The sequence below is a fragment of the Bartonella sp. AU18XJBT genome (assembly GCF_028618595.1).
Lineage (GTDB): Bacteria > Pseudomonadota > Alphaproteobacteria > Rhizobiales > Rhizobiaceae > Bartonella.
Window position 1 is genome coordinate 173,014 of sequence record NZ_JAQITE010000001.1, and the last position, 57,671, is coordinate 230,684.

The 57,671-nt window shown below is 37.9% G+C and carries 47 protein-coding genes and 1 tRNA gene (1 of these 48 running past the window's edge); 24 read left to right on the forward strand and 24 right to left on the reverse strand.

Features of this window, described 5'->3' with window-relative positions:
- Nucleotides 1-129 precede the first annotated feature (129 nt).
- The 9 genes from PVV60_RS00635 to nth form a co-directional block, all read right to left on the reverse strand.
- Nucleotides 130-1,035, reverse strand: coding sequence for a metal ABC transporter permease (locus PVV60_RS00635; protein WP_273722438.1), 906 nt, complete (start codon nucleotides 1,033-1,035; stop codon nucleotides 130-132).
- Nucleotides 1,032-1,898, reverse strand: coding sequence for a metal ABC transporter permease (locus PVV60_RS00640; protein WP_273722439.1), 867 nt, complete (start codon nucleotides 1,896-1,898; stop codon nucleotides 1,032-1,034). The genes PVV60_RS00635 and PVV60_RS00640 overlap by 4 nt, the downstream gene beginning before the upstream one ends.
- A complete protein-coding gene (locus PVV60_RS00645; protein WP_273722440.1) occupies nucleotides 1,895-2,725 on the reverse strand; it encodes a manganese/iron ABC transporter ATP-binding protein in 831 nt (276 codons plus the stop codon). The genes PVV60_RS00640 and PVV60_RS00645 overlap by 4 nt, the downstream gene beginning before the upstream one ends.
- Nucleotides 2,722-3,630: a metal ABC transporter substrate-binding protein gene (locus PVV60_RS00650; protein WP_273722441.1), complete on the reverse strand. Its 909-nt coding sequence runs from the start codon at nucleotides 3,628-3,630 to the stop codon at nucleotides 2,722-2,724. The genes PVV60_RS00645 and PVV60_RS00650 overlap by 4 nt, the downstream gene beginning before the upstream one ends.
- 288 nt (nucleotides 3,631-3,918) lie before the next feature.
- A complete protein-coding gene (gene pheT, locus PVV60_RS00655; protein ID WP_273722442.1) occupies nucleotides 3,919-6,333 on the reverse strand; it encodes a phenylalanine--tRNA ligase subunit beta in 2,415 nt (804 codons plus the stop codon).
- Between the two features lie 32 nt (nucleotides 6,334-6,365).
- Nucleotides 6,366-7,448, reverse strand: coding sequence for a phenylalanine--tRNA ligase subunit alpha (gene pheS, locus PVV60_RS00660; protein ID WP_273722443.1), 1,083 nt, complete (start codon nucleotides 7,446-7,448; stop codon nucleotides 6,366-6,368).
- A gap of 94 nt (nucleotides 7,449-7,542) precedes the next feature.
- Nucleotides 7,543-7,944 (reverse strand): 50S ribosomal protein L20, encoded by a 402-nt coding sequence (rplT, locus tag PVV60_RS00665; protein ID WP_273722444.1) that lies wholly within the window; start codon nucleotides 7,942-7,944, stop codon nucleotides 7,543-7,545.
- 33 nt (nucleotides 7,945-7,977) lie between these two features.
- Nucleotides 7,978-8,181, reverse strand: coding sequence for a 50S ribosomal protein L35 (gene rpmI / locus PVV60_RS00670; RefSeq protein ID WP_273722445.1), 204 nt, complete (start codon nucleotides 8,179-8,181; stop codon nucleotides 7,978-7,980).
- Nucleotides 8,182-8,335: 154 nt separating this feature from the next.
- On the reverse strand, nucleotides 8,336-9,076 hold the full coding sequence (gene nth, locus PVV60_RS00675) for an endonuclease III (protein WP_273722446.1): 741 nt from the start codon (nucleotides 9,074-9,076) through the stop codon (nucleotides 8,336-8,338).
- Between the two features lie 119 nt (nucleotides 9,077-9,195).
- Here nth and PVV60_RS00680 point away from each other — a divergent pair, with 119 nt between their 5' ends.
- From PVV60_RS00680 to ilvD, 3 genes are all read left to right on the forward strand, one after another.
- Nucleotides 9,196-9,627: an Hsp20 family protein gene (locus PVV60_RS00680; protein WP_273722447.1), complete on the forward strand. Its 432-nt coding sequence runs from the start codon at nucleotides 9,196-9,198 to the stop codon at nucleotides 9,625-9,627.
- Nucleotides 9,628-9,653: 26 nt separating this feature from the next.
- The gene (locus tag PVV60_RS00685) at nucleotides 9,654-9,905 is read left to right on the forward strand and encodes a DUF1150 domain-containing protein (RefSeq protein WP_273722448.1); all 252 of its coding nucleotides are present in this window, start codon (nucleotides 9,654-9,656) and stop codon (nucleotides 9,903-9,905) included.
- Between the two features lie 985 nt (nucleotides 9,906-10,890).
- Nucleotides 10,891-12,729, forward strand: a complete 1,839-nt coding sequence (gene ilvD / locus PVV60_RS00690) for a dihydroxy-acid dehydratase (protein ID WP_273722449.1) — start codon at nucleotides 10,891-10,893, stop codon at nucleotides 12,727-12,729.
- A gap of 1,039 nt (nucleotides 12,730-13,768) precedes the next feature.
- On the opposite strand, the gene mutS is transcribed toward ilvD, so the two are convergent.
- Nucleotides 13,769-16,513: a DNA mismatch repair protein MutS gene (gene mutS, locus PVV60_RS00695; RefSeq protein WP_273722450.1), complete on the reverse strand. Its 2,745-nt coding sequence runs from the start codon at nucleotides 16,511-16,513 to the stop codon at nucleotides 13,769-13,771.
- Between the two features lie 195 nt (nucleotides 16,514-16,708).
- Between mutS and PVV60_RS00700 the strand changes: the two genes are divergently transcribed.
- Nucleotides 16,709-19,009, forward strand: a complete 2,301-nt coding sequence (locus PVV60_RS00700) for an NADP-dependent malic enzyme (protein ID WP_273722451.1) — start codon at nucleotides 16,709-16,711, stop codon at nucleotides 19,007-19,009.
- A gap of 67 nt (nucleotides 19,010-19,076) precedes the next feature.
- Here the strand turns inward: PVV60_RS00700 and secB are convergent, their stop codons facing one another.
- Complete coding sequence (gene secB / locus PVV60_RS00705) at nucleotides 19,077-19,553, reverse strand: protein-export chaperone SecB (protein WP_273722452.1); 477 nt, start codon at nucleotides 19,551-19,553, stop codon at nucleotides 19,077-19,079.
- Between the two features lie 141 nt (nucleotides 19,554-19,694).
- A complete protein-coding gene (locus tag PVV60_RS00710; RefSeq protein ID WP_273722453.1) occupies nucleotides 19,695-20,189 on the reverse strand; it encodes an FxsA family protein in 495 nt (164 codons plus the stop codon).
- 172 nt (nucleotides 20,190-20,361) lie between these two features.
- On the opposite strand from PVV60_RS00710, the gene PVV60_RS00715 reads away from it, so the two are divergent.
- Both PVV60_RS00715 and PVV60_RS00720 read left to right on the forward strand, forming a co-directional pair.
- Nucleotides 20,362-21,054: a Tim44/TimA family putative adaptor protein gene (locus tag PVV60_RS00715; protein ID WP_273722490.1), complete on the forward strand. Its 693-nt coding sequence runs from the start codon at nucleotides 20,362-20,364 to the stop codon at nucleotides 21,052-21,054.
- Between the two features lie 52 nt (nucleotides 21,055-21,106).
- Entirely contained in the window at nucleotides 21,107-21,697 is a 591-nt protein-coding gene (locus tag PVV60_RS00720; RefSeq protein WP_273722454.1) for a Smr/MutS family protein, read from the forward strand.
- Between the two features lie 967 nt (nucleotides 21,698-22,664).
- Here the strand turns inward: PVV60_RS00720 and PVV60_RS00725 are convergent.
- On the reverse strand, nucleotides 22,665-23,201 hold the full coding sequence (locus PVV60_RS00725; protein ID WP_273722455.1) for a GcrA family cell cycle regulator: 537 nt from the start codon (nucleotides 23,199-23,201) through the stop codon (nucleotides 22,665-22,667).
- A gap of 482 nt (nucleotides 23,202-23,683) precedes the next feature.
- Between PVV60_RS00725 and PVV60_RS00730 the strand changes: the two genes are divergently transcribed.
- From PVV60_RS00730 to PVV60_RS00740, 3 genes are read left to right on the forward strand one after another with little or no spacing between them, the layout of a single operon-like run.
- A complete protein-coding gene (locus PVV60_RS00730; protein ID WP_273722456.1) occupies nucleotides 23,684-24,898 on the forward strand; it encodes an aspartate aminotransferase family protein in 1,215 nt (404 codons plus the stop codon).
- Nucleotides 24,895-25,830, forward strand: coding sequence for an ornithine carbamoyltransferase (gene argF / locus PVV60_RS00735; RefSeq protein ID WP_273722457.1), 936 nt, complete (start codon nucleotides 24,895-24,897; stop codon nucleotides 25,828-25,830). Before PVV60_RS00730 ends, argF begins: the two co-directional genes overlap by 4 nt.
- 36 nt (nucleotides 25,831-25,866) lie before the next feature.
- On the forward strand, nucleotides 25,867-26,865 hold the full coding sequence (locus PVV60_RS00740) for an Hsp33 family molecular chaperone (RefSeq protein WP_273722458.1): 999 nt from the start codon (nucleotides 25,867-25,869) through the stop codon (nucleotides 26,863-26,865).
- 1,102 nt (nucleotides 26,866-27,967) lie between these two features.
- Here PVV60_RS00740 and PVV60_RS00745 read toward each other — a convergent pair.
- The 4 genes from PVV60_RS00745 to ccmA all read right to left on the reverse strand — a co-directional run bounded on the left by PVV60_RS00745 (nucleotide 27,968) and on the right by ccmA (nucleotide 30,888).
- Nucleotides 27,968-28,552 carry a DsbE family thiol:disulfide interchange protein gene (locus tag PVV60_RS00745; protein ID WP_404977289.1) on the reverse strand — a complete coding sequence of 195 codons (585 nt, stop codon included), beginning with the start codon at nucleotides 28,550-28,552 and terminating at the stop codon, nucleotides 27,968-27,970.
- A 221-nt stretch (nucleotides 28,553-28,773) separates the two neighbouring features.
- The gene (locus PVV60_RS00750) at nucleotides 28,774-29,553 is read right to left on the reverse strand and encodes a heme ABC transporter permease (protein ID WP_273722459.1); all 780 of its coding nucleotides are present in this window, start codon (nucleotides 29,551-29,553) and stop codon (nucleotides 28,774-28,776) included.
- A gap of 46 nt (nucleotides 29,554-29,599) precedes the next feature.
- Nucleotides 29,600-30,265 carry a heme exporter protein CcmB gene (gene ccmB, locus PVV60_RS00755; protein WP_273722460.1) on the reverse strand — a complete coding sequence of 222 codons (666 nt, stop codon included), beginning with the start codon at nucleotides 30,263-30,265 and terminating at the stop codon, nucleotides 29,600-29,602.
- Nucleotides 30,266-30,276: 11 nt separating this feature from the next.
- Complete coding sequence (gene ccmA / locus PVV60_RS00760; RefSeq protein WP_273722461.1) at nucleotides 30,277-30,888, reverse strand: heme ABC exporter ATP-binding protein CcmA; 612 nt, start codon at nucleotides 30,886-30,888, stop codon at nucleotides 30,277-30,279.
- Nucleotides 30,889-31,184: 296 nt separating this feature from the next.
- Between ccmA and acnA the strand changes: the two genes are divergently transcribed.
- The 11 genes from acnA to gpsA all read left to right on the forward strand — a co-directional run bounded on the left by acnA (nucleotide 31,185) and on the right by gpsA (nucleotide 45,603).
- Nucleotides 31,185-33,872: an aconitate hydratase AcnA gene (acnA, locus tag PVV60_RS00765; RefSeq protein ID WP_273722462.1), complete on the forward strand. Its 2,688-nt coding sequence runs from the start codon at nucleotides 31,185-31,187 to the stop codon at nucleotides 33,870-33,872.
- A 237-nt stretch (nucleotides 33,873-34,109) separates the two neighbouring features.
- Entirely contained in the window at nucleotides 34,110-34,376 is a 267-nt protein-coding gene (gene rpsT / locus PVV60_RS00770) for a 30S ribosomal protein S20 (RefSeq protein WP_273722463.1), read from the forward strand.
- A 702-nt stretch (nucleotides 34,377-35,078) separates the two neighbouring features.
- Nucleotides 35,079-36,650 (forward strand): chromosomal replication initiator protein DnaA, encoded by a 1,572-nt coding sequence (dnaA, locus tag PVV60_RS00775; protein ID WP_273722492.1) that lies wholly within the window; start codon nucleotides 35,079-35,081, stop codon nucleotides 36,648-36,650.
- A 186-nt stretch (nucleotides 36,651-36,836) separates the two neighbouring features.
- Nucleotides 36,837-37,958: a DNA polymerase III subunit beta gene (gene dnaN / locus PVV60_RS00780; protein WP_273722464.1), complete on the forward strand. Its 1,122-nt coding sequence runs from the start codon at nucleotides 36,837-36,839 to the stop codon at nucleotides 37,956-37,958.
- A 20-nt stretch (nucleotides 37,959-37,978) separates the two neighbouring features.
- Nucleotides 37,979-39,112, forward strand: coding sequence for a DNA replication/repair protein RecF (gene recF / locus PVV60_RS00785; RefSeq protein WP_273722465.1), 1,134 nt, complete (start codon nucleotides 37,979-37,981; stop codon nucleotides 39,110-39,112).
- Between the two features lie 54 nt (nucleotides 39,113-39,166).
- Nucleotides 39,167-39,613, forward strand: coding sequence for a type II 3-dehydroquinate dehydratase (gene aroQ / locus PVV60_RS00790; RefSeq protein WP_273722466.1), 447 nt, complete (start codon nucleotides 39,167-39,169; stop codon nucleotides 39,611-39,613).
- 123 nt (nucleotides 39,614-39,736) lie between these two features.
- On the forward strand, nucleotides 39,737-40,708 hold the full coding sequence (gene cyoA / locus PVV60_RS00795) for a ubiquinol oxidase subunit II (protein WP_273722467.1): 972 nt from the start codon (nucleotides 39,737-39,739) through the stop codon (nucleotides 40,706-40,708).
- Between the two features lie 77 nt (nucleotides 40,709-40,785).
- On the forward strand, nucleotides 40,786-42,804 hold the full coding sequence (cyoB, locus tag PVV60_RS00800; RefSeq protein ID WP_273722468.1) for a cytochrome o ubiquinol oxidase subunit I: 2,019 nt from the start codon (nucleotides 40,786-40,788) through the stop codon (nucleotides 42,802-42,804).
- A complete protein-coding gene (locus PVV60_RS00805; RefSeq protein WP_273722469.1) occupies nucleotides 42,801-43,469 on the forward strand; it encodes a cytochrome (ubi)quinol oxidase subunit III in 669 nt (222 codons plus the stop codon). The genes cyoB and PVV60_RS00805 overlap by 4 nt, the downstream gene beginning before the upstream one ends.
- Nucleotides 43,469-44,197, forward strand: coding sequence for a cytochrome o ubiquinol oxidase subunit IV (gene cyoD, locus PVV60_RS00810; RefSeq protein ID WP_273722470.1), 729 nt, complete (start codon nucleotides 43,469-43,471; stop codon nucleotides 44,195-44,197). The genes PVV60_RS00805 and cyoD overlap by 1 nt, the downstream gene beginning before the upstream one ends.
- A gap of 398 nt (nucleotides 44,198-44,595) precedes the next feature.
- On the forward strand, nucleotides 44,596-45,603 hold the full coding sequence (gene gpsA, locus PVV60_RS00815; protein WP_273722471.1) for an NAD(P)H-dependent glycerol-3-phosphate dehydrogenase: 1,008 nt from the start codon (nucleotides 44,596-44,598) through the stop codon (nucleotides 45,601-45,603).
- 1,846 nt (nucleotides 45,604-47,449) lie between these two features.
- Here gpsA and fabI read toward each other — a convergent pair.
- From fabI to fabA, 3 genes are read right to left on the reverse strand one after another with little or no spacing between them, the layout of a single operon-like run.
- Nucleotides 47,450-48,268 (reverse strand): enoyl-ACP reductase FabI, encoded by an 819-nt coding sequence (gene fabI / locus PVV60_RS00820; RefSeq protein ID WP_273722472.1) that lies wholly within the window; start codon nucleotides 48,266-48,268, stop codon nucleotides 47,450-47,452.
- A 48-nt stretch (nucleotides 48,269-48,316) separates the two neighbouring features.
- Nucleotides 48,317-49,537: a beta-ketoacyl-ACP synthase I gene (gene fabB / locus PVV60_RS00825; RefSeq protein WP_273722473.1), complete on the reverse strand. Its 1,221-nt coding sequence runs from the start codon at nucleotides 49,535-49,537 to the stop codon at nucleotides 48,317-48,319.
- A gap of 57 nt (nucleotides 49,538-49,594) precedes the next feature.
- A complete protein-coding gene (gene fabA, locus PVV60_RS00830) occupies nucleotides 49,595-50,104 on the reverse strand; it encodes a 3-hydroxyacyl-[acyl-carrier-protein] dehydratase FabA (RefSeq protein WP_273722474.1) in 510 nt (169 codons plus the stop codon).
- Between the two features lie 232 nt (nucleotides 50,105-50,336).
- On the opposite strand from fabA, the gene irrA reads away from it, so the two are divergent.
- On the forward strand, nucleotides 50,337-50,849 hold the full coding sequence (irrA, locus tag PVV60_RS00835; protein WP_273722475.1) for an iron response transcriptional regulator IrrA: 513 nt from the start codon (nucleotides 50,337-50,339) through the stop codon (nucleotides 50,847-50,849).
- 46 nt (nucleotides 50,850-50,895) lie between these two features.
- Here irrA and PVV60_RS00840 read toward each other — a convergent pair whose 3' ends face one another.
- The 3 genes from PVV60_RS00840 to PVV60_RS00850 form a co-directional block, all read right to left on the reverse strand.
- A complete protein-coding gene (locus PVV60_RS00840; protein WP_273722476.1) occupies nucleotides 50,896-51,456 on the reverse strand; it encodes an SH3 domain-containing protein in 561 nt (186 codons plus the stop codon).
- A gap of 1,060 nt (nucleotides 51,457-52,516) precedes the next feature.
- Nucleotides 52,517-52,750: a 30S ribosomal protein S21 gene (gene rpsU / locus PVV60_RS00845; RefSeq protein ID WP_273722477.1), complete on the reverse strand. Its 234-nt coding sequence runs from the start codon at nucleotides 52,748-52,750 to the stop codon at nucleotides 52,517-52,519.
- A 186-nt stretch (nucleotides 52,751-52,936) separates the two neighbouring features.
- On the reverse strand, nucleotides 52,937-54,610 hold the full coding sequence (locus PVV60_RS00850; protein WP_273722478.1) for a formate--tetrahydrofolate ligase: 1,674 nt from the start codon (nucleotides 54,608-54,610) through the stop codon (nucleotides 52,937-52,939).
- Between the two features lie 108 nt (nucleotides 54,611-54,718).
- On the opposite strand from PVV60_RS00850, the gene PVV60_RS00855 reads away from it, so the two are divergent.
- Nucleotides 54,719-54,865 carry a hypothetical protein gene (locus PVV60_RS00855; RefSeq protein WP_273722479.1) on the forward strand — a complete coding sequence of 49 codons (147 nt, stop codon included), beginning with the start codon at nucleotides 54,719-54,721 and terminating at the stop codon, nucleotides 54,863-54,865.
- A 432-nt stretch (nucleotides 54,866-55,297) separates the two neighbouring features.
- Here PVV60_RS00855 and PVV60_RS00860 read toward each other — a convergent pair.
- Nucleotides 55,298-55,374 (reverse strand) — tRNA-Arg (locus PVV60_RS00860).
- Nucleotides 55,375-55,739: 365 nt separating this feature from the next.
- On the opposite strand from PVV60_RS00860, the gene PVV60_RS00865 reads away from it, so the two are divergent.
- Together PVV60_RS00865 and PVV60_RS00870 are read left to right on the forward strand one after the other, a co-directional pair.
- Entirely contained in the window at nucleotides 55,740-56,879 is a 1,140-nt protein-coding gene (locus PVV60_RS00865; protein WP_273722480.1) for an efflux RND transporter periplasmic adaptor subunit, read from the forward strand.
- Nucleotides 56,876-57,671, forward strand: partial view of an efflux RND transporter permease subunit gene (locus PVV60_RS00870; protein ID WP_273722481.1) — the 5' end (the start) only. 2,339 nt of this gene lie beyond the right edge of the window; 796 of the gene's 3,135 nt are visible here — the first part of the coding sequence; its start codon is at nucleotides 56,876-56,878; the stop codon falls past the right edge of the window. Before PVV60_RS00865 ends, PVV60_RS00870 begins: the two co-directional genes overlap by 4 nt.

Genomic DNA, 57,671 nt, shown 5'->3' on the forward strand with positions numbered 1-57,671 from the left:
GAAAATATACTGCATTCACCTGCTAGACTTTAGGAGGAAAAATAACCTAGCACCCCAAACTCTAATTAAAATAAAGATGAGAAACAATATATAAAAATGCATGGCTGATATGCATGAATTTTAACATTTTCAAGTTTCTTGAACGGTGCTTCGACGAAAGAAAATCATCATGAAAATAGCCATAAAAATCAACGTCAAGATCAACACAATTGTAGAAGCAGAATCAGAGCCGATAAATAAGCTGAGATAAATCCCTAAAAAACCAGAAAAAGCTGCAACAAGTATCGCGATCATTAACATAAAAGAAAACCGCTTTGTAACAAGATAGGCAATTGCTCCTGGTGCTATCAGTAAAGAAATAACAAGCACAATACCTACAGCTTTCAAAGCCGCAACAATTGTAAGAGAAATCATCGTTAGAAGGGTATAGTGGAGTAGAGATATTGGTAACCCCATTGCACGTCCTTGAACTGTGTCAAAAATATACAGCATAAAGTCGCGCCATTTTGCTGCTAAAATAAAAGTGACAATAGCAGAAATGATCGCCGTCTGCGTTATATCAAGCCAGTTAACACCCAAGAGATTACCAAATAGAATATGATTCAAATCTAAGCTACTATAAATAGATGTGGCTAAAACAAGCCCCAAGCCAAACATCGAAGAAAAGACCACACCCATTACCGTGTCCTGTTTGATACGGCTATTGCTCCCTAAAAAACCCGTTAATAGTGCACATACCATTCCTGCAACAAAAGCACCGCAAGTAATCAAAGTCATTGTAATGTTCTCTGGACGCATATGCTGAAACCAAGCAAATGGCAAAGAAGTTAAAAATACGATTACCCATGGTGTTGTCATATAACCAACAACAACACCTGGAAAAACTGCATGAGAAATGGCATCGCCTAACAGCGCCCATCCTTTCAAAATAAGAAAACAGGAAAGCATCGCCATGGGAATAGAAAGAATCATGACAATAAGCATACCCTTAAGCATAAAAGAAAACTGAAACGGAAGCAGTAATTGATCAATCATGATAATATTACACCCTTTTTTGCCGCATTTATGCGTAAGCGCGCAGCAATATACCCATGTTTAGGAGCAAAAATAAAAGCCAAAACAAATAAAGATGCTTGAAAAAGCACAACAACCCCACCTGTTTGTGCATTTAAAAAATAACTCACATAAACACCCAAAACACTTGTGAATGTTCCAATTACAACTGCAATAACCAAGATGTTCACGAAACGATCACTTAAAAGATAGGCTGTTGCTCCAGGTGTCACAACAAGACAAATGACTAAGAACGCTCCAACGGTTTGCATCGCAGCAACAGTACAAGCGGCAAGCAATGTGAAAAAGAGAATCTTTAAAAATTTTACGTTTAATCCAATGGCATGTGCATGCGTTTCATCAAATAACGAAACAAGAAGATCTTTCCATTTCAAAAGCAATATAAGCAACGAAACAAAGCCGATAAAAGCCAATTGTAGAATATCTGATGAACTAACTGCTAAAATATTTCCCAAAACAATCGTATCAATATTAACAGCCATTGGTTTTAATGATTTGAGAAACAACCCAAAGGCAAAAAAGGAAGAAAAAATGAGCCCAATAATGGTATCTTCTTTAAGCTTTGTCCGGTGGTTAAAAAAGAGCATTGCTGCTGCTGCAAGACCACCGGAAAAAAAAGCGCCAAGTGAAAAAGGTAACCCTAAAAGGTAAGCTCCTGCTACACCAGGAACAATCGAATGGGAAAGTGCATCACCAATCAATGACCAACCTTTTAACATCAAAAAAGCCGAAAGAAAGGCACAAACACACCCAACTAACCCAGAAACCCACATTGCATTCACCATATATTGATAGCTCAGTGGCTCAAGCAACCAAGAAATCATGCAACGTGCTCCACTATTTCAATATCTTCACAAACTGCAGACTGCTTTCTTCCCATGAAAACATCATTTTTTTTCGTACTTTGAAGATCAAAAATATGGTGGTGCAAAGACCCTCCAAAAGTTTTTTCCAGATTTTCCTTTGTAAAGATTTTTTCTGTTAACCCAGAAGCTAAAACAGTTCCTTTTATTAAAACTGTATGATCACAAAATTCGCGAACAGATCCTAAATTGTGCGTTGAAACCAAGATTACGGCTCCTTCTTTACGAAGATCTTGTAACAAAGCAATGATTTTATCTTCTGTTGTAACGTCAACCCCTGTAAACGGCTCATCTAATAAAATAGCTTTTGCTTTCTGTGCAAGAGCGCGCGCTAGGAAAACACGCTTTTTTTGTCCACCAGAAAGTTCTCCAATCTGGCGCTTGGCAAAAGCCAACATATCAACGCGTTCTAAGGCAATGCGAACAGCTTCATAATCTTGTGGACGGGCATAGCGAAAGAAATTCATATGACCGTACCGCCCCATCAATACAACATCTTCAACCAAGACAGGAAAATTCCAATCAACATCCTCACTTTGAGGAACATAAGCAATAAGATTTTTTTTCAAAGCTATATCAACGGGCAAATCAAACATGCGAATTTTTCCCTTTGAAGGGCGTACAAACCCCATAATCGCTTTAAATAACGTTGACTTACCGGATCCATTAACACCAACCAATGCCGTAATAGAACCCTTTGGACTTTCAAAATTCACTTCACGTAAAGCTGTATGTCCATTACGATACGTTACCGTTACTCCTTGGGCAAATATTCCACATTCCGTCATTGGCTTTTTACTCCCTCTAATAAAGCATTGCTAATACGCCCACTCGTGACACGTAATAAATCAATATAAGTGGGCACCTCACCATTTTTCTCACTTAAAGAATCAACATAAAGAACACCACCGTATTTGGCTCCTGTTTCTCTGGCAACCTGCTTAGCAGGAGCAGGGGAAATGGTGCTTTCAGAAAAAACTGCATGAATATTGTATTTGCGAACCATATCAATAACATGCTTGACCTGCTGTGGTGTTCCTTGTTGGTCAGCATTAATGGGCCATAAATAAAGTTCTTTTAGATCAAAATCACGTGCCAAATAGCTAAAAGCCCCCTCACTGGTCACAAGCCAACGTTTATCTTGCGGTACGGCTTCTAATTCAGCCCTAATTGGATCAATCGTTGCACGAATTTTCTGTTTATAAATTTCAGCATTCTCTTTATAAATTTCAGCATGTTGAGGATCATATTTTACAAAAGCATCGCGAATATTATCAACGTAAATCAAAGCAGAGGTCGGTGACATCCACGCATGAGGATTGGGTTTACCGCTAAAGGGACCCTCACCAATTTTAATGGGTACAACACCTTTTGAAACAACAACACTTGGAACATCCTTGATGTTTTGAAAAAACTTTTCAAACCAAAGCTCTAACTCTAATCCATTCCACAATACAAGGTTAGCTCCCTGAGCACGCATAAGATCGCGTGGGGTGGGTTGATATTCATGAATTTCCGCACCTGGTTTTGTAATGGATTCAACATCAGCAGCATCACCTGCTACATTGCGTGCCATATCAGCAATGATAGTGAATGTCGTAACAGCTTTAAATTTACCAGCACACAAAGCAAAATTGGGTGTAAAAAAAATAACACTTCCAAAAACTATGGTGAAAAACGTTCTTACGTTCATTGCTTCTCTCTTTCCTTTATATGCCTTCTTTTTATTGCAAATAATTTGCATTATCATTTAGCAATAGCAGTTATCTTTTACATTTGCAATGAAGGATTAAGAGAAAAATAATTTTTAAAGATGTTTAAAAACAGTTTTTTCATATTGAAAAAGTTGATGATTTAGGCAGCTTGTTTTGCTAAGGAGGTTCGCTTTCAAGAAGCTTTATAGCTCTTGAATGCCAAGCAAAAAAGGAGCACTCAAAAATGCTCCTACTTCATGTAAAATATCTCATAAAAATGAGAATACTCAGTAGCGCAAATATGCACCTGTCATTTTGGTAACATTATCCACGATCTTTAAGGCAAGCTTTTCTAAATCTTCATCTGTTAGAGTCCGTTCTATGGGCTGAATAGTTACTTCAATCGCAACAGATTTTTTATCTTCACCAAAGCTTGGATCTTCAAAAATATCAAAAATCTGCACAGAATGAATAAGTTTTTTATCGGCTCCACTTGCTGCACGAATAATAAGAGAAGAGGAAACAGTTTTATCCGCTATAAAGGCAAAATCACGCCGTACCATTTGAAAAGGTGAGAGTTTCAAAGGAGGACGGCTTTTGGTCGTTTTTTTCTTTGATTCTGGGATTCGGTCTAGAAAAATTTCAAAGCCGCATAAAGGGCCACTGACATCTAATTTTTCTAATGTAGCAGGATGAAAAACACCAAAAAAACCAAGAATAATCTTTGATCCAAGTTTTATGACACCTGAACGACCAGGATGATACCAACTGGGTGCTCCAACTTCAATCTGCACTTTCCCAACATCTATATTGCATGCTTCTAAAATAGCTAAAGCATCTGCTTTGGCATCAAAAACATCAACGACGGTTGCATTTCCATTCCAAAAACGCCCAGCCCCTTTAAATTGCTCTGTTCCGCGACGAATCCCACTAACAACACGGTGTTGTTTATCAGGGGTGTCGCCTTCATAAATACTGGAAACTTCAAACAAAGCAAGATCGGAAAAACCACGATCGGCATTTCTCTGTGCCGCCATAATCAAACCAGGTAAAAGGGAAGGACGCATCATTGACATATCAGCAGCAATAGGATTAACCAATTTAAGCTCTTCTTGACCTCCTCCAAAAGCAAGAGCTTGATTTTCAGAAATAAAAGACCATGTTATCGCTTCTTTCATACCACGTTGCACTAAAGCCAAACGTGTAGCACGTGAGCGAATTTGTGCGCATGTTAAAATTTGATCTTTTCCTTCTGTGAAGTTTTCCAAAGGAATAGGTTTAATTTTATCTAGCCCATAAATCCTCATGACCTCTTCCACCAAATCAGCTTTACCCATAATATCATGGCGCCATGATGGTTCTTTTACCGTAACGACATCTCCTTTTCCTTCAACAAAAAATCCAAGTTTTGTTAAAATAGAGATGACTTTTTCAGGCTCTATTTCCAAATTTGTTAAACGTTTAATTTCAGAAAAAGGAAAAGCTATCTGTTTTATTTCTTGTTGCTGATAGCCAATGATCCTCTTCTTAGATACTTCACCACCACAAAGACGTAAGACAAACTCTGTTGCAATCTCAAGCCCTGTTTCCATAAAAGCCGGATCAACACCTCGTTCAAATCGATAACGTGCATCACTGATAAGACCTAATGCTCTTCCTGTTTGTGCAATGCTTTTCGCATCCCAAAGTGCTGATTCAATAATAACGCGATGTGTTGTTTCATCACAACTCGTTCTTTCACCACCCATGATACCGGCAATCGAAACAACACCTTCTTCATCAGCAATGACACAATTCTTAGCGCCCAAACGATAGATTTTTCCGTTCAGTGCTTGAAGTTGTTCTCCTTCACGAGCACAACGTACACATAAATTACCTTTAATTTTATCTGCATCAAAAACATGGAGTGGACGACCAAGGTCAAAACTTATGTAGTTGGTCATATCAACAAGCGCATTAATCGGTCTCAAACCAATTGCATTCAAACGCTGTTGCATCCATTGTGGTGACGCACCATTTTGAACATTGCGCACTTCACGCCAAGCAAAACCTAAACATAATGATGAATCTTGCGAAAAATCTAATGAAACATCGAGAGGCGTTTCAAAGGAAGGTTCAAATTTTGACAAGGATAATTCTTTTAATTTTCCCATTCCGGCGGCAGCAAGATCACGGGCAATACCACGAACACCTGTACAATCAGAGCGATTGGGGGTCAAACCAATATCAATAATCGGATCATCTAAACCAGCATAAGCTGCAAATGAATCTCCAATAGGTGCATCTTCTGGAAGTTTGATAATCCCGTCATGTTCATTTGATAATTCAAGCTCCACTTGCGAACACATCATCCCAAAACTTTCAACACCGCGGATTTTTCCTACAGATAATGTCACATCGAGTCCTGAAATATAAGTGCCTGGTAGTGCCAGAACACCAACAAGACCTGCACGCGCATTTGGTGCTCCACAGACAACTTGAACAGGTGTAGAAGTCCCTGTATCGACGGACAGAATCTGGAGTTTATCTGCATCAGGATGCTTTATTGCGGTTAAAACTTTTGCAATTACAAAACCTTTGAGAGAAGACCGATCATCAACGTAATCAACCTCAAGACCTATAGCTGTTAGTTTCTCACAAATTTCATCCAAAGATGCACTTGTCTCTAAGTGATCTTTTAACCACGACAATGTAAATTTCATTTTAAAACCTCACATGAAAGCGATGACTAAGATCACACATTTCTATTAGGAAAAAAAGCAGGCATATCAAAGCAACGAAAGCCATAATGGTCTAACCAACGCAGATCAGCATCAAAAAAAGCTCGTAAATCAGGCATACCGTATTTTAACATGGCAATACGATCAATGCCCATTCCCCATGCAAAGCCTTGATATTCATCGGGATCTAAACCAACATTTTTTAACACATGAGGATGCACCATTCCGCATCCTAAAATTTCCAACCAATCCTGTCCTTCTCCGAACTTGACTTCTGAACCAGAACGATCACATTGAATATCCACTTCCATAGATGGTTCGGTAAAAGGAAAAAAAGAGGGACGAAAACGCATTTTTACAGAGGGAACTTCAAAAAACTCTTTACAAAAGGTTTCATGTAACCACATCATATGGGCAATGGTGGAGGTTTTATCAATGACAAGACCTTCCACCTGATGGAACATGGGAGAATGTGTTGCATCCGAATCCATACGGTAAGTTTTTCCAGGAACAATGATCCGTATCGGTGCTTTTTGTTTTTCTAGTGTGCGAATTTGTACAGGTGATGTATGGGTCCGCAATAATTTTCGTTCTCCCATTTTATCGACATCAAAAAAGAAGGTATCATGCATTTCTCGTGCTGGATGCCCTTCAGGAAAATTCAATGCCGTAAAATTATAATAATCTGTTTCAATATCAGGTCCTTCTGCAAGAGAAAAATCCAACTTCGTATAAATGGCAATAATTTCTTCAATCACTTGTGAGATAGGATGAATGCGTCCCCGTTCTATAGGTGAAGAGCGAACAGGCAAGGTAACATCAACCGTTTCACGAGAAAGACGGGCATCCATTGCCTGTTTTTTCAGAAGATCACGCTTTTGTGCCCATAATTCTAAAATACGATTTTTTAATCCATTAAGAACTGGTCCAACTTTATGGCGCTCGCTAGCATCCATTTTTCCTAATGCTTTTAATTTTTCAGAGATGCTACCTTTTTTACCCAATGCTGCAATACGCACTTCTTCAAGTGCTTGTTCATCACCTGCTGCCTCTAAAGCTAAACAAATTTCTTGTTCCAGACGCTCAATATCATTCATATTTTTGCCTATTTTTTAATAAAGAAAAACCCGCACTTGCAATAGCCAGCACGGGACCTCGAATAAATGAATGCTTTAAGAGAACACGACTGGCTTATTTGACAGCGCCTTCGAAAGCATTAGGTGTCGTATCTTTTAAATATTCCAAAGCCTTTTTTGCCGAAGCTACTAAAGCAGAAAATGCTTCCACTTCGTGGATTGCTATATCTGAAAGAACCTTACGATCAACTTCAATACCGGCTTTTGATAAGCCATCAATAAAACGTCCATAAGTTAAACCTTCTGCGCGAACAGCAGCATTAATTCTCTGAATCCACAAAGCACGGAAAGTACGTTTTCTATTTTTGCGATCACGATAAGCGTATTGCTTTGAACGATCAACTGCTGCTTTAGCCGCACGAATGGTATTTTTACGACGACCGTAAAAACCTTCAGCCTGTTTAAGAACTTTTTTGTGCTTAGCGTGTGCTGTCACACCTCTTTTCACACGTGCCATATTATAATCTCCTCAAAATCAAAAGCGTAAGGTTTAAACACCATTCGGCAAATAATGCTGAATGACTTTTTTAGCATCTTGTTCACACAAAACCATTGTTCCACGCGCATCACGAATAAATTTATTCGAACGCTTAATCATACCGTGGCGCTTACCGGCAGCTGCTACTTTAATTTTGCCTGACGCAGTGATTTTAAACCGCTTTTTAGCGGATGATTTGGTCTTCATCTTGGGCATTTTGCTACTCCATACATTAATTTATTCAATCAAACATTCTATTCACTCAAGCGGACCAACGCTTGAACAAGCATTTAAACAGCCACGGCATGCCCTGCCGGGCGGTTCTAATAGTGTTTCCATAAGCCACTATACACAAAATAGCAAGGCCGTATTACAAAAAAATCGGCGCTCCATTGCCTTGAAGCTCAACTAAAGGTGCCGGAATAGCATTTGTTTTGATGGCTGCTTTACATAAATCGGCAATAATGCATTGCCCACATTGTACTTTACGTGCTTGGCAAATATAGCGTCCATGTAAAATCAGCCAATGATGCGCATCACGAAGATAATGGATTGGTATAATCTTTAATAATTTTTTCTCAACAATCTCTGGTGTTTTGCCAGGTGCTAAACCAAGACGGTTGCTTAAGCGAAAAATATGTGTATCTACTGCCAATGTAGGCTGACCAAAAGCAACATTCAAAATAACATTAGCCGTTTTGCGCCCCACTCCAGGAAGGGCCATAAGTGCTTCACGCGTATCAGGTACTTGACCGCCATAACAATCAATTAAGCACTTACAAAGTGCATAAACATTGTGTGCTTTTGCTCGCCAAAGACCAATTGAACGGATATGATGTGCTATTTCTTCTTCTCCTAATGCAACCATTTTTTCCGGTTGATCAGCAAGGCGAAATAATTCTTTTGTCGCTTTATTAACGCTTACATCTGTCGCTTGAGCCGAAAGCACAACGGCAACCAAAAGTGTAAAAATATTTGTATAGATAAGATCACTCTTAGGCGCTGGGCGCTGCACAGAAAAACGGCGAAATATTTCTGCAATTTCATTTTCATTATATAATATACCAGATAAATTTCGCACTTTTGACAATTTTATGGTACTTTGAGGCATTGAACTCTCTTAAATCTTCTCTCTTGAAGTTATCATTTACGCTCGCCATATGAGAGGAATGCAGCGAACACTTTTATAGAGTTTGGTCAAGTAAGCCGTTTTAAAGAGGATACTCATGAATGACACATGTGACACCTTTCTCCAATCCCTTTCTTTTAGGGTTTGAAACCGTAGAAAAAATATTGCAACGTATCGGTAAAGCTGATGAGGCTTACCCAGCCTATAACATTGAACGTTTACATAAAAATGATGACGCAAATCATATCCGGATAACTTTGGCTGTTGCAGGATTTAAGGTTAACCATCTTAATATTTTGCTCGATGATAATCAATTGGTTATTCATGGTAAACAAACAGACAACCAAAATCATCAATATTTATATCGTGGTATAGCTGCGCGACAATTCCAGCGAACCTTTGTTCTCGCGGAAGGGATGCATGTTACAAATGCAGAGTTGAAAAATGGTCTTTTATCAATTAATCTGTATCAACCAAAATTAAAAAAAGAAATAAAACAGATTCCAATTAAAGTCAGTAGTGGTGTGTCATAAAAGTTAAGGCGTAAAGGAACAGTGAAATGGGAGAACATAAACAAAACTTGTCGTTTCAGAACACGTCCCACTCTGATGCGGGACAGATTGCCTATTTAAAAAAAGTTTGTACAGATGATTTGGCTAAAAACTTTCCAGATCTTCCACCAATGACTCCAGGCATTACGATATGGGCTCTCTTTGGTGAAACAGGTTATCCTCTCATTTTATCCGATGAGCGTTCTATTGCCCTTGCTGGAGCCAATGAGCATGAACTACAAATTGTAACTCTGCACTAGATTACCTTACGACAAAAAGTTGTACTCTTTGTAAATTCTATCTGTTTTTTCGTAAAGGGTGTAATGTAAGTTATAATCAGATAAGTATTGACTTATATTCATAATTAATTTTTTACAACTGGAATGAGAGTCCCGAAAATCATAAGTTCTCTCATTTTAGATCCTCTTATATTAAAACAATTAAAGTCACTTGCTTGTATGTCATAAGCATGAAGAACCGTGTGGATAAACACACTTGAAGAAAGGAATAAAAATATCTCGTGTGAATTGTCTTAATTACCAAGGGCGTTCACAATATTGGGGATGAGAAAAATGTATGATGGTGCTCGTTTGCTTTTTCATAAGTGTGAAGATGCCCTCCATAGATTTATATTATTCACGGGGACTTTTATACCATTCATAGGCGCTATCGTGAAATGAGCTCGAGTGCATTGAAAGATGTTTCTTTAAAATAAGCCATGAAGGCTATACAAGTATATTTTGTTTGGGGTGTTCTGTTCTTCCTAAGGGAAGTAACTCCATTGAGGAGTGTAAAAAAAGCATGAGATAATGCGTCATCATTATTTAAAAGATATTGCTATGAATACTTGTGAAAGGTGTAAAGCTGAATTGTAAGGAGTTAATAGATTTTTACCATGATTCCTTATATTCTTTCCAAATGAGGCTGTCTTCTTGTTTCAGAAATTACGCAAACAGATAGATGCAATATACTTACCAAATCTGGCATACAAAAATATGGAACAGTTCGTGCCACACTGAAGTGTTTTGATATTTGTCTCAAATGTGGAATTGCACAGGGATTAGATGTTGATTAACAGGTAATAAAAACAAAGGCCTTATGAAAAAGTTTATGCAGAGTTTTTAATTTTGTGCTTCAAATGCCTCAGTACAAGGTATTTTTCTCTTTTGAATATTAAAGCTCTTGTTTTTATAATGAAGTTACAGCACAACAAGCAAAATGGAATTATTTGAGGGGAAAAAAATAATGCCTTCTTACCGTTCAAGAATATCGACCCACGGGCGTAATATGGCAGGAGCCCGCGGACTTTGGCGTGCAACAGGGATGAAAGATACTGATTTTGGTAAACCCATTATTGCGATTGCGAATTCTTTTACACAATTTGTACCAGGGCATGTCCATTTAAAAGATCTTGGGCAATTAGTCGCACAACAGATAGCAGTTGTCGGTGGTGTTGCGAAAGAATTTAATACCATTGCTGTAGATGATGGAATCGCGATGGGGCACGATGGAATGCTTTATTCTTTGCCCTCACGTGAAATCATTGCTGATTCTGTAGAGTACATGGTTAATGCACATTGTGCGGATGCACTTGTCTGTATTTCTAATTGTGACAAAATTACGCCTGGTATGTTAATGGCTGCTTTACGGTTGAATATTCCGACAATCTTTGTTTCAGGCGGTCCTATGGAAGCAGGTAAGATTAAATGGAAGGATCAAGATCTAAGGGTTGATTTGGTCGATGCCATGGTTGCAGCAGCTTCAGAACAAAATTCAGAAGAAGAGGTTGCTGAAATGGAGCGTGCTGCTTGTCCTACATGTGGTTCTTGTTCAGGAATGTTTACGGCTAATTCCATGAATTGCTTAACGGAAGCATTGGGGCTTTCGCTTCCCGGAAATGGATCAATGTTAGCAACACATGCAGATCGACGGATGCTTTTTGAAGAAGCTGGAAGACAGATTGTTGCATTGGTTAAGCGTTATTATGAAAAAGATGATGAAGCAGTTTTGCCGCGCTCTATTGCTTCACGCAAGGCTTTTGAAAATGCAATGACCGTTGATATTGCCATGGGGGGATCAACCAATACAGTATTGCACCTTTTAGCTGCGGCGCAAGAAGGTGAGGTGGATTTTACCATGACGGATATTGATCATCTTTCACGCCGTGTTCCTGTTTTATGTAAGGTTGCTCCTGCTGTTTCGAATGTACATATGGAAGATGTTCATCGGGCTGGTGGTATTATGGGGCTTTTAGGGGAACTGGATGCGGCAGGACTTATTGATACGTCAACTTATACGGTTCACGCAAAAACGTTGCAAGAAGCTCTTTACCGTTGGGATGTGAAACAAACTAATGAACCAACAGTTCGTGCATTTTATCGTGCCGCTCCAGGTGGTATTCCAACACAGATAGCTTTTAGCCAATCTTGTCGCTATGAGACTCTTGATCTTGATCGTGAAAAAGGTGTGATTCGTGATAGGGAACATGCATATTCACAAGATGGAGGATTGGCAGTTCTTTATGGAAATCTTGCAAAAGATGGCTGCATTGTAAAAACAGCAGGCGTTGATCAATCAATTTTAACTTTTAAAGGTCCGGCAAGAATTTTTGAAAGCCAAGATTCAGCTGTTTCAGCTATATTAACTGATAAGATTAAAACAGGTGAAATTGTTTTAATCCGTTATGAAGGTCCACGTGGTGGACCTGGAATGCAAGAAATGCTTTATCCAACAAGTTATCTCAAATCTAAAGGATTAGGAAAGATTTGTGCACTTGTTACAGATGGACGTTTTTCAGGGGGAAGTTCAGGGCTTTCGATAGGACATATTTCACCAGAAGCTGCTGAAGGAGGAGAAATTGCGTTGGTGGAAGAGGGGGATATCATAGAAATTGATATTCCAAATCGTAGAATTCATATGTTGGTAGATGATGTTGAGATGAAGCAGCGCCGTGCTAAGATGGAAGCAAAAGGAAAAGATGCTTGGCAACCGAGTGAGAAGCGTCAGCGTAAAGTTTCAAAGGCTCTCAAAGCCTATGCAGCGATGACTACATCTGCTGCAAAAGGTGCAGTACGTAATATTTGATGAGATGAATAGAGATAGTACTCTGATTTTTTTGCATCTTTTACACGATATTCTAAGCTAATTATTTTATGAGTTTATGAACTTATCAGAATATTTCGAGTCATGATCAGTATGATTAAAAAGCTATCAATACGACTAAAAGCTGCTGAGGATTGCTTATTTTAGCAGCTAGGTAAGACAGATAAAGATAGATATGGTCTGATTACTTTTCATATCATATTCCAATTTTATACGAAATTACGATTTCTTGTTACTCATATTTATGAAAGATATTTATTGTACTGGTGGCATTATCTTGCTGTACCGTAAAACACTGCTATTTAGGGCTGTGATATATGGCATCCTCGTTAATATATTAAGTATTTTAGTGCGTGGTGAATATTCTTAAACTTGTTTGTAAAGCTTTGAGTTTAAGTGAATCACATGACTAGGAAGTCAAGGTAAATTCCTTAGAATTTGGACTGTTTGCAGACTTGATTCGAATGAAAATCCTTATCCTTTGAGGTGCGGGAAGGAGTTCAAAGGATGTTTAGGAAAATAAAATGCTTCTGTGATATATCTGATTATATGGTTCATATAAAAACAGTAAAAGAACTCTTTATAACTTAAAATGTGAAGAAAATGCGAGACCCATTATCCATGAATTTATTATGCAAAATGGGGTGGCATCCCAACGCCGACAGCTTTAAACTAAATGTTGCTACGATAACAACAATATTGATTGTAAAAAAGCATAATTCATGAAATATTGCGTATTTGCAAGGTGGAGGAGATTTCATGACAACCTTTACAAAAAAAGACTATTTTGTAAAAATAGTCGATCTTGGCCATTTTTTCGTATACGGGACAATATTGATGTAAGGAAATATGAAATATAATGCATAGGATTTTGCCTCTATGTGCATTACACTTATCAAAATATATTTGTGTAGAAAAGCGATGGGAATACGGTAAACAACAGTTTGTGCTGTAGCCTATCAAAAAGGGATACTTTATCTCCTATTAAGAAAGCTTTTTAATAAAAAATAACATCTGTTTTCTATAAAGGGTTACTCTTTTCAAGCTGTTTGAGGTGGTAAATTGCTTCTAAAGCTTGTTTTGGAGAGAGTTCATCGGGATGAATATTTTTTAAAGCTTCGTGAAGTACACAATGTTTGTTTCTTGCTTCATTGCTAGAAGATGTTGCTTTAAGAGAAAAGAGTGGTAAATCATCAATGAGTTTATGTCCTTTTCCGGCCATTTCACCTTGTTCTAATTGATGGAGTACATCTGTTGCTCGTGTAATAACGGCTGGGGGAAGTCCAGCAAGTTTTGCGACTTGTACACCATAGGAACGGTCAGCAGCTCCTGGTGTGACCTCATGAAGAAAAACTACATCACCATCCCAATTTTTGACTTTCATGGTTACATTATGTAGTCTGTCAAGTTTTTCGGTAAGAGCAGTCATTTCATGAAAATGGGTAGCCAGAATAGCACGACAATGGTTAACTTCATGGAGATATTCAACAGCAGCCCAAGCAATAGAAAGTCCATCAAAAGTTGATGTTCCACGTCCTATTTCATCAAGAATAACAAGGGAATGGTGGCTAGCATGATTGAGAATCGTTGCTGTTTCAACCATTTCCATCATAAAGGTTGAGCGTCCCCGTGCAAGATCATCGGAAGCTCCGACACGACTAAACAAGCGATCAACGACACCAATATGTGCTGAAGTCGCTGGAACGAAGGACCCCATTTGCGCCATAATAGCAATAAGAGCATTTTGCCGCAAAAAAGTTGATTTTCCACCCATATTAGGTCCTGTCAACAGCCAAATTGCTGCATATTGCTGATTTTCTTGTACAGAGAGATCACAATTATTGGCAATAAAAGGTTCTGCTGCTTGTTTGCGAAGTGCTTGCTCGACGACAGGATGGCGCCCTGCTGTGATATGAAAGGTAAGTGAAAGATCAATTTTAGGGCGGCAATATCCTTGTTCTTCAGCAAGATATGCTAAAGCGACAGAGACATCTAAAATAGCAAGTGCTTCAGAGGCTTTACGAATAAAATCAACTTGTTCGGTAATTTCTTGAACGAGAATATCAAAAATCTCTAGTTCAAGTGTCAATGCGTGATTGGCAGCATGAGCAATACGGCTTTCAAGGTCAGCAAGCTCTGTTGTCGTAAAACGCATAGCGTTTGCCATTGTTTGCCGATGAATAAAACGTGCTTTAGCTTGTGGATTATTTGTAAGAGCAGATGCTTGTGTACTGGTTACTTCAATGAAATAACCTAGAATATTATTATGCTTTATTTTAAGCGTCTTAATATCTGTTTCTTGAGCATATTGCGCTTGAAGTTCAGCAATGACACGGCGCGATTCATCACGTAAAGCACGCATTTCATCGAGCTCTTCATGATAATTTGAACGAATAAAACCACCATCACGTTTAAGGAGTGGAAGGTCATCAGCTAATGCTTGTTCTAAATGAAAGTATAACGCTGTGGGTAAGTTTGAGAACACCTGTTGTACATCACTTATTTCTTGAGGCAGAAGCTCATTATCAAGAAGTTGATGCAATTCACGAATGATTTCAAAGCCGCGCTGAATTGTTGCCATATCACGGGGACCTCCTCGTCCAAGAGCCAAACGTGAAACGGCGCGGGGCATATCTGGTCCCCCTTTTAAAATAAGCTTTATCGCTTCTGCAAGAGAAGGATTACGTAGAAAAAAATCGATAGAATCCAAACGCGTATCAATAGCTGAAGGAGTGGTGAGGGGAGCAATAAGGCGGTCAATGAGAAGGCGTGATCCCCCTCCTGTTACAGTGCGATCAATAGCTTTTAATAAACTTCCATCCCGTTGACCTGATGTCGTACGAATAAGCTCAAGGCTTAATCTGGTTGCGGCATCAATAAAAAGAGTTGCACTTTCATTTTGGCGCTCAGGCTGCATGAGGGGAGGGCGATGCGTGATTTGTGTTTTTTCGATATAACGAATAGCAGCTACAATTGCAGAGAGTTCTGAACGTGAATAATCGGCAACGCCTTCAAGAGTTGAGAGTTTAAAATAATTGCAAATATCGCGTTCAGCAGTCAGTGCATCAAAGAGACAAGCAGGTTGAGGTGAAAAGATACGATCAAGAATATTAAAAAGTGATTTGTGAGATTTATCATGAAAAAATGAATCAGCGACAATGATTTCTTGTGGATCCACACGCATAATATCTGCTAAAAGTTTTTCTTGGCGGCTTTCTGTTACACGAAATATGCCTGTTGAGATATCAATCCAAGAAAGAGCAAATTCCTCTCCATCGCTAGTTTTTATACGGGAAAGTGTCATCAAATAATTTGCGCGTGTTGGATCAAGGAGTTTTTCTTCTGTTATCGTTCCAGGTGTTACAAGGCGAACAACATCCCGCCGAACAACAGATTTTGAGCCCCGTTTTTTTGCTTCAGCAGGATCTTCTATTTGTTCACAAACAGCAACGCGGTAACCACAAGCAATCAGTTTTTGTAAATAATCATCAGCAGCATGAACGGGAACACCGCACATAGGAATATCTTGTCCTAAATGTTTTCCGCGTGCTGTGAGTGTGATTCCTAAAGCCTGAGCAGCTTCAATCGCATCATTAAAAAATAATTCATAAAAATCCCCCATTCGGTAAAAGAGAAGGGAATCATGATGGACGGCTTTGATTTCTATGTACTGCTCCATCATAGGTGTCAGACGTTCTTGAGAGGAAGAAGATGAGGAGGCAGGCTGTGGAATTAAATTATTTTTATGGTTGTTTTTTTTATCCATTTGTACGATGCCTGTTTCCTTTAAGTGAAGTTTTTACTCTTTTTTGTTTACTTCAATATCTATTTATCTCTAAATTGCAACGCATCATCAGATTTGCTAAGGCAAGAATAGCGATTTCTAATATATGAATCAAATTTAATGACTATACGCATTATCAAGCAACATTTACACTGTTTTTGGAGAAAATAAAGTGAGATGAAAAAAAGCGAGCAGGATCAGAAAATGTCTCAAACTGTTTACAGTGCGAGCGAACGAGAAGCTCTAGATTTTCATAGTCGTGGTCGACCAGGAAAGCTTGAGATTGTTGCAACAAAGTCTATGGCAACACAGCATGATTTAGCACTTGCTTATTCACCAGGTGTTGCAGTTCCAGTTAAGGCAATTGCTCAAAATCCAGCGCTAGCTTATGATTATACAGCAAAAGGAAATCTTGTTGCTGTTATTTCAAATGGTACAGCTATTTTAGGGTTAGGCAACTTAGGGGCCCTTGCCTCTAAACCGGTCATGGAAGGCAAAGCAGTGCTATTTAAGCGTTTTGCGGATATTGATTCCATTGATTTAGAAATTGATATAAACGACACAGAAAGTTTTATCAATTTGGTGCGTCATTTAGAACCTTCTTTTGGTGGAATTAATCTTGAAGATATTAAGGCACCTGAGTGCTTTATAATTGAAAGCCGCCTACGCGAGGTGATGAATATACCTGTTTTTCACGACGACCAACATGGTACAGCAATTATTGTTGCTGCTGGTGTTCTCAATGCTTTGACTTTAACAGGGCGCGATATGCAAAATACGCGGTTAGTCTGTAATGGTGCTGGTTCTGCCGGGATTGCTTGTATTGAATTGATTAAAGCGATGGGCTTTCGTTCCGAAAATATCATATTATGTGATACAAAGGGTGTGGTCTATGAAGGCCGCAAAGAGGGAATGAATCAGTGGAAATCTGCGCATGCTATTCAAACAGATAAACGTACGCTTATGGAAGCAATGGAAGGTGCAGATATATTTTTTGGTGTTTCTGCTAAAGGTGCTCTTACTCCTGAAATGGTAAGATCCATGGCACCCCAGCCGATCATTTTTGCTATGGCTAATCCCGATCCAGAAATTACGCCGGAAGAGGTTATGCAAGTGCGTCATGATGCCATTGTCGCAACAGGACGTTCCGATTATCCAAATCAGATTAATAATGTTCTCTGTTTTCCTTATATATTTCGTGGTGCGCTTGATGTGCGTGCAAAAGTTATTAATGAATACATGAAGATTGCTGCGGCAAAGGCTCTTGCCAATTTAGCGCATGAAGAAGTGCCTGACAGCGTTGCAGAAGCTTATCATGGAAAGCGATTAAAATTTGGTCCTGATTATATCATCCCTGTTCCTTTTGATCCGCGTTTATTAACGGTTGTTTCAATAGCGGTAGCAAAAGCAGCAATGGAAAGTGGTGTTGCGCAAAAGAACATAGATGATTTAGAGGCCTATGAGCGCGACTTGAATGCGAGACGAGATCCTAATTCCTCGATGATGCGTGGGGTTTATAACCATGTTCGTCAAGCGCCAAAACAAATTGTCTTTGCAGAAGGTGAAGAAGAGCAAGTTATGCGGGCAGCCGTTTCCTATGTTCATCAAAAATTAGGACAAGCGATTTTGGTTGGTCGTGAAGAGCAAGTAAGAGAAGCGGCTGTTATCGCTGGAATTGATCTGGAGCGTGAAGGTATTTCTATTATGAATGCTAAGCTTTCTTGCCGTACAGATGCTTATGCGAATTATCTTTATAAAAAGATGCAGCGTCAAGGCTGGCTGTTGCGTGATTGTCATCGTCGTATCAATAATGATCGCAATTATTTTGCTGCGTGTATGGTGGCACTAGGAGATGCTGATGCAATGGTTACAGGGGTGACACGCAATTATGAAACAGCGCTGATTGATATACGTCGTGCAATTGATGAAAAACCAAAAGAACGATTGATTGGTATCTCAATGGCCATTTGCCGTGGAAGAACTGTGTTTATTGCGGATACAGCTGTTTATGAAAATCCTAATGCTGAAGAACTTGCGGATATAGCGGAACAAACCGCTTCGTTTGTACGTGGATTTGGATATCAACCACGGGTAGCATTTTTAGCATTTTCTACGTTTGGTTATATGAAAGGGCAAACGACGCAGCAAATTCAGGATGCGATTAATATTTTGCATGAACGCAAAGTTGATTTTGAGTTTGATGGAGAAATGAGTGCTGATGTGGCACTCAATTCCAAATTGATGCAGCAATATCCATTTATGGGATTAACAGAGTCCGCTAACATTTTGGTTATGCCGGGATATCATGCGTCTTCCATTGCAAGCAAAATGTTACAAGAACTTGGTGAAGCAACCATCATTGGCCCTATTTTAATTGGATTGGAAAAATCTGTCCAAATTGTACCGTTTAGTGGAAGCGATACAGATGTTGTCAATATCGCAATGCTTGCGGCTTATCATGCCGCAAAAGTCGTCTAAATGAAAAAAGCCCCTAATATACCAATAATATATCCAGGGGCTTTATGATAGCAAAAGAATAAATTTTTTAAGAGGGCTGTATTTGACTGTCTTTTTGTTCTTCAGCAAGACGCTTTTGGAAGAGTGCTGCAAAATCAATAGGATCAATCCACAAAGGTGGAAAACCACCATTTTGAGTAGCATCAGATATAATTTGGCGAGCAAATGGGAATAAAAGACGGGGACATTCAATAAAGACCAATGGCATCACATGTTCTTGTGGAATGTTTTTAAGGTGGAAAACACCACCGTAAATCAGTTCTACATGAAATAAGGTTTCAGTTTCATCATTGGCTTTGACGGAGAGAGACAAAACGACATCATAATTGTCATCACCAATTGGGTTAGCATTGACGTTAATATTGATATCAATTTGTGGTGACTTTTCACGTGCACGCAATGAACGAGGAGCACCTGGGTTTTCGAATGATAAATCTTTTAAATATTGAGTTAATACAGCAAAAACCGGCTCTCCACCACTGTTATTCATTTCACCTTCGGCCATACGACGAACCTCTCTCATTATAATATGTATATTTATTTAGATCTAAAGTCCGAATTGGTTATCACGCCTTGCAAAAGGTTGCAAGAAATGCGCTCTTTATCTTGAATATTTTTTTAGTTTGTTACAGATTTTTTAGGCATTTCAATGGTTATCATCATTTTTGCGCCATGGAGATTCTGTCGTATCATGAATTGTGTAATCTTCTGCTTTAAGATCAATTATTTTTTCAGAGTCATGTTTTCTTTTAGTATTGGGATTCATTTTGTTTTTTAATGATGTAAAGAAATGCCAAACAACAGAGCGAATTGGTTTAATAAGAAGTAATATTCCCAAGAGATCACTTACAAAGCCAGGAAGAATAAGTAAAATTGCACTAAACATGATGAAAGCATCATTAATAATATTATTCTGTAATGTGCGTCCTTGGATAAGTTCAGTTTGTATATTTTTTAAAAGGCTAAACCCTTGAATTCGCAATAAAACAACCCCAACTATGGTTGTGAGAATAACCAAACTCAAAGTTGCCAAAATACCAAGTTCTTGACCAACAAAGATAAAACCAGCAATCTCGATTAAAAGAATGCAAAGAAAGATAACAACAAAAAAACGAGGATTTATAGAATAAAGTTTTATCACATGAAAATTTCCTTCTGGATGAGGTGGGGAGAAATTCTTAAGAGCACTCCTTTTAATATAAAATCTATAAAAATATTTGAATGGTAGGATTCCTTATTTTACATATTTATTGATAAATGGTATTGACTGCAATGTTTATTAGAGATTTAAGCTTTGGAGATTGACAGCGCCCATGGAATTTGACGTTATACTTGTCATAGCTCTTGTTGTTATGGTTGTTATTTTTGTGCAACTCCGTAATGTATTAGGGAAACGAATTGGGTTTGAAAAGCCTCCCTTTGATCCTTATTCACGTCGTTCTAAAAAACAGGTTGAAGCAGAAACTGCTGATAATATTGTTTCGTTCCCTCATCATAAAAATTCACAAAAAGACGACTTTAGTGAAATTGATAAAATTTCACCGGAGGGGAGTATTTTGAATAAAAATTTGCGGGAATTGCATAGAATTGATCCTCATTTTTCTCCTCAATTTTTTATAAAAGGTGCACAAATTGCTTATGAAATGATTGTAACAGCTTTTGCCAAAGGTGATCGTAATCAACTTAAAAGCTTGCTGTGTCAGGATGTTTTTGAGAGCTTTTGTACAGCTATTGAGCAACGAGAAAAAAATAAAGAAAGAATAGAGTTCACTTTTGTTGGAATTAATAAGATTGAATTTGTTGCGGCGGCAATACAAGAAAAGGATGAACTTTTAACAATACGTATTGTCAGTGAGATGATTTCTGTTACTTACAATGAACAGGGCGAGCGTATAGACGGTGATCCTGATGCTATTGTAGAAATCAGGGATATTTGGACTTTTGTTCGCAATAGTTTATCGTCAGATCCAAACTGGAAGCTTTTTGCTACAGAAAATGAAAATTAAAGTACTTTTTGTTTTTCTTTTATAAGCATTCAATGATTTATGAGAAATTAAAATGTCCTCGAGTAAATGGAGACAAAAAAGAGGTTTATTGGCTTCACAAGATCGCCTTTTATGGGAGATGGTTTGTCGTACGATAACGCCGCTTCATGGTAAGATGCTCTCTTCTGCTTCAGAAACGATTGCAAATATTAATGATAAAAAACAGCCTGTAACTCAAATCTCCACATTATCTCAGAAAAATCAACAATCCTCGACGATTAATAAAAGAGAAAAGAGGGAAATTACAAAAGCACAAAAGATTCATTTCTTTGATCATGTTGCACATCGTAAAATTTCCCAAGGTCGTTATCCTCTTGAGGCGCGTCTTGATCTCCACGGTTATATGCAGGAAGAAGCTTATTTTTTCTTAAAAAATTTTCTACAATCCTCTCAGCAGAGAGGATTGCGTTATGTCCTTGTGATTACAGGAAAAGGACGGTCCGTTGGGAGCGATGGAGCTTTGTATAGATTCGTTCCGTATTGGTTATCAACACCAGCGTTTCGATATTATGTCCATGCATTTGAGCAAGCAGCGCGTCAGCATGGCGGAGAAGGTGCGCTTTATGTTTGGTTGCGCCGTTTTGTGTCAGGAGAAGGAATGTGATGTCATTATGGTCATTTCAGGTTGAGTATTGATTTTACAAGATCTCATATGTTATAAATTATAGAAGATCTGGGATAACATACTGATTGATAATTAATTATTCTCATATATTGTGAAAAATCTTTGAATACAATATTCCCTCCTTTATAATTTTTTATAAAAAATTATAAAGATATTATTCTGCATTCTACGTATTGCTGCACGCTTTTGTTTATCGCGTTCTTTAATAGGGTACATCCCTCACGCAAAACAGAACGCCATTGGATTGCATATATTCACAGGCTTGTTTAAAGAAACATCTCTCAACGCTCTCAAGCCTATTTTGCGACAATATCCGTGAAGGGTATAACGACAAATCCATAAAGAACTTCCTATCTTTATGCTTAATAAAGGAGTCGGCTGACATCATCACATACTCTGCCATTTCCTAATGTTGCACAACCCTTGAAGCTCTTGGCACTTGAAAGCATTTAAAAGCATGTATAAAAGGTATGGTTTTCTTTAAGTGTTTTTACTCTCCACAGCTCTCATCTCGCTCGTGACGCCCAAACGAAAGATTTTGATTGATTCAATATAAGAGGGCTTAAAATGAGAGAGATATTGATGAATCTCATTCAGGTTGTAAAGCGATAGATTATTCTTATAAACCACAGCATTACTCTATTAAATACATGAAAAATAACAACATGAAAAATTGAGAAACTGTATTATTCAAAAGAGATTGCTATGGATAGTGTTAAAATCAGTACAACTAAATTAAAGAGAATCTTGAAAATAAACCGGAATATAGCTTTACAACACATAGCTATGCAATAGCACTAAAAGATACAATTTCGCTGAATAATTTCATGAAGAAATTTTTTCATTCATCAAAAGCTTCATCAAATTTCTTTCTCATAATAATTTGATAACTAAAATTTAATAACGAAGCGCAGAAAGCATAGAATATGAAATTCAATCGAGGATATTACACTCTTATCCGACGTCTTTCAGATATTGGTTGAAATGCTAGCTTAGCATGAAAGGCACAATAGGGGCTATTTTCATTAGAATCTGCACCACAAAAATGAAAATCTGCTGATAATGGATCGCCAACCGGCCATCTACATGTATTTTCACTCAATTGTAGAAGATTAAGTTGACGTGATATAGGCACAACTATATTAAATTTTGTGGACATATCAACTTCTTTGAAATCTTCCACTACAAATTCTGTCTTTAAAGCTGGTTCTTCAATCTTTACAGATGATGTATTTATTGGCGATACCGTTGATGTGTTGCGGCGCACACGTGGTGGAGATGAAGGGCTGCTTCCCACGGGAGTTTTTTGCGCACGCGCATTTCCTTGTGCTGTCTTACCACGCCCTGGCAACTTTAATCGATGTACTTTGCCGATGACTGCATTTCTGCTGACCCCACCTAATTGAGCAGCAATTTGACTTGCACTTAACCCTTCACTCCAAAGCTTTTTAAGAAGCTCAACGCGTTCACATGTCCAACCCATACCAGCACTCCATTCCGATTACGTCACTAAGATGCTCTCCCCTTTTGCATCTTCAAATGTTTTAATAATATTTTCACTGCGCTGAATGAAAGAATTTTACACTCTAAGCGAGCATAAGAAAATCATCCAACCTGTGGACTTACAACAAAACACATCATCCTGCTTATTACATTGTAAATTACAATATGCAATCACTCTATGACAAGAGTCTTTACGTCTTGAAGAGTTTATTTAGAATGTTTTCCCCAACTTGCAAATCAATCATAGGTTAAGCTTTTACTTAAGGCTTTTTCTCAAAATGCTTATTTGTAGAACCTTCATTGACTTTTTTTCAATTGGTGTAATGATCTATTCCATAGGTGTAATCATTAATCGTAATGAAATATTGAAAGCACCGTAGTGAAATGTACCATGTTGTTTTATTTGTAGTGTTACTTTGTATGTATATATATTGAAAAGGTTAAAATATAAAGGAAATTATGATGGATGCCGTTTCTATACAACCACTTTATGAATGCTTCGCACGACGAAATTTGCATTTTGAACGGGGGCATGGTGTATGGCTTATTTCCGATAAGGGAGAGCATTATCTTGATTTCACATCTGGTATTGCTGTTAATGCATTAGGGTATTCACATCCAAAATTAGTTGATACGCTCAAAATGCAAGCTGAAAAACTTTGGCATGTTTCTAATATTTTTCAATCTCCTGAACAAGCAGCTCTTGCCACGCGGCTTTGTGCAAATAGTTTTGCGGATAAGGTTTTTTTCTGCAATTCAGGTACTGAAGCATTGGAGTGTGCATTCAAAACGGCACGCCATTATTATTATGCTGCGGGTCATTCAGAACGCATTGAAATTATTACTTTTGAAGGGGCATTTCATGGACGTACACTTGCAGCACTTGCTGCGACTGGGCATGAAAAATATCTTGAAGGCTTTGGACCTAAAGCTGGTGGATTTATTCAAGTACCTTTTTGTGATGAAATCGCTTTGTGTAACGCTATTAGTAAAAATACCGCCGCTATTCTTATTGAACCTATTCAAGGAGAAGGAGGAATACGAACGGTTCCTCATGAATATTTAAGATTTTTGCGCAAAATATGCGACGATAATGGTCTGTTATTAATTTTGGATGAAGTCCAAACGGGTATAGGACGAACAGGAAAGCTTTTTGCTTATGAATGGAGTGATATCTCGCCTGATATTCTTACCCTCGCAAAAGGATTAGGAGGAGGATTTCCATTAGGTGCTTGCCTTGCAACCGATAAAGTTGCAAAAAGCATGACACTTGGGAGCCATGGTTCAACCTTTGGAGGAAATCTTCTTGGAATGGCTGTAGGGAATAGTATTCTTGACGTTTTGTTAGAGCCAAATTTTCTCAACCATGTTCAGCGCATGGGGGATAAACTAAAAAGTGGACTTTTGCACATTCTCAATAGCTATCCTGATATTATCAGCGCAGTTCAGGGGATGGGCCTAATGGTGGGTATTCAGTGTGTTGTGTCTTCAAATCTTGTCGTTAATGCTTTAGAAAATGAATATCTCTTAAGTGTTGCTGCCAACAACAACGTTGTGCGTTTATTGCCTCCTCTCATCATTAGGGAAGAAGAAATAGATGAAAGTTTGCATCGTATTGAAAAAGCAATAGCTTATCTTTCGCAAGTAAACAAAGAAAGGCAAATATCACACACATGACAAATGCTCTTCGTCATTTCACGGACTTATCCATTTTAACGCCAGCAATAGCACGCGCACTGATCGATTATGCAAAAATCCTTAAAGCATCTTTTAAAGCAGGGAAAGGTTCAAAACCTTTTATGGGTAAAACACTTGCGATGATTTTTGAAAAACCATCCACACGAACCCGTATTTCATTCGATATCTGTATGCGCCAGCTTGGGGGAGATACAATCATGCTCACGGGTTCAGAGATGCAGCTTGGTCATAGTGAAACTATAGCTGACACGGCTCGTGTTTTATCCCGTTTTGTGGATATCGTGATATTAAGAACAACAAAACATCAACGTATGCTCGAATTGGCACAATATGCACAAATTCCTGTCATTAATGCTCTTACAGATGATACACACCCCTGCCAAATTCTAGCAGATATATTAACCTATGAAGAGCATCGGGGGCCAATTTCTGGAAAAATATTTGCGTGGATGGGAGACGGTAATAATGTGCTCCATTCCTTAATTGAAGCCGCAGCTCTTTTTGATTTTCATTTGCGTATTGCTACTCCAAAGGGCAGTGAACCACAAGAAAAATTTATACATTGGGCACGTGAACGAGGAGCGCACCTTACACTAACTTATAGTCCCCAAAAAGCAGCTCAAGATGCTGATTGTATTATGACCGATACATGGGTCTCCATGGGACAAGAATTTCGCGCTCGCAGTCATTCTATTTTTCAGCCTTATCAAGTTAATGAAGCTCTCATGAAATTAGCAAAATCTGATGCTCTTTTTATGCATTGTCTTCCTGCTCATCGTGGTGAAGAAGTGGTTGATTCTGTTATTGATGGACCGCACTCCGTTGTTTTCGATGAGGCTGAAAATCGTCTTCATGCTCAAAAAGCAATTCTTTCTTGGTGTTTACAAGATGCGTTTTTCTCTCCACAATAGTCTCCCTACAACAAATTATATAAAAAAGGCAAAGCTATGAGTGAACAAGCTAAAGATGAAGCCTCTCTCAACAACAACTTCTTGCATGAAGATGATACTGTTATTCCCTTTCAAGTCGAAGAGCTTGATATCCGTGGACGTGCCGTACAACTTGGAGAAACTTTAAATTCTATTCTTAACAGACATCAATACCCTGAACCGGTTTCTTATCTTTTGGCAGAAGCTTTACTTTTAACTGTTTTGCTTGGAACTTCTCTAAAGCTTACGGGAAAATTTATTTTACAAACTCATTCCGATGGACCGGTTAATATGTTGGTATGCGATTTTTCGCCTCCGTCCAGTTTACGTGGATACGCTCGTTTTGATAAAGAACAGCTTAAACAAGCCATAGACAATAATCAAATCTCTTCAGAAACACTTTTAGGAAAAGGCACTTTAGCTTTCACAATTGATCAAGGTCCCCATATGCAACCCTATCAAGGGATAGTTGCATTAGATGGATCAAATTTACAAGAAGCTTCTCGTATTTATTTTGATCAATCAGAACAAATTCCTACCGATATCCGTTTGGCTGTTGCTATATTAATTAATCGTGACCAACAAGGAAAACCGCAGAAAAGCTGGCGAGCTGGAGGTATTTTGATCCAACTCTTACCCCAAGAATCGTCTCGTCATAAAATAGATGCCCCTCAAAAGCGAGAAGGAACGAAAACCCATACCCAATTGGATAACCAATGGCAGGAAGCTAAAATACTCATGGCAACGATTGAAAGTTCAGAATTAACAGATCCTCAAGTCGGTAGCAAAGAGCTCTTGTTTCGTCTTTTTCATGAACAAGGTATTAGAGTTTTTAATCCTTTTTCTCTTGTCGATCAATGTTCTTGTTCACACGAAAAAATTAAAGGAATCCTAGAAGGATTTTCTATTGATGAACGCAATAAAATGGTTGAAAATAAATATATTTCAGTCACATGTGAATTTTGCTCAAAAACATATTGTTTTACACCGCAAGAGTTTTTAGAAGAAAAAACATAATCAAATGTTTTTCATAAAAAATGATGATTGCAACTTTTATTTGCATCGTAAAAGTTTACGCCTAAGCTCATATGGACTTCTAGAGTATTTCTTGTCTTAGAGTTTTTTAATGTATACGAGTGATCTTTCTGCTGAAATCAGCAATCACGTCATAGAGTGCTTAAAAAGAGTTCTCTGTAAATATATTTTCTCCTCTCGAAAAAGCTTCTTTTTTATTTTTTACATCTCAAAAGTTTATTTCTTACAATGAATTCTTTTATAATATTCATTGATAGATTGATCATGTACTCATAACTTATCTTCTCTGTTAAATAAGATTTTTTGATTGTAGTCACATTTTCTTACTCGGATTTATCTTATTTAAGAGTCAAAAAAGCTCATTAGCTATAATCATACGAGAAGTTATCGAGAGAATAAATAATGTATAGACTCAATATGGACGTTATAGAGTCTATTACGAACAGATAGTGTAATGGGAATAAATATAACAATGATGCTGCGAAGGAACGGATTTGTTATTTTATAAAGATGAAAATAGCGGTGAAGTCTCCTCATAACAATGTGCATTTCAGATAAAAAGCGGAGACAAAACACTATATGATTTTGAAAATAATAGTTGGTTACTTTCACTAAGTTAGCGATGTTTCTATAGCAATATTGTTTTGTCCAACTAATTAAAAATAAAGCTCCTAAACAGATATTTAATTGCTAAAGAAAAATGAAAACTACTTAAATTTTGTCATATTTTGGAGGTTTGCTCTACAGATATTTCTGTACACATGTTTTTGAATCAACAATGGTAATGCTTTTGCCAAATTTTCCTAAGAAGAATGAGGGTCCGTATAAATAAAATAGCATATATAGCATGCTAAAACGTTATGTTTTTACAAACCTGCATTATTATATTTTTCAACTTAAAATATTGCCAATTCTTTTCACGTTTAGACAATTCATAAAAGGTATTTTTAGCCTTTATCTTAAATGTTTTTTTGATTCAACATATAGAAATTTTGAAAAATCTCATAGTACTCATAGTATAAGGTATTGTCATTTAACAGATAAAGATGGTAAATTATTATTTATAAATCAATATGTTGATATTTTATTTTTCTTCTGTCATGATTGCTTGTTCAATTTTTGGTAGAATTTTTTTTTGATAAATTTGCCATGTTAAGGGACCAACATGTTTGGCAAGAATGATGCTCTCTTTATTCAAGAGAAAGGTTTCTGGGGGGCCATATATTCCCCAATCAATGGCTGTATATCCTGAAACATCAAAGCCAATAAATTTAAAAGGATTACCAAAACTGTTTAAAAAGCGCAGGGCGTTTGTTTTGTTATCTTTATAATTAATACCAATCAGATCAAAGCGTTTATCTTGTGCAATTTTCATAAGAATAGGATGCTCTTCGCGACAGGGTAAACACCAAGAGCCCCAAAAATTGACCAATGTGACACGTCCTTTAAACTGTTTTGAATTGAGATAACTTTCTTTATCAAGAAGAGGAAGATGAATATTAGGAGCAGATTTTTCAGCTAATGCGTTTGGAAGAAGAGAAGAATCTTTAAGGTGTTTTTTATCCATAAAGTTGAAAAAAAGCACCATGAGAAGAAGAAAAAGTACAAATGGTCCAAAAAAAACAAGCAGAACAGGCAAAGATATATTTTTTTTAAGTTTTGGAGGGATGTTTTCATGATACTTTTCTTTTTGTGAAAACTCTTTTTTGTTTAGCTGTTGGAGAATTTTTTTTTGGTATAGGGCTTTGCAAAGAATATATCCAATAAGACATAAGAGGGATATTGCAGAAAGAACATAGCTTAAAACAACAATTTGCTCGTGTTTAAGGGTGCTAAGGAAAAAATCAATTTTCTGAGATAGATTTCCTAAAAGTCCGCCCTGGATGCTATTTAGGTCGAGCATGATGAAGCGTCCTGTTGTTGTGCACGACGGGATTTTTTAATCTGAAGTATTCGGATATAATGACTATTGATTTCATTTCGCATAGCCATCAAATAGAGCGCAATAAACATAAAGATGAAACAAAATAGCATTATTATAAGGGGCCATAACATAGCATTGTCGATTGTTGATCCTCCAGCACGTAACAATGATGCTGGTTGATGCAATGTATTCCACCAATTAACGGAAAATTTAATAACAGGAATATTAACAAACCCAACAAGTGTAAGAATTGAAGTAGCGCGAGCGGCTTTTACTTGGTTGTCAAAAGCACGTCCAAGCAGGATAATGGAAAGATAGATAAAAAGCAGAATTAAAACTGATGTTAACCGTGCATCCCAGACCCACCATGTTCCCCATGTAGGTCGCCCCCAAAGTGCTCCTGTCATGAGAGCCAAGGCAGTAAAAATTGCCCCAATAGGCGCCCCACATTTAAGTGCCACATCAGCAAGATGATATTTCCAAATCAGATTTCCTAATGCCGCTGCACTCATCATTACATAACAGAATGTAGACAACCACGCAAAGGGTACATGAAGGTACATAATCTTAACAGTAATGCCTTGTTGATAGTCATCAGGGGAATGCATCACCAGAATAAGCCCTAAGATAAGGAAACACAATGTTATACCGGCCAACCAAGGTAAGACAATACTGCTTATTTTCATGAAAAAGGTGAAACTTGCAGGAAGCGATCTGATTTTATATGTACGAGATAGTTCATTCATGAAATTCATAATAGGCAGAGTTTTGCTATGCGGCAATCATCTTTTATTATTCTGATAAAAGTTTAAGCGTTATCGCAGCAACAAAAGAGCCAAAGAGACTCAAAAGAAGTGAAAAAGCGCTGAGAAGAGCCAAGGACGTGAGAAAAGAAATATTTGGATTTATTGGGGCTGTAGCAGCAGAAACACCAAAAATCATAATTGGAATGATCCACGGCAAGATAATGATAAAAATAAGCAGAGTACTGTGCAACAATGAGGTTGCGAGTGCAGCTCCTATGGCGCCAATAAAAATAATGGCTGGTGTTCCGCATAAAAGGGTAAGTATTGTTGTAAAAGTTATTGTTACATCTAAATGGAGCATGAGGGCTAAAATAGGTGTAGCAAAAATAAGAGGAAGCATTGTTCCTACCCAATGGGCAAGACATTTGGTAAAGACAATTAATGTAAAACTTTGTCTTTTTCCTGAAAGGATAAATTGGTCGAGATTACCATCATCACGATCGATTTGGAACAGTTTGTTCAGATTGAGGAGTCCTGCAAGAAAGGCTCCAAACCACAATATACCAGGCCCTATTTGTGCAAGAATTTTGGGGTCTGGTCCAATGGCAAAGGGGGTTATGACAACAACAGCGATAAAAAACAATAGTCCTGTTAGTGAAGAGGCTTGTGGCGCTAATAATAGTTTAAGCTCACGCCAGAACAATGCTTTCATTTGATTCTCTCCTAGAGAGGTGAAAATTTTTCCAGAGCGATTTTATGGTTTTCTGGAATACCTAGGAAATTATGAGTTGCAGCGATAATCATACCACCTTGGTTGAGATGACGCTGGAAAATACGAGCAAGGAGTTTTTGAGCATGGTTATCAAGCCCAGATATTGGTTCATCTAAAATCCAAAGAGGACGATAAGAGAGCAAAAGGCGAGCAATAGCTACACGTCTTTGTTGCCCAGTTGACAGAGCGTTAAAGGGTAAATGTTCAAGGTTAGAAAGACCAATATCGGCAAGAGCTTCATGCACAAAGCGTGAATGTTGGCCGTAAAAATTTGCCCAAAATTGCAAATTGTCCATAACAGATAAGAGAGGCTTCATAGCATTTTGAGGACCAAGATAATGACACGCAGTTGCAACAGGGTATATTTGATCATGGTCTTTAAGTATGATATAACCTTCAGCAGCTTCAAGAAGACCAACAATGATTCGGAGTAATGTAGACTTTCCGATACCATTAGGGCCGGTGATTGTCATCAGTTGCTGTGAAAATAAACAAAAAGAAAGACCTTTAAACAGAATTTCCTCATTTCTGTAAGCGGCTAAATCTTTGCCTGATAATACCATGTGATTGCCTATTTTGTTTTTATTTTCATATTCTTTATTGCATTATTGAATAAAAACACATTTTTTATTCAATTGTACCTAGAATAGTTCTAGAAATAGTTCTATAAAGGATACCTTACATCAATATCTGGTGTAAAATGGTTTCTGGCGCTGATTTCCGCATTTGCCTATGAGAGGGTGGAGGGGGAAATGGATAGCGGAGGTAGTTGCGTCTGCGCTCAAGCTGCGACCTTGACTCGTAGTTTGTGTTGTTCATTCCTGGAAATTGGGTGGTTATAGTATGAGGGTGGACAGTCATGACTCAAATTGATAGCTTTAATTGTCGCAGAGTATTAAATGTTGGTGGCAAAGAATATACTTATTATAGCTTGATCGAAGCGGAGAAGAATGGCCTTGAAGGTGTTTCTCGTTTACCGTTTTCGATGAAAGTTATTCTCGAAAATTTATTGCGATTTGAAGATGGTCGCACAGTTAAAAAAGAGGATATCCTCAATGTTGCTAAGTGGTTAAACAACAAAGGGAGCGCTGGGGCAGAAATTGCTTATCGTCCTGCACGTGTTCTTATGCAGGATTTTACAGGTGTTCCAGCAGTTGTTGATCTTTCTGCAATGCGTGATGCTATGGTTAAACTTGGTGGTAACGCTGAAAAAATCAATCCTCTCATTCCTGTTGATCTCATCATTGATCACTCAGTTATTGTTGATGCTTTTGGCAACTCTATGGCTTTTAAGGAAAACGTTGAGCATGAATATGAACGCAATGGTGAACGCTATCGTTTCCTTAAATGGGGGCAGCAAGCCTTTCAAAATTTTCGCGTTGTTCCTCCAGGAACAGGGATTTGTCATCAGGTTAACCTAGAATATTTAGCACAATGTGTATGGATGAAGAATGAAGAGGGGTGTGAGACGGTTTATCCTGACACCTGCGTTGGAACTGATTCGCATACGACTATGGTAAATGGTTTAGGGGTTTTAGGTTGGGGTGTTGGTGGTATTGAAGCAGAAGCTGCAATGTTAGGCCAACCTGTTTCTATGTTGTTACCTGAAGTGATCGGTTTTCGTCTAACGGGTAAACTTAAAGAAGGTGTAACAGCTACCGATCTCGTATTAACGGTGACCCAAATGCTACGCCGGAAGGGTGTTGTCGGTAAATTTGTTGAGTTTTTTGGTCCTGGTTTGGAGCAGATGACGCTTGCTGATCGGGCAACGATTGGAAATATGGCACCTGAATATGGAGCAACGTGTGGTTTTTTCCCAATTGATAAGGAGACAGTGCGTTATCTCAATATGACAGGGCGTGATGAAAATCGGATTGCTTTAGTAGAGGCTTACACCAAAGCACAAGGGATGTGGCATGACGAAATGGTAGCTCATCCCATTTTTAGTGATACAATTGAATTAGATATAGGAACTGTTGTTCCTTCGATGGCCGGTCCTAAGCGTCCTGAAGGACGTATTGCATTGGAAAATGTTGGGCAAGGTTTTGAGAAGGCATTGGTCGAAGACTATAAGAAGACTTCTGGACAAGATAAGCGTTATCAGGTTGAGGGTGAAGAATATACGCTTGGTCACGGTGATGTGGTGATCGCTGCGATTACGTCGTGTACGAATACATCGAATCCAAGTGTTCTTATTGCAGCGGGGCTTTTGGCACGAAATGCTGTGGCAAAAGGTCTCAAGAGCAAACCATGGGTAAAAACTTCTCTTGCACCTGGTTCACAAGTCGTTGAAGCTTACCTTCAAAATTCGGGTCTGCAAAAAGATTTAGATGCATTAGGATTTAACTTAGTAGGATTTGGGTGCACAACATGTATTGGGAATTCAGGTCCTTTGCACCCAGCTATTTCCAAAACGATTAATGACAATGGTATAATTGCATCTGCAGTTCTTTCCGGAAATCGTAATTTTGAAGGGCGTGTTTCCCCTGATGTGCAAGCGAATTATTTAGCGTCACCACCGTTAGTTGTTGCACATGCGCTCATCGGGACGGTGTGTAAAGATTTAACCAAGGAACCTCTTGGTGAAGATTCGAATGGTCACCCCATTTATTTGAGAGATATTTGGCCAACTTCTCAAGAAATACAGGAGTTTATCGAAAAAAATGTCACGCGTAAGGTTTTTGCCGAAAAGTATGCAGATGTTTTTAAGGGAGATGAAAATTGGCAAAAAGTTCAGATTCCTACGGGTTCTACCTATTCTTGGGATGAGCAATCCACCTATGTACGCAATCCACCTTATTTCGATAATATGCAGAAAACACCTGATATCTTACCAGATATTAGAGATGCACGGATTTTAGGTTTATTTGGTGATAAAATCACGACGGATCATATTTCTCCTGCTGGTTCTATTAAAGCAGCTTCTCCTGCCGGAAAATATTTAATGGATCATGGTGTTAAAGTGGCTGATTTTAATCAGTATGGAACGCGTCGTGGGAATCATGAAGTTATGGTGCGTGGGACCTTTGCCAATATTCGTATTCGTAATTTCATGTTAGGGGAAAATGGTCGAGAAGGAGGTTATACGGTTCATTATCCGTCAGCGGTAGAACAAGCCATTTACGATGCGGCTATGGCGTATAAACAAGAAGGTATTCCACTCGTTGTTTTTGCTGGTATTGAATATGGTAATGGATCATCCCGCGATTGGGCAGCCAAAGGTACCAATCTTCTTGGTGTAAAAGCAGTGATTGTGCAGTCTTTTGAAAGGATTCATCGCTCTAATCTTGTGGGTATGGGCATTGTTCCCTTTGTCTTTGAGGAGGGTGTAAGTTGGAAATCTTTGGGCTTAAAGGGAGATGAAAAGGTAACAATTGAAGGAATTCATAACTTGAAACCTCGTCAAAAGACAGTAGCGATAATTACTTTTTCTGATGGTACGGTAAAAACCGTTCCGTTATTATGTCGTATTGATACTGAAGATGAGCTAGATTATTTGCATCATGGGGGGATTTTGCAATATGTCTTGCGTAAGCTAGCTGTTTAAATTCTTTTGTTTGTTAAGGAATATCTGTTATTAAGCTATAAAGTTGCGGATCAAAGAGTTTGGCTTCGTTTTTTATAACTATCTTTGAAAATTTAATTGACGTTAGCTTTAGGATTGCGCTATAAGTTACACGAGTTATAGGCAGCTTTATAGTTTTGCTTGGGTTGGATTTATTTATATTGGTAGAGTTGTTCTTTAGATTCATTTTACCAAGGTGTTGAAAGAGAGATTATATTTATGGCGAATACACCTTCTGCTCGAAAAGCGGTGCGCAAGGTTACGGCACGCACACAGGTTAATAAAGCCCGCCGTTCACGCGTTCGTACCTTTATACGTAAGTTTGATGATGCTTTAGCGGGTGGCGATAAGGCATCTGCAGAAATTGCATTTAAGAGTTTTGAGCCTGAAATTATGCGTGCAGTTTCTAAAGGGGTTTTTCATAAAAATGCTGCTGCGAGGAAAGTATCGCGTTTAGCTAAACGTTTGAAGGCTCTCAGCGTTTAAACTTTTTCTTCTTTAATTGAGAATAAAGCCAGTATCCATAAGGATGCTGGCTTTTTGTTTATTATTTCAAAAAGTTTCTATTGAAAATAAGAATCGACGATGATTCTCCACTTGAAAAAGGAGAGAAAGTTTATAGGGGGGGTATGGTTATCCACAAGCTTTGTGGATTTGTACAGAGTCTTTTTTGTCAAGCATTTTATTTTTTTTTTTTAATCTGAAGAGATTCTTTAATTATTGGTAAATTTAGAGAAAAAAAATGAATTGAATCAATATTTTTTTCAGTCCTCATTAATATAAGCATTTTTTTCGGTTTTTTTGATTTTATTTTGACCTCTTGCATTTTACCTCTGCTGTTTTGTATGGTTCTTATGAAGACTAAAAGGCATGAAGGGGTCACATTAGCGCATTATTCTGATTTTGTTGAATACAAGATGTCTTGATTTAGGATTTTCGGAACTTTTGTGTTGGAGAGGTTTTCTGACGGTTTTTTTAGTTTTCTTAATGGATATGTTTACCATTTTTAGAAGGATGGGTCATATCATGAGTGCAAGTAAATCTTATTGGTCATCTTTGTTAGTGGGGTTGTGATGAGGCTATCCTAGGGGAGGGTGAGTAATCTTATTTGGGGTAGGGCGTTTTGCCTTGGCTAGATTTATTTTAGCTGTTTGGCAGGACAAAATTTTATTTTTATCAGGATGGAAGATGGTGGATAAATTGAACTCTAAAGCTAGTTCCTTTAAAAGTGTTTCGGTAAATATCCTGTCGGCAGAGAATATAATAAAGAATAGGATGACGGAGAGTGATGAGAACGTTTGTAGAAATGCTTCTATAAGGCATTCTATTGTTTCAGAGGAGGAAAGTGCGGCGGCTTTTATACGTGTTATGGCGCAATTAAAGGTGCAGGTTGGTGTTGAGGCTTATACCAGTTGGTTTGGACGTGTAAAGCTTGCTGAATATAGCCATACTCTTGTAAAGCTTTCTGTTCCTACGGCTTTTTTACGTTCATGGATTAATAATCACTATGGTTCTCTTTTGACTCATTTATGGAAACAAGAGAATTCAGCAATTCTTCGTGTTGAAGTTATTGTCCGTGGTATGGAACGTGTTTCAAGAGATGTCGTTTGTAAAAGAAGTGTTCCTTCTGTTGTGCTAGAGGAGCAGGCGACTTCATCTTTTGTTGAAAGTTGCGCAGAGCATTCAGTTAAGAGTTCTCAAACGGGAGTTTTTGGATCTCCACTTGATTCTCGCTATACTTTTGAAAGTTTTGTTGAGGGGGCTTCTAATCGTGTTGCTTTAGCAGCTGCGCGTTCCATTGCGGAGGGGCATAAAAGTGCTTTGCGTTTTAATCCTCTTTTTATTCACGCATCTGTTGGTTTAGGAAAAACACATTTACTTCAAGCTATTGCTGCTTCTGCATTAAAGCGTTTAACGTCTGCGCGCGTTATTTATTTAACTGCTGAATATTTTATGTGGCGTTTTGCAACAGCTATTCGTGATAATGATGCTCTTTCTTTTAAAGAACAGCTTCGTGATATCGACCTTTTGATTATTGATGATATGCAGTTTTTACAGGGTAAGTCGATACAACACGAGTTTTGCCATTTGCTTAATATGTTGCTTGATAGTGCAAAACAGGTTGTTGTCGCTGCAGATCGTCCACCAGCAGAATTAGAATCGCTTGATCTTCGCGTTCGCTCTCGTCTTCAGGGAGGGGTAGCTCTTGAAATTGAAGCACCAGATTATGAAATGCGTTTGCAAATGTTGCGTCAGCGGTTGAAGATGGCGCAACAAGATGATGGTATGGTATCAATTTCTGATGATATCTTGGAATATATTGCGAAAACGGTTTTAGGGTCGGGGCGTGATATTGAAGGTGCATTTAATCAGCTCTTGTTTCGTCAATCTTTTGAGTCTGATTTATCTTTAGAACGGATTGATGAGTTATTAGGTCATTTGACACGTTCTGGTGAACCTAAGCGCATTCGGATTGAAGAAATTCAGCGTACGGTAGCACGCCATTATAATGTTTCTAAACAGGATTTGTTATCTAATCGTCGTACACGTACGGTTGTGAAGCCACGGCAAGTTGCGATGTATTTAGCAAAAGTATTAACTCCTCGCTCGTTGCCAGAAATTGGACGCCGTTTTGGTGGGCGTGATCATACAACAGTCTTACACGCTGTGCGTAAAATTGAAGATTTGGTTTGTGGTGATCAGACCTTGGCTAAGGAACTTGAATTGCTTAAGCGGTTGATTGGAGAACAGGCTGTATAGTGTTTATCGTTTTTTCTTTGGAGAAACTTTAAAGAATTTAATGAAAAGATTTATTTTTTCCTATGCAGGAGTGACTTGCCATTTTAAGAGAGGTTTAATAAACTCTAGCAGGCGATTCTTTAAAGAGAGTCTATTCTTTAATTTTAAAGAATTCTTATAGTTTTTAGTAAATCATACGGGGCTTTTATGCGTATTACAGTTGATCGCAGTCAATTTCTCAAGTCTCTTGGTCGGGTTCACCGTGTGGTAGAGCGCCGTAATACTGTTCCTATTTTATCGAATGTGCTTATTAATGCAGAAAATGATTGTGTGCAGTTAAAAGCAACAGACCTTGATTTAGAGGTTACGGAATCTTTTACAGTTAATGTTAAACAAGCTGGAGCAACAACTGTTCCAGCACATTTGCTCTATGATATCATTCGTAAACTTCCTGATAGCAATGAAGTTGTATTATCCGTTGATGAGAATCAAGCAGGTACAATGTCCGTTGTTTCGGGTTGTGCACATTTTCAGCTTCAATGTCTTCCGAAGGCAGATTTTCCAGAGTCACTTCCTGGACAGTTTGGTTATCGTTTTTCTCTATCGGCATCAAGCTTAAAACATTTATTTGATTGTACGCAATTTGCTATTTCTAATGAAGAAACCCGTTATTATCTGAATGGTATTTATTTCCATGTTATTAATGATGGTGTTTTGAAATTGCGTTTGGTTGCAACTGATGGTCATCGTTTGGCACAAGTTGAGATGGAAGCTCCTTCAGGAGTTGAGGGAATGCCTGGTGTTATTGTTCCTCGTAAAGCTGTAGGAGAATTGCAAAAACTTCTTTCAGAAGAAAATGATAGCGATGTATGTATAGAGCTTTCAGAGACAAAGATTCGTTTTTCTATAGGCTCTGTGATTTTTACATCAAAATTAATTGATGGAACATTTCCAGATTATCAACGTGTCATTCCTCTTGGAAATGATAAAGAATTGATTGTTAATAGGCAGGACTTTTCTTCTGCAGTTGATCGTGTTTCAACAATTTCAAGTGATCGGGGGCGTGCAGTTAAATTAACGATTGAGCATGGACAGTTAAGGCTTGTTGTTAATAGCCCAGATTCAGGCAGTGCAGAAGATCAATTATCAGTAACTTATGCATCTGAACCGCTTGAGATAGGGTTTAATTCACGTTATCTTTTGGATATTGCTGGGCAGCTTTCAAGCGATGAGATGGTTTTTATGTTGGCTGAGGTTGGAGCACCTGCTCTAATTCGTGATAAAGATGATGCGGATGTGCTCTATGTACTGATGCCTATTCGCGTTTAGGGGCAATTGTTTTGCAATGCATGGCCAGTCATGTGCACAAAGTGGCAGTAAGGCAGCTGCAGCTTTTACGTTATCGCAATTATTCTTTTTTCAATATTCATTTTTCTGGTCAGCATGTGGTTTTTACTGGCCATAATGGTGCTGGTAAGACGAATCTTTTAGAGGCGTTATCTTTTCTTTCTCCTGGTCGTGGTTTGCGGCGTGCTGTTTATTCCGACGTTAGCTTTGTAGATGGTGGCGGTGGAGGATTTGTTGTATTTGCGCGTCTTGAATGCGCTCTTTATGGTGAAGTAAAGATAGGTACAGCTTTCGAGGTTAGCGATAACAGTCGAAAGGTCCATATTAATGGTGTGAATGAGTCGAGCGATTGCCTAACAGATTATTGTCATATTAGTGTCCTAACACCATCTATGGATGGTCTTTTTACAGGTCCTTCACTTGAGCGCCGTAGTTTTTTGGATCGTATGGTTTTGGCGATTGATCCCTTGCATAGGCGCCGCGTAGCCGATTATGATAGAGCTATGCGCGCACGTAATCGTTTGTTTTTAGACGGAAATGAAGATTGCGCTTGGTTTGATGCTTTAGAAAAGCAGATGGCAGAATTAGCGACAGCTATTTCTGCTGCGCGTGTTGATGCTATTCGTCTTTTAAATGACATGTTTACACAAATGCCATCACAGATACCTTTTCCACGAGCTTTTTTGCAAATTGATGGTTTTTTGGAAACAGCTCTTAGTGAAACATCAGCAACTGAAGTTGAAGAGAAATTTTATGATCGATTACGGCATAATCGCGCAATGGATCGTGCTGCTGGTCGGACGTTAGAAGGACCACATCGTGCAGATTTGCAGGTTTTTTATGCTGATAAAAATATGGGAGCTGCATCTTGTTCAACAGGTGAACAAAAAGCGCTGTTGACAGGTTTAGTTTTGTGTCATGCACGTCTAACAGGTATGATATCGGAAAGAGCCCCCATTCTTCTTCTTGATGAAATGGCTGCCCATCTTGATTCGCATCGACGTGCTGCTTTATTTGATATTCTTGATGATTTAGCTGTACAAACATTTATGACAGGAACAGACCGTCTTTTATTTGATGACTTAAAAGGACGCGCAGAATTCTTTGAGATTAAGGATGGAGCTTTATTGTCGTAAAAACATGCTAAATATTTTTTAAATAAATGATAGGTCTGAAAGAAAAGGCTTGCTATGTCTGAGATAATAACGATTTTAAATGGTCCTAATTTAAATTTTCTAGGTCAACGTGAGCCAGAAATTTATGGAACTGAAACTTTAGAAGATATTGAAAAAAGATGCAGAGAATGGGCAAAAAAAAATAATATTATCATAAATTTTTATCAAAGTAACTGTGAAGGGCAATTAGTAGCATGGATACAAGAAGCAATAGAGACAAGTTCTGGGTTGATCATTAACCCAGCGGCTTACAGTCATACATCTGTTGCACTTCTTGATGCCCTAAAAATGTTTTCAGGGCCGAAAGTAGAAGTTCATTTATCTCACATTTATCAGCGTGAAGCTTTTCGCCACCATTCTTATACATCTGCAGCTGTAGATGCTATCATAACCGGGTGTGGTGGTGAAGGATATTGGTTTGCACTTGAATATATTGCAAAACAATTAAATTGTGATAGATAAAGAGTAAGCGTTTGATAAGAGTAATATAGGCATTGAATTCACTTGATAATTATTTTCAAATCTGTACAATGTGAGGTATATATTTATGACAATTTTTGGTGCATATGACGGGGGTAAATAAAGATGAAAAACTTTATTAGACAATTAGAAATGCTTGTGACTTTAGGGGGAGCACTGCTTTTGTCTGGTTGTAAAATGGATGTCCTTCAGCCGTCAGGTTATGTCGCACGTCAACAGCTCATTTTGATTGTTGCTTGTGTGGTTGTTATGCTTTGCGTTGTCATTCCAGTTATGGTGAGTGTGGTATTTTTAGCGATAAAATATCGCGCATCGAATACGAAAGCGAACTATTCTCCTGATTGGGCGCATTCAAATAAAATTGAAGCAGTAATGTGGGGTATTCCAATTGTAATCGTAATGGTTTTAGGTTCATTAACAGCTTATTATACCTATAAGCTTGAGCCTACACATCCTCTTCCAGTAGAGGTTGTGGGGGAAGGAGAGCCATTGCAGATTGATGCTGTAGCTCTTGATTGGAAATGGGTTTTTATTTATCCTCAATATGGTGTTGCATCGATCAATGAAATTTACGCACCTAAAGGACGTCAAGTTTTATTGCAATTGACGTCAGAAAATTCTGTCAATGCCTTTTGGGTTCCTAAATTGGGTACAGTTCTTTATGCTATGCCGCAGATGAATGCTAAGTTGCATTTGGTCGCTGAAGAACAGGGAGTATTCAAAGGAACCTCGGCAAATTACAGCGGTGATGGTTTTTCAGGGATGCGGTTTAAGTGGCATTCTGTGTCTTCGCAGGATTTTGAGGATTGGATTGTGAAAGCTCGGGCTAATGGTCGAGTTCTTGATCGTACATCTTATCGTCAACTTTCTATTGCGCCTCGTATGGGTGATATTGCTGCGAAGGAAAAAGATGCTGAAGTTCGTTATTTTGCGCCTGTTGAGAAGCGGCTTTACTATCGTATTGTTAATCGGTGTGTCGACGAAAATACGGTATGTAATGAAGATTTAATGAAGCGTGCTGCTGCTCAGACACTGTGGGGTGCACTGTGTTCAGTATTTGATCCTGATGTTATTTAAAAAGGGTCAGTAAAGAAAGAGCCCTTTTAAAATAAGGTTTCTTTTAAACTTGAATTTCATTTAAAATGGGTTAAGAAATGTTTGGAAGACTTACAGATCCTACGGCAGGTGCTTTTCATGCACTTGCACATGAACCGATCGTTTTATATACGTGTATTGCGATTGTTTTGGTTGGTTTAATTGCTGTTGTTGCTCTAACAGCACTTGGGTGGTGGGGGATTTTATGGCGAAATTGGATTACAACGGTTGACCATAAACGCATAGGCATTATGTATATCGTGCTTGGCATTATCATGCTTGTTCGTGGTTTTGCGGATGCGATTATGATGCGGACCCATCAAGCTTTTGCTCTTGGGAGTGAGACAGCAGGTTATTTGCCCCCTGACCATTTTGATCAAATTTTTTCGGCGCATGGCACGATCATGATTTTTTTCATGGCTACGCCTATTTTATTTGGTCTTTTTAATTATCTTATACCGCTTCAAATTGGTGCGCGTGATGTTGCTTTTCCCTTTGCAAATAATCTAGGTTTTTGGATTACGGCTGCAGGGGCAATATTGATTAACATATCCCTAGGTGTTGGGAATTTTGGTCGTGGTGGTTGGTTGATGTATCCACCTTTTTCAGAATTGCAAACGAGTCCAGATACAGGGGTGGATTATTATTTATGGTCGCTTCAACTTTCTGGTATAGCAACAACAATGGGGGCGGTCAATTTCGTTGCGACTTTGATTAAGATGCGCGCTCCTGGGATGACGATGATGAGAATGCCTATTTTTTGTTGGAGCGCTTTTGTTAGCAATGTCCTTATTTTAGTTATTTACCCTGTTTTAACTGTAGCATTTGCACTCTTGGCATGCGATCGTTATTTGGGCATGAATTTCTTTTCTAATGTTGGTGGCGGAAATCCGATGGTATGGATTAACTATGTTTGGGTTTTTGGTCATCCTGAGGTTTATGTTTTGGTTGTTCCTGCTTTTGGAATTGTTTCCGAGGTTGTATCAACTTTTTCTTCAAAACGCCTCTTTGGTTATACTTCCATGATATGGGCTATGGTGGTTATTTTGATTCTTTCGCTTCTTGTTTGGGGACATCATTTCTTTACAATGGGTGGCGGTGAAGTTGTAAATACCTTCTTTAGTATTGCGACGATGATCATCGCAGTTCCAACAGGTGTAAAAGTCTTTAATTGGCTGCTTACGATGTATAAAGGTCGGATTCGCTTTGAGCCTCCGATGCTTTGGTGCATGGGAATGATCTTTACGTTTGTTGGTGGTGGATTAACCGGTGTTTTATTATCTATTGTCCCTGCTGATTGGCAGTTTCATAATTCGCTCTTTTTGATAGCACATTTCCATCATACAATTATTGGAGGTGTTGTTTTTGCTTATTTAGCCGGGCTTGCTTTTTGGTTTCCAAAAGCTTTTGGTTATAAACCAAATCGCATGCTAGGTATCGCATCTTTCTGGTGTTGGTTTATTGGTTTTTACCTTGCCTTTTTCCCCGTTTATGCGCTTGGTTTAATGGGTGCGACACGTCGTCTTCAGCATTACATGGAACCTAGTTGGCAGCCGATGTTTATTATTGCTGCTCTAGGTGCTTTTATTATCTTACTTGGTATCCTTTGTTTTGTGTTACAGGTTGTTTTGGCAATTTGGTACGGTATTAAGCATAAAGGTCACTTACCGGTAACGTTAAATGATTCTTGGGGTGATGCACGTACACTTGAATGGTTTACCTCTTCACCGCCTCCTTCCTATAATTTTGCTCTTCTTCCAAAGATACAGTCTGATGATGCTTATTGGAATATGAAGAAAAGTGGTTATCAACGCCCGACAAGTGGATTTACAAAAATTCATATGCCATCGAATACATCGGCTGGGATTATTGCTGGCTTCTTCTCATTAGTTGTTGGTTTTGCGCTTGTTTGGCATATTTGGTGGCTTGTTGCGGTCGGACTGGTTGGTTTTATTGCAACGCTTGTGTGTCATTCATTAACAGGTGATCACCATGGTTATTATATTCCAGCTGAAGAAGTGCAAAAAACTGAAGATGCTTTTACAGCTGTTCTTAAAGAACAAGGAGTGACAGTATGAGTGCTGTAACAATGAATAATGCGAGTACTGTAGATGAACTTCACCACGATAGTAACTCGGTAATGACGTTTGGTTTTTGGGTCTATATTCTTTCAGACTTAATCCTGTTTTCGACACTTTTTTCAAGTTTTGCTGTCTTTTCTGCTTCTTATGGTGGTGGTAAAGCAGGCAATGAGTTTATTGATTTAAAGTTTGTTTTGATTGAGACCGCTTTTTTATTGTTTTCATCCGTCACTTATGGCTTTGCAATGGTACAAGCACATAAAAACAACATCGGTGGTGTGCGTTTATGGATGGCTATAACCTTTGTATTTGGGTGTTGTTTTATTGGTATGGAACTTTACGAATTCCATGAGCTTTTGAGTGAGGTATTTTATTACGATCCAAATGCTTATGCGGGTATTGAACCTTCAACAGGTTTGCAACTTTTTGGACGGGAGATACTTTCTGCTTATTGGTCGGCATTTTTTGCTTTGGTTGGTACTCATGGACTTCACGTAAGTGTTGGTCTTCTTTGGATGGTCGTGATGTTTTTTCATCTTCGTCGTCATGGTTTGGATCAGAATAATAAAACACGTTTGGCATGCCTTTCCATTTTTTGGCATTTACTTGATATTGTATGGGTTGGTGTTTTCACCATGGTTTATCTATTAGGAGCGTTGTGATGAGCATGCAAAATGAAACACATGGTCCCAGTACTGGTTCCTATTTGGTCGGTTTTATTCTGGCTGTATTTTTCACTTTGGGTTCTTTTATTCCTGTGATGTATGGAATGATGGAAAGTTGGGCAATTAGTACAAAGGTCGCGTATCTTATTGGAATGGCAATTATTCAGATTATAGTACAAATTGTTTTCTTTTTACACTTGAACTCTGGTCCAGATGCCAAGTGGAATTTAAGCGCTTTATGGTTTGCTGCTATTTGCGTTTTTGTTATTATTGGGGGAACTTGGTGGGCTATTTCCCATTTGAATTATAATATGATGGGTGGTTCAGGACGTGTTGTTGAACCTGAAATATCAGGTGTAGATGATTCTTCAGTATCTGATCAGTTATCAAACAAAGATGTATCCGTAAGAAAACAGCCAGAAAAAATACAGGGCTCAGAAGTTTCGATTGAGCAAGGTGCAAGTACGCAAACTCCTGTAGATCAAGTTCCTGGTTCAGAAATGCCCATGGGGCAGGGTCTAGGTACGCAAACTCCTGTAGATCAAGCACCTGATTCAGAAATGCCTATGGGGCAGGATCTAAGTACGCAAACTCCTGTAGATCAAGCACCTGGTTCAGAAATGCCTATGAGGCAGGGTCTAAGTACGCAAACTCCTGTAGATCAAGTTCCTGGTTCAGAAATGCCCATGGGGCAGGATCTAAATACGCAAACTCCTGTAGAGTAGTTGTTAGAAATATCTATAGAGCTGATGCGGCATGTATCAGCTCGTAGAAGGAATTCGTAGGATATAAAGAAGGGGATAAGTACAAGATATCAGTGGAATGAGTATCATTATTTTGAATACACTTTTAATTTAAAAGAGAAATTCCAAGGGGTATTTAGTCAAGCTTTAATTTTGAGATAAATAGCTATTTGTAGAATATACACAAAGTGATATTTGTAAAATTTACTACAAAGAAAGAGAATGTGAGAAACAAGTTTTTATGTTGTATAAGATAAAAAAAGCTACGAAGCAGTAATGTTTTTAGGTTTACAGAATTTATATTAAAGATAGCATTAAAGTTATTTATAATAATAATATGCAATTGAAATCAAAAATTTAGAAAATAATCAGAAAACTTAATGAAACCCGTTGTAATGACAGTTATTGGTGCTGGTTCTTTTGGTACTGCATTAGCGATAGCTCTTGCCCGTAATGGTCATAATGTTTTACTTTGGGGATATAGTCCTCAACATATCAAAGAATTACAGGAACAACGCTGTAATCAAGTATATTTACCCGATATTCGATTTCCTGAAAATTTATTACTTGAAGCTTCGCTTGAAACTGCAATAATGGCAAGTCACAATATATTAATCGCTGTTCCAAGCCATGTATTTCATCAAGTTTTGTATAATATTCAGCCTTATTTAGATCAGCATTCACGCGTTATTTGGGCTACAAAAGGTTTAGAACATGGTACTGGACGTTTCTTACAAGAGGTTGCTCGTGAGATTTTAGGTGAAAAAATTCCTTTAGCTGTTTTTTCTGGACCAACTTTTGCTCAAGAACTCGCTATTGGATGGCCTACTGCAATGACGATAGCAGCTTCTGATGTTGAGTTTGGTAAAGAATTGCAGCAACTTTTTCATTGTGACAAAAGTTTTAGAGTTTATAAAAGTTCAGATATGATTGGCGTTCAATTAGGGGGAGCAGTCAAAAATGTTATTGCTATTGGTGCAGGAATATCAGATGGCATAGGTTTTGGGGCAAATGCACGAATAGCTCTTATCACACGAGGACTAGCTGAAATCAGTCGTTTAGGAGGAGCTATGGGTGCTGAGCATTCCACATTTATGGGAATGACAGGCTTAGGTGATCTGGTTTTGACATGTACTGATGATCAGTCGCGTAATCGCCGTTTTGGAATACTTCTTGGTAAAGGAATAGACATAAAAGAAGCGGAAAAACAAATTGGTCAGGTTGTGGAAGGGTACTTAAATACTAGGGAAGTACATACGTTGGCGCAGCGTATTGGGGTAGAAATGCCCATTGTAGAACAAATTTATCAAATTCTCTATTGTGGTAAAAACATAACTGAAGCGGCAAACACACTGCTAAGCCGCGCCCTCAAGGACGAAATAAACTGATATTTTGTTTTTTTAAAAATAATTCCAATCGTAAAAAATAGAAATATGTTATGAAGCATATAAAATAGATTGTATTGATGGTTGTATAAGGCAATCATATTCCAGCAAATTATAGATTCAGACCATTCGATTTTTTATAAAATATGGCTGAAATATAAAAGTTTTGGCTTTTGTCGAAGAGCTATCTCTTTGAAAATAGATTATCATTTCCACTTATGCATGTTTATGTAATGTAATGAACAAGATATTTTGATTATCTCTTAAATTCATCTCACAATGATATTTGCAAACAGAATAATACAAGACTTATTAGGTAGAAGTATCTTATTTATGTAACGTATAAGCTAAGAATATCGGGGCAGGGATATTGTGTATTCTCTGTTTTTGTAATTCTTTAAAACAAGAAGACAATCTAATTTGGGAAGAAGATGAAATTGTAAAGATGAAAACCAATTCTCATCTTTACAATTATTTTTAAATTCAGTTTTACGCTATCGAAAGCAATATCTTTTAAATAATGGAGATTATCTCACACCTTTATTTTTTCATTTTCTAATGAAAGCATTTCTTTGATGTGTCAGGTAAAATAGAACGCCCAAAAAAACCGATTGTTGTTGTATATTCACGCGTTTATTTTAAAGAGACCTCTCTTAAAACCCCAAAGCCCAATTCGTGACGGGGACCGTGAATAGTATAGCGATAAAGCCATTGTGCGCATTCCTATCTTTACGTTTATGAAGGAAGGAAGCTGAGCATCATTACCCCCCTCGATGTTGAGACAGTTCTTGGCAATTGAAGTTGTTCAGTAGAGATATTTACGCCTTTTATTTTCTCACATGTCAATTCTGTTTTTTATATGCAAGAAATGATTTTTGGAATTACAACTTTAAAAGTCTAAGATTGAAAAAGTGTTATTGTACTTGTTTGTGGCTGTCATCTAAACTGAAAAATAATGTGATTATAAAGATAACAAATTGATTTATATGAATAATTCATTTTATTTTGTATTGAGTTAATTAAAAAATATGTGTTTCCTTGTCACAAGCGGGTTAGTATGTGGATAAAAATTATTAAAAATACTTCTAATGAATCATCTCAAGTGTCAAGGGTTGTTTTAACATTAGAACATGGCAAGTAAAATGACGGTGTCGGTTTGTCATCTGTATAAACATTAAAATGGTGGTAAAAAAGGATTTTATGTACTTCACAGGGGTTTTTATACGTTCTACAGGTATCATTGTGAAATGAAATGGCGTGCATTGAGAGATATCTTTAAAAAAATGCATGAAGGAGCAACAACTGTAGTGTTTTTGGGCGTTCTCTTTTATCTGATACATTAGAGAAATGCTTTCATTAAAGAATAATAGTAAGATGAACGATTGATTTCTTTACGCCTTCATATTTCTTCCTAAATTAGATTGCATGTACGTTTCAAGAATAAATCAAACGGTAGGCAATATTTTCCTCAATCTGGTATACAAAAGCTGAAGCTAGGAATTTTAATAATTCTCTAATCTCTGTTTCAAACTGGGTGGCATGAGGGCTGGATATTGATTTATAAGCAAGGGCAAAAGCATATGCTTTAGTAAGGTAAATAACGTCATAAAATACAATATTTATCAACCATGGATTGAAGAAATATCCTAGCTTTTTATAAAATACTTTGCAAAACAAGGCATCGTACATTTTGTTTTGTATTCACTTATTCTTACAAATATTTGCACACATGCCTTACGTCATATTATTAGTAAGTCAATACACTGTTATATAGCTGAGAAAGTTTCAATACCCAACTAAAGCACTATACACATGATTTATTTTACTTTTTAGTGCAATGAAATAAAATTTATCCTTCTTGGGAATCGTCACTTTTTTTTAGTTCTTCAAGTATTGGCATAGACATGATGTTATAGCCTGAATCAACATAATGGATTTCACCTGTAACACCTGATGATAAGTCAGAGAGTAGATAAAGAGCAGATTTTCCAATTTCATGAATATTTACGGTACGCCGTAATGGGGCATTACGGCGTTGATGTGAAAATATTGCCCGTGCAGCTGCAATGCCATTACCTGCTAAAGTTCTAACAGGACCAGCGGAAATCGCATTGACACGGATATTTTGAGGACCAAAGTCCGCTGCTAAATAACGGACCATAGCTTCTAAAGCTGCTTTAGCAACACCCATGATGTTATAATTAGGCACAACTTGCTGTGAAGCACCATAGGTAAGAGTTAAAAGTGTTCCTCCATTGGGCATAAGCTTACCCGCACGCTGGGCAATTTCAGTAAAGGAATAAGCTGAAATAACCATCGTACGTTGAAAGTTTTCACGTGTTGTAACATCAACGTAACGCCCTTTTAGCTGATTTTTATCTGAAAAACCAATGGCATGGACAATAAAATCAATAGTTTTCCATTCTTTTTCAAGTTGCTCAAAGACGTACTCAATATTTTCACTTTTTTCAACATCGCACTCTAGCACTAATTTGCAGCCAAGTTTATCTGCTAGAGGCTGAACACGTTTTCCAAAAGCATTTCCTTGATAAGTCAATGCTAATTCAGCTCCTGCTTGTGCAAGCTGACAGGCAATGCCCCAAGCAATTGAATGGTCATTCGCAATTCCCATAATAAGGCCACGTTTGCCCTCCATCAAACCTTTCATATTATTCTCCGTAAGACCGTGCTTTTTTCAATTACTAAGAACTTTTGTTTATTCATAGCGTTGGAAAACAAGCGTTGCATTGGTACCGCCAAAGCCAAAAGTATTTGACAACACGGTATTAAGTTGTTGATGATCGCGGCGTTTACGAACAATTGGCATATCGGCAAAAGCTGGATCAAGTTCTTCAATATGAGCACTTTCACAAATAAAATTATGATTCATCATTAACAATGTATAGATTGCTTCTTGAACACCAGCTGCACCCAAGGAATGTCCTGTTAGAGATTTGGTAGCGGAAATGGGGGGGCATTGATCACCTGCTCCGAAGATACGACGGATAGCTTCTATTTCAGGGGGATCACCAACAGGAGTTGCTGTCGCATGGGGATTGATATAATCAATTTTATTATTGACTGTTACAAGGGCCATGCGCATGCACCGTTCCGCTCCCTCTCCTGATGGGGCAACCATATCATGCCCATCGGATGTCGCACCGTATCCAACGATTTCTCCGTAGATTTTTGCACCACGTGCTTTAGCAAGTTCTAAATCTTCAAGGACTAAAACGCCAGCCCCTCCAGCAATGACAAAACCATCACGATTAACATCATAAGCACGTGAAGCTTTGTGAGGGATGTCATTATATCTGCTGGACATAGCACCCATAGCATCGAATAAAACAGATAGTGTCCAATCCAAATCTTCGCAGCCACCCGCAAAGACGCGTTTCTGCTTACCATATTGAATCATCTCGTAAGCATTACCAATACAATGATTTGAGGTAGCACAAGCTGAAGAGATTGAATAATTGATCCCCTTTATTTTAAAGAAAGTTGCTAATGTTGCAGATGCTGTAGAACTCATCGCTTTAGGGACAACAAAAGGTCCAACACGTTTTGGACCTTTTTGGCGTGTAATATCAGCAGCTTCTACGATTGAATGTGTTGAAGCACCTCCAGAACCCATAATAATACCCGTGTGTTCATTCGATACTTCATGCGGTTCTAGACCCGCATCAGCAATTGCCTGATCCATGGCGATATGATTCCATGCTGTTCCACGCCCATGAAAACGTAGAGCACGTCGATCTACGAGTTCTTCTATATTAATATCGGGTTTACCGTAAACTCTGCTACGAAAGCCTAATTCGGCATATTGAGGTGCGTAAGAAATTCCGGATTTTGCTTCACGTAAACTGGTTAAAACAGCTCCAGGGTTATTTCCAATCGCGGAGACAATTCCCATACCGGTTACAACAACTCGACGCATTCATACCTCCTCGTTCCATACAGAATAGTGAAAAGTTCTTTCTAATGGAAATAACGTTTAATCTTCTTTGAATAAAGCAACGCGTAAATCATTCGCCTTATAAATAGTCTCTCCATCTGCTTTTAGCCACCCATCAGCTATTCCTAAGACTAAATTTCCACGTCGAATACGCTTAAAATCTATTTCATATTCAAGAATTTTGGTTTGTGGAGTTACCATCCCTGATAACTTTACTTCACCTGTTGATATCGCTCTTCCTTTTCCTGGTTCGCCTAGCCAACCAAGAAAAAAACCTGTTAATTGCCACATACCATCCAGTCCGAGACATCCTGGCATGACGGGATCGCCTATAAAGTGACAATTAAAGAACCACATGTCAGGTGTAATGTCAAATTCGGCGCGAACCATCCCTTTATCGTATTTACCATCAGTTTCACTAATTTGAGTGATTCGATGAATCATCAACATTGGCGGTGCTGGCAATTGCGCATTACCTCTACCAAACATTTCGCCGCGAGCGCAGCTTAGAAGCTCTTCATAAGTGTAGCGAGACTTTTGTTCAGCCATTGTTACTCCATTTATTTGCATATATCTTTATTTCTGCGCTTTTCCCAACCTACTTTTAGAGCAAATTTTAAAGAGAGGGAAATGATTTTATATCATTTTTAATGACAAAAGCCTTTTTTTATGTATTCTACATAGGTAATTATTTAAAAATGGAATACAAGATTACACCATACTATTCCCATTTTTTTTGTATTTTGATCTTATTTAGCAGGAATATATTTGGGTTTGTAATATGTCAGTGAGTGCAGACAATTTAGATATAAATGAAGAGCAACAGTTCACAAAAGAGTGTGAAAAAATTGTGCAATATTATTCCATTTCTATGTTAGAAAAACGTTTGCGTCAAAATGGTCTGCGTCCAACACGTCAGCGGGTGGAACTTGCGCATATGATTTTTTCCCAAGGAAATCGTCATATTACTGCTGAAGAGCTCTATGAGGAAGCTGTGAGGGCAAGTGTACCTGTATCTTTAGCAACGGTTTATAATACGCTTCATCAATTTACGGAAGCGGGATTATTACGGATCATTGCCGTAGAAGGCTCAAAAACTTGGTTTGATACCAATACCTCTGATCACTACCATTTTTATATAGAAGGCGAAAATCGTATTCTTGATATTCCTTACAATTTGGAAGAAGCTCCCATTATTAGAAATTTGCCTAAGCCACCAGAAGGTATGGAAATTTCACATGTTGATTTGATCGTGCGATTGAAACCAAAAAATCAATCTTGTGATAGGCAGTGAAGATATTCAATGAGGAATAAAAATTAAATTTAATGAATTTGAGCGTTCACCAACCTTTTACTTTTTCATCAGGATAGATTCCCCATAACTGGGGTTGCTGAAGCCATCCGCGCGTATTATTAATGTTTAGTTCGCACCATTGTCCATCACATTGGCGGATGTTACCAATGACGTTAGGTTCTACTTCCGCCACAAGTTCTGCGTTGTCGGTGGGGTTTTTTCGTAGCATCAGCCTTTTTGTTTTATCTTTTTGCCATGGAATAGTTATAGCGGTTCGCTTTCCCGATAAAAGCGATTGATACACCCATCCCTCATCGCCTTCTGCATCACGAATTTTGCGCCATTGATCATATTCTTGAATGATTTCAATAGGTAATCCCTTCTTTTTGTAGGTAAAAATGATAGAATAGTTGCTTCCTGGTCCGACGCGTACATTAACGCTGGTGGGTTTAATCGAAGCAAATCGCGGAAGGGGTAAACCACTGGGCCCTAAATTTTGATTAAATGTTTGTGCATGCAACAAATGAGGTGCCCCCAATACAATGACTGCTGCTATTAAGATACATGATGCGAGTATTGAAACGCGAAACCAACGAGAATTTTGCACACCGAACTCCTTTATTTCGTCATATATTGGAAATTTAAAATCTGAAAGATAAGACTGGAAACTGATAAAAAGTATGACACACTGCTCGTTAAAGAGATCTAAACGATGAGCAAATTGCTACAAAAATATCAAAATAAGGAAAACAAAAGTTTGTATTTCTTAGTGCTTATTTTGTTTATGAGGGGATAGATATAAATAAACATTGGATTTTTATGTAGCTGTACGCGTGATAAAACAGTAAAGCATACTGGAGTCGTAGCAGTTTTTGTACAGGAAATTAGGGCTAACGTATTGCATCTCTTTTCTAGGTTTGTTTCTCGAAGTAAAAGTACATGTATGCATATTATGAACAAAGCTGTTCAGTAAAAGGGGTATCGTGTGGCATGAAAAAAGTTTTGAATGGACAAAATAATACGATAAATAAAATATTTAAGCATAAAAATATGAGCAACATTATAGAGTAGATTGATATGTGAAGGGCTAATTTTAACAGGACACTTTTTCGTGATAATCCATTTTATAAAATTTGCTATACCATAATCTTATACCATGATAATGCTTATCTGTATGGTAGATAAGGTGGCTCCATCGTTCTATTTATCAGCTTTTAATGCTATGCAGTTCCTATTATTTAGGGTGTTCATAAGAAGCATTTTTGTTTTGCAATCTAACCTAGGATGTTCGAAAGATGTAGAATGTTTAATGACAAAAAAGAAAATCATCATGAAATTGGTACATAAAAAACAGTGAGTTAAGAGATATCCAGAAGGAGAAGAATTATAGCAAAAAGTGATAACGAAACACCCTGCACTCCATTCACATAGGAACAAGTCACTTAAATATCTAAAGTGTAGTTTGTTATCTGTTTTTGAAATATAAGAGTGAAATAAAAACCACCTCTATGATAGAAACCTTATTATTTTCAAATAACTAACATATTAGACAACATTGCACACGAAAAAATACACACAAGCAATTTATTAAAACCGCTTATGAAAATAAAACCTTCTCGTAGCTTATTATCTATTGCTTATGCAATTATATAATATCATAAAGTATATTACTTCGCCGCAACAGTTCGTCCGTTACTAACAAAACCTTCTCTTTGCGCACGCTTACGAGCAAGCTTACGTGTACGACGAATAGCCTCAGCCTTTTCACGAGCACGCTTCTCAGATGGCTTCTCATAATAACTACGCATTTTCATTTCACGGAAGATACCTTCACGCTGCATCTTTTTTTTCAACGCGCGGAGCGCTTGGTCAACATTATTATCACGAACGAGTACTTGCACTATCTATCCTGCTTTTTTCAGTGTCATAAATGATAGGAAAAACCTACGTCCTTTTAAAGGCATATCCAAAAGGACAAGCACCTATATCATATAAAGAAGGCATTTGTCTATATAGCTTTTTAAAATTCTATTCTTTTTGCAATAAAACGCTTTTTATAATGAATGATAGAATTTACGGTTATAAATTTATGAAAGTCCTTGTATTTGATCATTTTCGTCAAGATGAATTTTTTCAGCTGTGGGATAATGGGGTAATCCCGGCATGGTCATAACATCTCCACAAATGACAACAATAAAGCCGGCTCCCGCACAGAGACGAACTTCTCGTACGGGAATTTCAAAATCAACAGGAGCTCCATATTGCTTGGGATCAGAGGAAAAAGAATAAGGTGTTTTTGCCATACAAATAGGGTAGTCCCCAAAACCTTCTTTTTCCCAAGATTCAAGTTGTTTGAGAATAGGGGTTGGGATGATGGCGCCACGTCCACCATATAGTTTTGTTATAATACAATTAATTTTTTGAACGAGTGGAATATTATCTTGATATAAAACTTTAAAATGAGAATGTGTTTCTTCAATCAAGGTAACGAGTTCTTGTGCAAGTTCTATAGCGCCTTTTCCACCTTGTTCCCAATGCTTACAGATAATAGCTTTGTGTCCAGTTGTTGCAACTATTTTTTGTAATGTTTTTATTTCAGCATCGCTATCGCTGTCAAAATGATTGATAGCCACAACACAAGGAATACCGTAGTGCTTCATATTTTTTATGTGTCGTAAAAGATTGGCTGTTCCTTTTTCTAAAGCGGTGATATTGTCTTCTGTCAGGTTATTTTTATCCACACCACCATTCATTTTTAATGCACGAATAGTTGCGACGATCACTGTAGCATTTGGTACAATACCTGCTTGTCTGCATTTGATATTGAAGAACTTTTCTGCTCCAAGATCTGCTCCAAACCCTGCTTCTGTGACAACATAATCAGCAAGTTTTAAAGCAGTTTTTGTTGCTATAACTGAATTGCAACCATGAGCAATGTTGGCAAAAGGTCCTCCATGAACGAGAACAGGATTATTTTCAATTGTCTGTACGAGATTGGGCTGTATAGCATCTTTGAGAAGAACTGCCATTGCACCTTCCGCATTGAGATCAGCAACGGTGATGGGTGTTTTATCATAACGATAAGCAACAATAATTTTTTTGAGTCTTTGTGTAAGATTTTCTAAATTTTCAGAGAGACAAAGAATTGCCATAATTTCTGACGCAACAGTAATATCAAAACCTGTTTGGCGTGGAAAACCATTTGTTATGCCTCCCAATGAAATAACAATATCGCGCAATGCACGGTCATTCATATCAAGAACGCGTTTCCAAACAATGCGACGTGGATCAATGTTTAGAGTATTCCCCCAATAAAGATGATTATCTATCATCGCGGCAAGAAGATTATGAGCAGCTGTAATAGCATGAAAATCACCGGTAAAATGTAAATTAAGGTCATCCATTGGAACGACTTGCGCATAACCACCACCAGCAGCACCACCTTTTACACCAAAACAGGGACCTAAAGATGGTTCTCTCAAGGTAGCTATTGTTTTTTTACCAATAAGATTAAGAGCATCATTTAGTCCAACTGTTGTTGTTGTTTTTCCTTCTCCGGCAGGTGTGGGATTGATGGCTGTGACGAGGATAAGTTTACCATCCGGATTTTTATTAAGCGATTTTATGTATTCAGAAGAAATTTTAGCTTTATCATGGCCATAGGGAATGAGATTTTCATGTGAGATACCAATTTTTTGTGCAATTTCAATAATATGCTGCTTTTTAGCAGTGCGAGCAATTTCAATATCTGTTTTAGGCATGGAAAAATTCTTTAAACTTAGCTTTTATTAGTGTTCAGGATCTGTACCCCATGAATTAATTAGAAAAATTCATAGAGAACAGAAAGTATTAAGATATCATAGAAGTCGATGATAGGCTATGCAAGAGATAATGCTAAAGAAGCACAAGAAGAGTCTTATTGTTTTTTAGGAAAAAGAATCTCTCTGCTTTTAAGCAGTAAAAATACGTTTAATTCAATTAAAAATATTTCGAAAAGAAGCTTTGGTTTGCAATAAAATGCCGATGATATTAATGGATACCATAAATGTTTGATGGTGGTACATCTGAAGTGCCTCTTAAGATGGAACTGCTAGGAATAAAATATTCAGAAACATCCAATTATGGAAAAATTAGAAATCAGCACGTGAAAAATTACCTGACTGATTAGAGAGTATAATCTGGAAGAGACCAATAACAAGCGCATAGATTGAAAAAAGAAAACAACAACACACGCTACTCACGCAATCGCTACGATTATTAGCTAACAAAAGCACCTTGGGGCTGCATTGAAGGACTCATAACATCCTATTCTAGCAAAATAGCTAAAGAAACGACTCACAACAGAATGAAATAACAAAATGCAAAAAAATCAAAGATAGGTAAAAATAAATCACAAAATAAAGAATTTAAAAAGCCTGACTTTATAAGTAAGGTATTATATTGATAGATGGCGCACCCGAAGAGATTCGAACTCCTGACCCCCAGATTCGTAGTCTGGTGCTCTATCCAGCTGAGCTACGGGTGCATACATTTCAATTTTTTACATTATCTAAGACAAAGGGTTCCTAATCGTTTCATTAAAGAAATGCAAGTGAAACTTGAGGCGTCATAAAAAAATCTCTCTTTTTTATGAGATATTTTAAAAAAGGATATAATATATTATGGTTTCAGTTGGTTTTGATATGATCATTTTTGTTGTGACCGTACAAAGCAAAATGAACGATAGTTAACTTGACGTTTTAATCTATGAAAGATAGTCAAGTAGAGATGAGGTGTGTTTTTGCGGTGAGGGGTAAGATATATACACCCGCTGTTTGGTTTTTTTTGTAAAACGCCGATATTACTGTTGAAAACTATTTCAGATGAACATGACACAGCAAGGGTGGATGTATGGCGTTATTAAAAAAGAGCTTCCCATTGGTGTTTTTAATCGTCGTTTTAACGGTTACTTATTGGGCTGGAAAAAAGAGTGTAGAACAACCAATTTCTATGGTGAATAAAACAAGAGTATCATATAAATCTTCAAAGGAAAAAATGGGAAGACCACCGACGAATGTTGTCGTTGATCTTGTAAAAATACAAGATTTTTATGAACAACTTAACGTTCTTGGGAGTGGAAAAGCTCTTGCAGAGGTTGAGCTTACTCCTTTATCCTCAGGTGTCATTGATAAGCTTTTTGTGTCAGCTGGTACAAAAGTACAAGTCGATGATGTGATTGCAAAGCTTGATTCTAAAAAAGAAGAAATAGCGGCTGCAAAAGCAAAAGTACAACGTGATAATAATGCGTTAACGCTTTCGCGCATTCTTAAATTACGCGCTAGCAATACAGCAACGGAAGTTCAAGAAATTACGGCACGCTTAGAGTTGGATAACGCAAATTTAGTTTTGCGTAATGCTGAATTAGATCTCGATCGACGAACAATTCGTGCCCCGATTCCTGGAGTTGTTGGTATTTTGCCCATTGATGTGGGGAATAATGTGACCCTTAATACCGTAATAGGGCGTATTGAGAATAGAGAACGTATTTTGGTCAATATATGGGCCCCTGAGCGATATGTGTCGCGCATCCATAAAGGAGATGAGGTAACGGCAACATTAACTGCGCAGCCAGATAAATCTTTTGTTGGCCATATTTATGCGATTGATAATATTGTTGATCCAGAAAGTCGCACGCTTCATGCTCAGGTTGAAATCAATAATGAAAAAGATACGCTCATGTCTGGGATGTCCTTTTCTGTTGTATTGCAATTTCATGGTGGTTCTTTTCCTGTCGTTAATCCTCTTGCGGTTCAATGGAATAGTAAAGGGTCATTCGTTTGGCGTGTGAGAGAAGGAAAAGTAGAGTCTATTCCCGTATCAATTATTCAGCATAAAGCGGATCAGGTTTTCGTGAAAGCTCCCCTAGAAAAGGGTGATCAAGTTGTCATTCAAGGGGTGCAAATGCTTTATCCAGGAAGTAAAGTAACTATTGATGATCCAAAGTCCCATCAACAGCAATTATCAGCGGTTTATGGAACGGATATACAATGAACCAAGAATTGAGCACAAAACAGCCTATGTCAAAGGTGGAACAAGGTGGTCTCATTGCCTTATTTATTCGCAGACCGGTTTTTACTCTTGTTTTAAATGCTATGATCATCATTGCAGGATTTGCAGCATGGTTGAATGTTGATGTAAGAGAATTACCCGATGTTGATACTCCAGTAACAACGGTTGTGACGATGTTTTCTGGTGCGTCAGCAGAAACCATTGATCGTGAAGTAACAAAAGTTATAGAAGATGCTGTTTCTCGTGTTTCAGGTGTTAAGACGATTTCTTCAACATCGTCTTTTGGACGCTCTCGTGTGCAGATTAATTTTAATGTGGGTGTTGATTTGAATGTAGCGGCATCTGATATTCGTGATGCTCTGTCTCGTATTGCTTATTCTTTACCAAAAGATGCGGATTCGCCTTTGATTATTAAAGCAGATTCGAATGCTGCTGCTATGATGTATTTGGTTGTGACGTCACCAACAATGAGTGTTGATGATTTAACCACGATTGTAAACGATCAGATTGTTGATGCAATTTCTGCTGTTGATGGTGTTGGTGATGTACAGGTTGATAGTGCTCGCACAAAGATTTTTCAGATTGATATAGATCAAGCAAAACTTGCAAGTTATGGATTAACTGTAGCAGATATTTCACGTGTTCTTGCTGATATGACAACGGATGTGCCAGTAGGATCATTACGAAGTTCTAAGCAAACTTTAGTTGTTCGTGCTACTGCACGTTTAACAACACCAGAATCTTTTGAACAAGTTGTTTTAAAACCTCGTGTGC

What these genes read in the sequence shown, in the direction of transcription:
- PVV60_RS00635 (WP_273722438.1), bottom strand. Translation starts at nt 1,035, where the DNA reads ATGATTGATCAATTACTGCTTCCGTTTCAGTTTTCTTTTATGCTTAAG.
- PVV60_RS00640 (WP_273722439.1), bottom strand. Translation starts at nt 1,898, where the DNA reads ATGATTTCTTGGTTGCTTGAGCCACTGAGCTATCAATATATGGTGAAT.
- PVV60_RS00645 (WP_273722440.1), bottom strand. Translation starts at nt 2,725, where the DNA reads ATGACGGAATGTGGAATATTTGCCCAAGGAGTAACGGTAACGTATCGT.
- PVV60_RS00650 (WP_273722441.1), bottom strand. Translation starts at nt 3,630, where the DNA reads ATGAACGTAAGAACGTTTTTCACCATAGTTTTTGGAAGTGTTATTTTT.
- pheT (WP_273722442.1), bottom strand. Translation starts at nt 6,333, where the DNA reads ATGAAATTTACATTGTCGTGGTTAAAAGATCACTTAGAGACAAGTGCA.
- pheS (WP_273722443.1), bottom strand. Translation starts at nt 7,448, where the DNA reads ATGAATGATATTGAGCGTCTGGAACAAGAAATTTGTTTAGCTTTAGAG.
- rplT (WP_273722444.1), bottom strand. Translation starts at nt 7,944, where the DNA reads ATGGCACGTGTGAAAAGAGGTGTGACAGCACACGCTAAGCACAAAAAA.
- rpmI (WP_273722445.1), bottom strand. Translation starts at nt 8,181, where the DNA reads ATGCCCAAGATGAAGACCAAATCATCCGCTAAAAAGCGGTTTAAAATC.
- nth (WP_273722446.1), bottom strand. Translation starts at nt 9,076, where the DNA reads ATGCCTCAAAGTACCATAAAATTGTCAAAAGTGCGAAATTTATCTGGT.
- PVV60_RS00680 (WP_273722447.1), top strand. Translation starts at nt 9,196, where the DNA reads ATGACACATGTGACACCTTTCTCCAATCCCTTTCTTTTAGGGTTTGAA.
- PVV60_RS00685 (WP_273722448.1), top strand. Translation starts at nt 9,654, where the DNA reads ATGGGAGAACATAAACAAAACTTGTCGTTTCAGAACACGTCCCACTCT.
- ilvD (WP_273722449.1), top strand. Translation starts at nt 10,891, where the DNA reads ATGCCTTCTTACCGTTCAAGAATATCGACCCACGGGCGTAATATGGCA.
- mutS (WP_273722450.1), bottom strand. Translation starts at nt 16,513, where the DNA reads ATGGATAAAAAAAACAACCATAAAAATAATTTAATTCCACAGCCTGCC.
- PVV60_RS00700 (WP_273722451.1), top strand. Translation starts at nt 16,709, where the DNA reads ATGAAAAAAAGCGAGCAGGATCAGAAAATGTCTCAAACTGTTTACAGT.
- secB (WP_273722452.1), bottom strand. Translation starts at nt 19,553, where the DNA reads ATGGCCGAAGGTGAAATGAATAACAGTGGTGGAGAGCCGGTTTTTGCT.
- PVV60_RS00715 (WP_273722490.1), top strand. Translation starts at nt 20,362, where the DNA reads ATGGAATTTGACGTTATACTTGTCATAGCTCTTGTTGTTATGGTTGTT.
- PVV60_RS00720 (WP_273722454.1), top strand. Translation starts at nt 21,107, where the DNA reads ATGTCCTCGAGTAAATGGAGACAAAAAAGAGGTTTATTGGCTTCACAA.
- PVV60_RS00725 (WP_273722455.1), bottom strand. Translation starts at nt 23,201, where the DNA reads ATGGGTTGGACATGTGAACGCGTTGAGCTTCTTAAAAAGCTTTGGAGT.
- PVV60_RS00730 (WP_273722456.1), top strand. Translation starts at nt 23,684, where the DNA reads ATGGATGCCGTTTCTATACAACCACTTTATGAATGCTTCGCACGACGA.
- argF (WP_273722457.1), top strand. Translation starts at nt 24,895, where the DNA reads ATGACAAATGCTCTTCGTCATTTCACGGACTTATCCATTTTAACGCCA.
- PVV60_RS00740 (WP_273722458.1), top strand. Translation starts at nt 25,867, where the DNA reads ATGAGTGAACAAGCTAAAGATGAAGCCTCTCTCAACAACAACTTCTTG.
- PVV60_RS00750 (WP_273722459.1), bottom strand. Translation starts at nt 29,553, where the DNA reads ATGAATGAACTATCTCGTACATATAAAATCAGATCGCTTCCTGCAAGT.
- ccmB (WP_273722460.1), bottom strand. Translation starts at nt 30,265, where the DNA reads ATGAAAGCATTGTTCTGGCGTGAGCTTAAACTATTATTAGCGCCACAA.
- ccmA (WP_273722461.1), bottom strand. Translation starts at nt 30,888, where the DNA reads ATGGTATTATCAGGCAAAGATTTAGCCGCTTACAGAAATGAGGAAATT.
- acnA (WP_273722462.1), top strand. Translation starts at nt 31,185, where the DNA reads ATGACTCAAATTGATAGCTTTAATTGTCGCAGAGTATTAAATGTTGGT.
- rpsT (WP_273722463.1), top strand. Translation starts at nt 34,110, where the DNA reads ATGGCGAATACACCTTCTGCTCGAAAAGCGGTGCGCAAGGTTACGGCA.
- dnaA (WP_273722492.1), top strand. Translation starts at nt 35,079, where the DNA reads ATGGTGGATAAATTGAACTCTAAAGCTAGTTCCTTTAAAAGTGTTTCG.
- dnaN (WP_273722464.1), top strand. Translation starts at nt 36,837, where the DNA reads ATGCGTATTACAGTTGATCGCAGTCAATTTCTCAAGTCTCTTGGTCGG.
- recF (WP_273722465.1), top strand. Translation starts at nt 37,979, where the DNA reads ATGGCCAGTCATGTGCACAAAGTGGCAGTAAGGCAGCTGCAGCTTTTA.
- aroQ (WP_273722466.1), top strand. Translation starts at nt 39,167, where the DNA reads ATGTCTGAGATAATAACGATTTTAAATGGTCCTAATTTAAATTTTCTA.
- cyoA (WP_273722467.1), top strand. Translation starts at nt 39,737, where the DNA reads ATGAAAAACTTTATTAGACAATTAGAAATGCTTGTGACTTTAGGGGGA.
- cyoB (WP_273722468.1), top strand. Translation starts at nt 40,786, where the DNA reads ATGTTTGGAAGACTTACAGATCCTACGGCAGGTGCTTTTCATGCACTT.
- PVV60_RS00805 (WP_273722469.1), top strand. Translation starts at nt 42,801, where the DNA reads ATGAGTGCTGTAACAATGAATAATGCGAGTACTGTAGATGAACTTCAC.
- cyoD (WP_273722470.1), top strand. Translation starts at nt 43,469, where the DNA reads ATGAGCATGCAAAATGAAACACATGGTCCCAGTACTGGTTCCTATTTG.
- gpsA (WP_273722471.1), top strand. Translation starts at nt 44,596, where the DNA reads ATGAAACCCGTTGTAATGACAGTTATTGGTGCTGGTTCTTTTGGTACT.
- fabI (WP_273722472.1), bottom strand. Translation starts at nt 48,268, where the DNA reads ATGAAAGGTTTGATGGAGGGCAAACGTGGCCTTATTATGGGAATTGCG.
- fabB (WP_273722473.1), bottom strand. Translation starts at nt 49,537, where the DNA reads ATGCGTCGAGTTGTTGTAACCGGTATGGGAATTGTCTCCGCGATTGGA.
- fabA (WP_273722474.1), bottom strand. Translation starts at nt 50,104, where the DNA reads ATGGCTGAACAAAAGTCTCGCTACACTTATGAAGAGCTTCTAAGCTGC.
- irrA (WP_273722475.1), top strand. Translation starts at nt 50,337, where the DNA reads ATGTCAGTGAGTGCAGACAATTTAGATATAAATGAAGAGCAACAGTTC.
- PVV60_RS00850 (WP_273722478.1), bottom strand. Translation starts at nt 54,610, where the DNA reads ATGCCTAAAACAGATATTGAAATTGCTCGCACTGCTAAAAAGCAGCAT.
- PVV60_RS00855 (WP_273722479.1), top strand. Translation starts at nt 54,719, where the DNA reads ATGATAGGCTATGCAAGAGATAATGCTAAAGAAGCACAAGAAGAGTCT.
- PVV60_RS00865 (WP_273722480.1), top strand. Translation starts at nt 55,740, where the DNA reads ATGGCGTTATTAAAAAAGAGCTTCCCATTGGTGTTTTTAATCGTCGTT.